46 protein-coding genes, 3 tRNA genes and 1 pseudogene (1 of these 50 running past the window's edge) are annotated in these 57,671 nt (G+C 65.5%); 31 read left to right on the forward strand and 19 right to left on the reverse strand.

All coding sequences use genetic code 11. The annotated features are described in order from the left end of the window. The 3 genes from ARC78_RS03795 to ARC78_RS03805 form a co-directional block, all read right to left on the reverse strand. The coding region (locus tag ARC78_RS03795; RefSeq protein ID WP_145974273.1) for an MFS transporter at window positions 1–414 on the reverse strand (414 nt) is incomplete at its 3' end. Between the two features lie 87 nt (window positions 415–501). Next, the gene (locus ARC78_RS03800; protein ID WP_054657111.1) at window positions 502–879 is read right to left on the reverse strand and encodes a YajD family HNH nuclease; all 378 of its coding nucleotides are present in this window, start codon (window positions 877–879) and stop codon (window positions 502–504) included. Between the two features lie 83 nt (window positions 880–962). Beyond that, entirely contained in the window at window positions 963–2,465 is a 1,503-nt protein-coding gene (locus tag ARC78_RS03805; protein ID WP_054657109.1) for an aldehyde dehydrogenase, read from the reverse strand. Window positions 2,466–2,633: 168 nt separating this feature from the next. Here ARC78_RS03805 and ARC78_RS03810 point away from each other — a divergent pair, with 168 nt between their 5' ends. From ARC78_RS03810 to ARC78_RS03830, 5 genes are all read left to right on the forward strand, one after another. Then, entirely contained in the window at window positions 2,634–3,524 is an 891-nt protein-coding gene (locus ARC78_RS03810; protein ID WP_057505775.1) for a plasmid replication/partition related protein, read from the forward strand. A 52-nt stretch (window positions 3,525–3,576) separates the two neighbouring features. After that, window positions 3,577–4,221, forward strand: a complete 645-nt coding sequence (locus ARC78_RS03815; RefSeq protein ID WP_054660298.1) for a DUF5671 domain-containing protein — start codon at window positions 3,577–3,579, stop codon at window positions 4,219–4,221. After that, entirely contained in the window at window positions 4,218–4,643 is a 426-nt protein-coding gene (locus ARC78_RS03820) for a hypothetical protein (protein WP_054660296.1), read from the forward strand. The genes ARC78_RS03815 and ARC78_RS03820 overlap by 4 nt, the downstream gene beginning before the upstream one ends. Window positions 4,644–4,712: 69 nt before the next feature. Beyond that, complete coding sequence (locus tag ARC78_RS03825; RefSeq protein WP_096144896.1) at window positions 4,713–5,936, forward strand: DUF445 domain-containing protein; 1,224 nt, start codon at window positions 4,713–4,715, stop codon at window positions 5,934–5,936. 59 nt (window positions 5,937–5,995) lie between these two features. After that, window positions 5,996–6,394, forward strand: coding sequence for a hypothetical protein (locus ARC78_RS03830; RefSeq protein ID WP_057505777.1), 399 nt, complete (start codon window positions 5,996–5,998; stop codon window positions 6,392–6,394). Window positions 6,395–6,447: 53 nt separating this feature from the next. On the opposite strand, the gene rlmKL is transcribed toward ARC78_RS03830, so the two are convergent. Next, window positions 6,448–8,592, reverse strand: a complete 2,145-nt coding sequence (rlmKL, locus tag ARC78_RS03835) for a bifunctional 23S rRNA (guanine(2069)-N(7))-methyltransferase RlmK/23S rRNA (guanine(2445)-N(2))-methyltransferase RlmL (RefSeq protein ID WP_054659773.1) — start codon at window positions 8,590–8,592, stop codon at window positions 6,448–6,450. Between the two features lie 135 nt (window positions 8,593–8,727). Then, window positions 8,728–9,255: an alpha/beta hydrolase gene (locus ARC78_RS03840; RefSeq protein ID WP_057505778.1), complete on the reverse strand. Its 528-nt coding sequence runs from the start codon at window positions 9,253–9,255 to the stop codon at window positions 8,728–8,730. Window positions 9,256–9,307: 52 nt separating this feature from the next. Between ARC78_RS03840 and ARC78_RS03845 the strand changes: the two genes are divergently transcribed. Next, window positions 9,308–9,889, forward strand: coding sequence for an N-acetylmuramoyl-L-alanine amidase (locus ARC78_RS03845; RefSeq protein WP_054659772.1), 582 nt, complete (start codon window positions 9,308–9,310; stop codon window positions 9,887–9,889). Here the strand turns inward: ARC78_RS03845 and ARC78_RS03850 are convergent. The 3 genes from ARC78_RS03850 to ARC78_RS03860 form a co-directional block, all read right to left on the reverse strand. Next, entirely contained in the window at window positions 9,874–10,803 is a 930-nt protein-coding gene (locus tag ARC78_RS03850; RefSeq protein WP_057505779.1) for a DUF1684 domain-containing protein, read from the reverse strand. The genes ARC78_RS03845 and ARC78_RS03850 overlap by 16 nt on opposite strands. A 72-nt stretch (window positions 10,804–10,875) precedes the next feature. After that, a complete protein-coding gene (locus tag ARC78_RS03855) occupies window positions 10,876–11,778 on the reverse strand; it encodes a sulfurtransferase (protein WP_057505780.1) in 903 nt (300 codons plus the stop codon). Next, window positions 11,775–12,542 carry a CoA pyrophosphatase gene (locus ARC78_RS03860; protein ID WP_425480553.1) on the reverse strand — a complete coding sequence of 256 codons (768 nt, stop codon included), beginning with the start codon at window positions 12,540–12,542 and terminating at the stop codon, window positions 11,775–11,777. Before ARC78_RS03860 ends, ARC78_RS03855 begins: the two co-directional genes overlap by 4 nt. On the opposite strand from ARC78_RS03860, the gene ARC78_RS16920 reads away from it, so the two are divergent. Continuing rightward, window positions 12,438–12,677: a hypothetical protein gene (locus ARC78_RS16920; protein WP_241772657.1), complete on the forward strand. Its 240-nt coding sequence runs from the start codon at window positions 12,438–12,440 to the stop codon at window positions 12,675–12,677. The two genes, ARC78_RS03860 and ARC78_RS16920, sit on opposite strands and share 105 nt — an antisense overlap. 22 nt (window positions 12,678–12,699) lie before the next feature. Here the strand turns inward: ARC78_RS16920 and ARC78_RS03865 are convergent, their stop codons facing one another. Continuing rightward, entirely contained in the window at window positions 12,700–13,401 is a 702-nt protein-coding gene (locus ARC78_RS03865) for an FKBP-type peptidyl-prolyl cis-trans isomerase N-terminal domain-containing protein (protein ID WP_054660063.1), read from the reverse strand. 167 nt (window positions 13,402–13,568) lie between these two features. Here ARC78_RS03865 and ARC78_RS03870 point away from each other — a divergent pair, with 167 nt between their 5' ends. The 4 genes and pseudogenes from ARC78_RS03870 to ARC78_RS16250 form a co-directional block, all read left to right on the forward strand. Then, window positions 13,569–14,351 (forward strand): enoyl-CoA hydratase/isomerase family protein, encoded by a 783-nt coding sequence (locus ARC78_RS03870; RefSeq protein ID WP_057505781.1) that lies wholly within the window; start codon window positions 13,569–13,571, stop codon window positions 14,349–14,351. A gap of 10 nt (window positions 14,352–14,361) precedes the next feature. Further along, a complete protein-coding gene (locus ARC78_RS03875; protein WP_057505782.1) occupies window positions 14,362–14,712 on the forward strand; it encodes a hypothetical protein in 351 nt (116 codons plus the stop codon). A 113-nt stretch (window positions 14,713–14,825) separates the two neighbouring features. Then, window positions 14,826–15,461 carry an endonuclease III gene (gene nth / locus ARC78_RS03880; protein WP_096144897.1) on the forward strand — a complete coding sequence of 212 codons (636 nt, stop codon included), beginning with the start codon at window positions 14,826–14,828 and terminating at the stop codon, window positions 15,459–15,461. Window positions 15,462–15,528: 67 nt separating this feature from the next. Beyond that, window positions 15,529–15,630, forward strand: a pseudogene (locus ARC78_RS16250) (endonuclease III); the annotation flags it as partial. Window positions 15,631–15,818: 188 nt separating this feature from the next. Here the strand turns inward: ARC78_RS16250 and ARC78_RS03885 are convergent. After that, window positions 15,819–18,359: a cation-translocating P-type ATPase gene (locus ARC78_RS03885; RefSeq protein WP_054657486.1), complete on the reverse strand. Its 2,541-nt coding sequence runs from the start codon at window positions 18,357–18,359 to the stop codon at window positions 15,819–15,821. A 522-nt stretch (window positions 18,360–18,881) separates the two neighbouring features. After that, window positions 18,882–20,147: a cardiolipin synthase gene (cls, locus tag ARC78_RS03890; protein WP_057505784.1), complete on the reverse strand. Its 1,266-nt coding sequence runs from the start codon at window positions 20,145–20,147 to the stop codon at window positions 18,882–18,884. 533 nt (window positions 20,148–20,680) lie between these two features. On the opposite strand from cls, the gene ARC78_RS03895 reads away from it, so the two are divergent. The 13 genes from ARC78_RS03895 to rnt all read left to right on the forward strand — a co-directional run bounded on the left by ARC78_RS03895 (window position 20,681) and on the right by rnt (window position 38,828). After that, entirely contained in the window at window positions 20,681–21,892 is a 1,212-nt protein-coding gene (locus ARC78_RS03895; RefSeq protein ID WP_054657484.1) for an OprO/OprP family phosphate-selective porin, read from the forward strand. A gap of 184 nt (window positions 21,893–22,076) precedes the next feature. Then, window positions 22,077–26,366 (forward strand): ATP-binding protein, encoded by a 4,290-nt coding sequence (locus tag ARC78_RS03900; RefSeq protein WP_057505785.1) that lies wholly within the window; start codon window positions 22,077–22,079, stop codon window positions 26,364–26,366. Between the two features lie 351 nt (window positions 26,367–26,717). Then, a complete protein-coding gene (gene pstS / locus ARC78_RS03905) occupies window positions 26,718–27,737 on the forward strand; it encodes a phosphate ABC transporter substrate-binding protein PstS (protein ID WP_054657478.1) in 1,020 nt (339 codons plus the stop codon). An 897-nt stretch (window positions 27,738–28,634) separates the two neighbouring features. Further along, the gene (gene pstS / locus ARC78_RS03910; RefSeq protein WP_054657476.1) at window positions 28,635–29,723 is read left to right on the forward strand and encodes a phosphate ABC transporter substrate-binding protein PstS; all 1,089 of its coding nucleotides are present in this window, start codon (window positions 28,635–28,637) and stop codon (window positions 29,721–29,723) included. 146 nt (window positions 29,724–29,869) lie between these two features. After that, window positions 29,870–30,838 carry a phosphate ABC transporter permease subunit PstC gene (pstC, locus tag ARC78_RS03915; RefSeq protein ID WP_054657474.1) on the forward strand — a complete coding sequence of 323 codons (969 nt, stop codon included), beginning with the start codon at window positions 29,870–29,872 and terminating at the stop codon, window positions 30,836–30,838. After that, on the forward strand, window positions 30,838–31,704 hold the full coding sequence (pstA, locus tag ARC78_RS03920) for a phosphate ABC transporter permease PstA (RefSeq protein ID WP_054657472.1): 867 nt from the start codon (window positions 30,838–30,840) through the stop codon (window positions 31,702–31,704). Before pstC ends, pstA begins: the two co-directional genes overlap by 1 nt. Before the next feature lie 16 nt (window positions 31,705–31,720). Next, window positions 31,721–32,551, forward strand: a complete 831-nt coding sequence (gene pstB / locus ARC78_RS03925; RefSeq protein ID WP_057505786.1) for a phosphate ABC transporter ATP-binding protein PstB — start codon at window positions 31,721–31,723, stop codon at window positions 32,549–32,551. A 121-nt stretch (window positions 32,552–32,672) separates the two neighbouring features. Further along, window positions 32,673–33,380: a phosphate signaling complex protein PhoU gene (gene phoU, locus ARC78_RS03930; RefSeq protein ID WP_057505787.1), complete on the forward strand. Its 708-nt coding sequence runs from the start codon at window positions 32,673–32,675 to the stop codon at window positions 33,378–33,380. Window positions 33,381–33,487: 107 nt separating this feature from the next. Further along, on the forward strand, window positions 33,488–33,838 hold the full coding sequence (locus ARC78_RS03935; protein WP_057505788.1) for an HvfA family oxazolone/thioamide-modified RiPP metallophore: 351 nt from the start codon (window positions 33,488–33,490) through the stop codon (window positions 33,836–33,838). Further along, window positions 33,822–34,700 (forward strand): HvfB family MNIO-type RiPP peptide maturase, encoded by an 879-nt coding sequence (locus tag ARC78_RS03940; protein WP_484600217.1) that lies wholly within the window; start codon window positions 33,822–33,824, stop codon window positions 34,698–34,700. Before ARC78_RS03935 ends, ARC78_RS03940 begins: the two co-directional genes overlap by 17 nt. Further along, the gene (locus tag ARC78_RS03945; protein WP_054659291.1) at window positions 34,693–35,445 is read left to right on the forward strand and encodes an HvfC family RiPP maturation protein; all 753 of its coding nucleotides are present in this window, start codon (window positions 34,693–34,695) and stop codon (window positions 35,443–35,445) included. Before ARC78_RS03940 ends, ARC78_RS03945 begins: the two co-directional genes overlap by 8 nt. 940 nt (window positions 35,446–36,385) lie before the next feature. After that, a complete protein-coding gene (gene ltrA / locus ARC78_RS03950; protein WP_054659289.1) occupies window positions 36,386–38,092 on the forward strand; it encodes a group II intron reverse transcriptase/maturase in 1,707 nt (568 codons plus the stop codon). 127 nt (window positions 38,093–38,219) lie between these two features. Then, window positions 38,220–38,828, forward strand: a complete 609-nt coding sequence (gene rnt / locus ARC78_RS03955) for a ribonuclease T (RefSeq protein ID WP_083468488.1) — start codon at window positions 38,220–38,222, stop codon at window positions 38,826–38,828. On the opposite strand, the gene ARC78_RS03960 is transcribed toward rnt, so the two are convergent. From ARC78_RS03960 to rnr, 3 genes are all read right to left on the reverse strand, one after another. After that, entirely contained in the window at window positions 38,825–41,806 is a 2,982-nt protein-coding gene (locus ARC78_RS03960) for a ligand-binding sensor domain-containing diguanylate cyclase (RefSeq protein ID WP_057505789.1), read from the reverse strand. The two genes, rnt and ARC78_RS03960, sit on opposite strands and share 4 nt — an antisense overlap. A 615-nt stretch (window positions 41,807–42,421) precedes the next feature. Next, window positions 42,422–43,168 (reverse strand): 23S rRNA (guanosine(2251)-2'-O)-methyltransferase RlmB, encoded by a 747-nt coding sequence (gene rlmB, locus ARC78_RS03965; protein ID WP_054660104.1) that lies wholly within the window; start codon window positions 43,166–43,168, stop codon window positions 42,422–42,424. A 120-nt stretch (window positions 43,169–43,288) separates the two neighbouring features. Continuing rightward, complete coding sequence (rnr, locus tag ARC78_RS03970; protein WP_057505790.1) at window positions 43,289–45,778, reverse strand: ribonuclease R; 2,490 nt, start codon at window positions 45,776–45,778, stop codon at window positions 43,289–43,291. A gap of 117 nt (window positions 45,779–45,895) precedes the next feature. On the opposite strand from rnr, the gene ARC78_RS03975 reads away from it, so the two are divergent. The 3 genes from ARC78_RS03975 to ARC78_RS03985 all read left to right on the forward strand — a co-directional run bounded on the left by ARC78_RS03975 (window position 45,896) and on the right by ARC78_RS03985 (window position 46,451). After that, window positions 45,896–45,982, forward strand: a tRNA-Leu gene (locus ARC78_RS03975). A 164-nt stretch (window positions 45,983–46,146) separates the two neighbouring features. Next, window positions 46,147–46,233, forward strand: a tRNA-Leu gene (locus ARC78_RS03980). Window positions 46,234–46,364: 131 nt separating this feature from the next. After that, a tRNA-Leu gene (locus ARC78_RS03985) sits at window positions 46,365–46,451 on the forward strand. 135 nt (window positions 46,452–46,586) lie between these two features. On the opposite strand, the gene ARC78_RS03990 is transcribed toward ARC78_RS03985, so the two are convergent. From ARC78_RS03990 to ARC78_RS04005, 4 genes are read right to left on the reverse strand one after another with little or no spacing between them, the layout of a single operon-like run. After that, window positions 46,587–48,146 (reverse strand): DHA2 family efflux MFS transporter permease subunit, encoded by a 1,560-nt coding sequence (locus tag ARC78_RS03990; protein WP_054659445.1) that lies wholly within the window; start codon window positions 48,144–48,146, stop codon window positions 46,587–46,589. A gap of 7 nt (window positions 48,147–48,153) precedes the next feature. Next, window positions 48,154–49,332, reverse strand: coding sequence for an HlyD/EmrA/EmrK family protein (locus tag ARC78_RS03995; protein ID WP_057505791.1), 1,179 nt, complete (start codon window positions 49,330–49,332; stop codon window positions 48,154–48,156). Window positions 49,333–49,343: 11 nt separating this feature from the next. Continuing rightward, window positions 49,344–50,840, reverse strand: a complete 1,497-nt coding sequence (locus ARC78_RS04000) for an efflux transporter outer membrane subunit (protein ID WP_057505792.1) — start codon at window positions 50,838–50,840, stop codon at window positions 49,344–49,346. Next, complete coding sequence (locus ARC78_RS04005) at window positions 50,837–51,280, reverse strand: MarR family winged helix-turn-helix transcriptional regulator (RefSeq protein WP_054659251.1); 444 nt, start codon at window positions 51,278–51,280, stop codon at window positions 50,837–50,839. Before ARC78_RS04005 ends, ARC78_RS04000 begins: the two co-directional genes overlap by 4 nt. Window positions 51,281–51,478: 198 nt before the next feature. Here ARC78_RS04005 and parC point away from each other — a divergent pair, with 198 nt between their 5' ends. The 3 genes from parC (at window position 51,479) to ARC78_RS04020 (ending at window position 54,730) form a co-directional block, all read left to right on the forward strand. Then, window positions 51,479–53,722, forward strand: a complete 2,244-nt coding sequence (parC, locus tag ARC78_RS04010) for a DNA topoisomerase IV subunit A (RefSeq protein ID WP_054659249.1) — start codon at window positions 51,479–51,481, stop codon at window positions 53,720–53,722. Between the two features lie 85 nt (window positions 53,723–53,807). Next, window positions 53,808–54,059: a hypothetical protein gene (locus tag ARC78_RS04015; RefSeq protein ID WP_054659247.1), complete on the forward strand. Its 252-nt coding sequence runs from the start codon at window positions 53,808–53,810 to the stop codon at window positions 54,057–54,059. A 14-nt stretch (window positions 54,060–54,073) separates the two neighbouring features. Next, window positions 54,074–54,730, forward strand: coding sequence for a thiopurine S-methyltransferase (locus ARC78_RS04020; RefSeq protein WP_054659245.1), 657 nt, complete (start codon window positions 54,074–54,076; stop codon window positions 54,728–54,730). 50 nt (window positions 54,731–54,780) lie between these two features. Here ARC78_RS04020 and bfr read toward each other — a convergent pair whose 3' ends face one another. Beyond that, window positions 54,781–55,269, reverse strand: coding sequence for a bacterioferritin (gene bfr / locus ARC78_RS04025; protein ID WP_057505793.1), 489 nt, complete (start codon window positions 55,267–55,269; stop codon window positions 54,781–54,783). 179 nt (window positions 55,270–55,448) lie between these two features. Between bfr and ARC78_RS04030 the strand changes: the two genes are divergently transcribed. Further along, window positions 55,449–57,671, forward strand: partial view of a penicillin acylase family protein gene (locus tag ARC78_RS04030; RefSeq protein ID WP_057505804.1) — the 5' portion only. Its footprint extends 72 nt past the window's final position; 2,223 of the gene's 2,295 nt are visible here — the first part of the coding sequence; the start codon lies at window positions 55,449–55,451; its stop codon lies off the right edge, out of view.

Genomic DNA, 57,671 nt, shown 5'->3' on the forward strand with positions numbered 1-57,671 from the left:
CCCCCATTCGCCCCCCAGTCCCAGCCCCTGGCCGAAACGGCACAGCGCCAGCAGCAACGGCGCAATCAGGCCGATGCGCTCATAGGTGGGCAGCAGGCCGATGGCCACGGTCGACAGCCCCATCGTCAGCAGCGCCGCCACCAAGGTGGCTTTGCGGCCGATGCGGTCGCCATAGTGGCCGAACACCGCCGAGCCGACCGGGCGCGCGATGAAGGCCACCGCAAAGGTCGCCAGTGATTGCAGCAGCGCCGCCTGGGGGCTGCTTTCCGGGAAGAACAGTTGCGGAAACACCAGCACCGCGGCGGTGGCGTAGATGTAGAAATCGAAAAATTCGATGGTGGTGCCGACCAGGCTGGCCGCCAGCACCCGGCGCGGAGAATTGGCGGCAGGTGCGGCCAGCAAAGAAGACGTCATCGGAGGATCACCGGAAATTTCCGCAGGATTCTGCCACGGCCGCCGCGGCCGGCAAGCAACGGTTGCAAGCGCCACCGATGTCCGGTGCTATTCGCGCTTGAGCAATGCCTTCAGGTTGGCGAACGGGTTGGCGGTGGCCGCCGCGGTGCGTTCTTCGGTCTGGTTGGCCGCCACGCCGGTGTAATCGGCATAGCGCGAATGCTCATTGTCATGGCAGTACACGCACAGCAGCTCCCAGTTGCTGCCGTCGGGCGGATTGAAATCGTGATCGTGGTTGCGGTGATGCACCGTCAGTTCGGTCAGGTTGGCGCGGGTGAATTCGCGGGCGCAGCGGCCGCAGACCCAGGGGTACATCTTCAATGCACGTTCGCGGTAGCCCTTCTCGCGCTGTTCGGCATCGCGCCGGGCCTGCGCCACGATGCGATCCAGCGCGGCATGATCAGGACCTGAAGACTTGGAGGACATGGGAATTGCCGGAAGTAGGACAGATGGACGCGACTGTAGCGCCGGCGCGCAGCCGCCACCAGCGCAAATGCGCCGCGTAGCGGTCAGCTGCGCAGATTGATCCAGGTCGCCTTCATTTCGGTGTACTTGTCGAAGGCATGTAGCGATTTGTCACGACCGTTGCCGGACTGCTTGTAGCCGCCGAACGGCGCGGTCATGTCGCCGCCATCCCAGCAGTTGACCCACACGCTGCCCGCCCGCAGGCCGCGGGCGACGCGGTGGGCACGCGAGATGTCCCGCGTCCACACGCCGGCCGCCAGGCCATAGTCGCTGTCGTTGGCCAATTGCAGCGCCTGCGGCTCGCCATCGAAAGCGATGACCGACAACACCGGGCCGAAGATTTCCTCGCGGGCGATCCGGCTGGAGGGCGCCACCTCGTCGAACACGGTTGGTTCGATGTAACAACCGCCGGCCACCACCTGGGCACGTTTGCCGCCCAGCAGCAGACGCCCGCCCTCGGCGATGCCCTCTTCCACATGGCCCAGCACCCGCGCGGTCTGCGCCTCGTCCACCATCGCGCCCATCGCCGCATCCGGCTCGAACGGATGCCTGGGCTGCATTTTCCGGCCATGTTCGACCACCCGGGCAACGAACTCATCCTTGATCGGGCGCTCCACCAGCAGCCGTGAGGCGGCGGTACAAACCTCGCCCTGGTTGTAGAAGATGCCGCGGGCCGCCGCCTCGGCCGCCTTGTCCAGATCATGGGCATCGGCAAACACGATGTTCGGACTCTTGCCGCCGCACTCCATGTAGGCGCGTTTCATGTTCGACAGCCCCGCACACTGCAGCAGGCGCTTGCCCACCGCGGCGGAACCGGTGAACACCAGTCCGTCCACGTCCATATGCAGGGCCAGCGGTTCGCCGGCGCCCTTGCCACTGCCCGGCACCACATTGAACACGCCCTCGGGAAGGCCCGCTTCGGCCACCAGTTCGGCAAAGCGCAGCGCGCTCAGTGGCGATTTCTCCGAAGGCTTGAGCACCACCGAGTTGCCGGCCGCCAACGCCGGGGCGATCTTCCACGCCGCCATCAGCAGCGGGAAATTCCACGGCACGATCGCGCCGATCACCCCCAGTGGCTCGCGGGTGATCAGGCCCAGCTCGTCAGTGCCGGTCGGCGCAATCTCGCCATAGAGCTTGTCCACCGCCTCGGCGGTCCACTGCAGGCAGCGGATCACTCCGCCGATATCGACCCGGCGCGCCTCGGCCACCGGCTTGCCCATGTCCAGGGCTTCCAGCAACGCCAGCTCATCGGCGTGCTGCTCGACCAGCGCCGCCAGCCGCAGCAACCCCTGCTTGCGCTTGACCGGCTTGAGTCCGGACCAGTGCCCGGCAGTGAAACTGCGCCGCGCCGCGGCCACCGCACGGTCGATATCCACCTGCCCGCCATCGGCCACCTGCCCCAGCACCCGGCCGTCGATCGGGCTGATGCAGGTGAACGTGGCCCCGGAGGCCGCATCCACATAGCGGCCATCGATGAACGCGCGCGTGCGCAAGGCCAGGCCATCGGCCAGCATTTGCCACTGTTCACGCAGGTGCGGAATGGTCATGACGGTTTCCGGACGTACAGGACGCGGCACAGCGCCGCACGCCTGCATGTTACGCCGGCGCCCGTGCACACCCGGCATGAATCGCGCGTGGCCTGAACCGGACCGGATTGGCCGCCCGCGCGCCGCGATCACTACAATGCCGCCCCCAATGTTTTACCGGCAGTGCACATGGACATCATCGTCAACGAAGAACTCAAGGCCTATATCGACCCGCTCACGCAGGACGAGCACGACGCGCTGGAGCGCAGCCTGCTGGCCGAGGGCTGTCGCGACGCGCTGGTGCTGTGGGGCAACGTGCTGATCGACGGCCACAACCGCTACGGCATCTGCACCCGCCACAACATCCCGTTCAACACGGTGCAGAACACCCGATTCAAGTCGATGGACGACGTGCATCTGTGGATGATCGAGCAGCACCTGGGCCGGCGCAGCGTGTCGGACTACCAGCGCGGTGTGCTGGCGCTGCGCAAGCGCGACATCATCGAAGCCCGACGCCGCGCCGAACAGGAACAGCTGCGCCGCGAGAGTGAAGGCGAAGCCACGGCCAGCGCGACCAACGAGAGCGATACCGATACCCCTCCGTGGGAACCGGCGCCGAAGCTGTCCAAGGCCGATCTTGCTCGCGAAGCCAAGCTCAGCCCCAGCCAGGTGACGATGATCGAGAAGATCCACGATCACGCCACACCGGAAGTGATCGAAGCCATGCGCGTGGGTGCGATCTCGCTCAGTGCCGCTGCCACCGTGGCCAGCCTGCCGGCCGAGGAACAGCGCGCGGCGGCCAAGGGCGGCAAGGAAGAGCTGAAGCAGGCGGTCAAGCGCGTGCGCGAAGCCAAGCGCAAACCCAAGGCCGCGCGCGACGAGGACAACGCCCCGTCGCCGGGCGTCGCCGAGGCTGATGGCCAAGATGACACCTTCGACAGCGCGGAAGTGCAGGCGCTGCGTCAGCGGGTGGCCTCGCTGACCGCCGAGAACCAGGCGCTGCGCATGGAGCTGGACGCACTGCGCGCCCGCGTTGCAGCCCAGCGTAGCGATGCAGCGGCCGAAGACGCCGACGCTTGATCACCCCGCCCGCGCGCCCTACGCTGCGGCCACGCCCTGCAAGGAGCTCGCGATGGCATCGGCTTCCCCTGAACTTGAATCGTTCGTCCGCGACGCCCTGATCCGCGGGCATACCCGCCAGCAGGTCAGCCAGGCGCTGCTGGCGGCCGGCTGGAGCAGCGAACAGGCCCGTGGCGCACTGGACAGCTGGGCCGAGGTGGACATTCCCCTGCCGGTGCCGCGCCCCCGTGCCTCACTGTCGGCACGGGAGGCTTTCGTCTATCTGTTGCTGTTCAGCACGCTGTATTTCTTCGCATGGAACCTGGGCAGCCTGCTGTTCAAGCTGATCGAACACGCCCTGCCCGACCCGGCCGATGCCCAGTGGCAAGTGCTGCGACTGGGCCCGGCGATCCGCTGGTCGGTCTCAGCGCTGGTAATCAGCTTCCCGGTATTTGCCTTTCTGTCGCAGCGGATCAGCCGCGACGTGACCCGGCATCCGATCAAGCGGCTGTCACCGGTCCGCTGCTGGCTGACCTACCTGACCCTGTTTATCGCCGCCACCGTGCTGATCGGCGACCTCACCACGCTGGTCTACAACGTGCTGGGCGGCGAGCTGAGCCTGCGCTTCGGCCTGAAGGTGCTGGTGGTCGGCGTGCTGGCCGGTACCGTGTTCGGCTGGTACCTGTGGGACCTGCGCCGCGAGGAGGCCACACCATGAGCCATGGCAACTGGGGCAGCCGCCTGCTGTGGGCCGCCGGCATCGTCACCGCGCTGGCCGTGGCCGCCGGCGTGTGGATCATCGACTCCCCCGCGCAACAGCGCCTGCAACGCCTCGATGACAGTCGCGTACAGGATCTGCGCAATCTCGACAGCGCCATCCGCAGCTACCGGCAAAGCCACGACCAGCTGCCATCGGATCTGGCAGCGCTTGCCGCACAGCCGGGTATGGCGCTGAACCTGTCCGACCCGCAGGGCGGGCCGGACTACCGCTACCGCCGCCTGGATGAGAGCCACTTCGAACTGTGCGCCCGCTTCGCCACCGCCAGCAATGTCGGCCTGCGCCGTGGCACCGCCTTCAACGCATGGAACCACCCGTCCGGTGAGCACTGCTACCGGCGTTCGCTCCAAGATGAGGACTGAGCGGCGGTGAACACGCCGTGCGATCCGCGCCGTGCGCAGCTACGGCGCCTGAAGGCCTATGCGCTGGCGATGCTGCTGGCGATGCTGGCCGGCTTCATCGTCAGTCATCTCAATGACGAGCGTGGCATCTGGGCGTGGGTCGGGGCGTTCTGCGAAGCGGCCACGGTCGGCGCACTGGCCGACTGGTTCGCGGTGGTGGCGCTGTTCCGGCGGCCGTTGAACCTGCCGATCCCGCACACGGCGATCATCCCCCGCAACAAGGAGCGCATCGCCGACAGCCTGGCGGTATTCGTGCGCGACCATTTCCTCGAGCCGCAGGCCCTGCTGGCCAAGCTGAAAGTATTCGATCCTGCCACCCGTCTGGGCGAGTGGCTGTCGCAACCGGCGCAGGCCAGGATGCTGGCCGGGATGGCGCGCGGCTGGGCGGTACAGGCGCTGGATCTGCTGGACGAGGCCGCCGTGCGTCGCTCCATCCAGGGCTTTGTGGTCCAGCAGTTGCGGCAGTGGAACGCGGCGGCCACGGCCGGCGATCTGCTGGGCCTGCTCACCGCCGACAACCGCCACCAGCGCGTGCTCGACGAAGGCCTCACCCGCATCGGCACCTGGCTGGACACCGACAGCGTGCGCCAGCAGGCCTCGGCGCTGATCGTGCGTTACATCCGCAAGGAGTGGCCCAAGTTGGCCAGCACCGTGGACTGGGTCAAACCGGTCGACGAGATCGGCGACTCGCTGGCCGACCGCCTGGCCTGCGCGGCGCTGGAAGAACTGCAGGCGGTGCTGTCGCAGCCGGAGCATCCGCTGCGGCAGGACTATGCGCGCTGGCTGGGCGATTACATGCGCCGGCTGCGCGAAGATCCCGCGCTGGCCAACAGGGTCGACGCGCTCAAGCAGCAGATGCTCGACCACCCGGCGCTGCAGGACTATGTGCAGGGTCTGTGGCAGCGCGTGCACGGCTTCCTGCGCGAGGATCTGGCGCGCGAGGATTCGGCGCTGGCCGGCCATCTGGAGCGCAGCCTCGGCCAGCTCGGCGCCGCCATCAGTCGCGATCCGGCGCTGCGCGATGCGCTCAACCAGCACATGCTGGCCGGCGCCGGGAAACTCACCAACCGCCTGCGTGCCGGCGTCACCACCCATATCGCCCAGACAGTGAAAGGCTGGGATGAGGAAAAACTGGTCGAACAGCTGGAACTGAGCGTCGGACGCGACCTGCAGTACATCCGCTTCAACGGCACCCTGGTCGGCGGCCTGATCGGCCTGCTGCTGCATGCCTTGACCGGCTGGCTGCGTTTCTGAGACCGGCTGCTGCGGCATCTGCCGGCATGCAGTAAGCTCCGCCCACTCCGGGGGGATCGATGAAACGTAAACTGCTGGCATTGTCCATCTGCGCACTGGCTGGCGACGCCTGCGCACAACGTGTCTACAAGTGCCTCAAGGGCAGCGAAACCATCTACCAGTCACTGCCCTGCCCGATCGAGCAGGACACCGGCGTCAGCCGCAAGGTGGTGGGCGATCCGCGCCTGACGTACGAGGAACGCTACCGCAACGAGGAAATGCTGCGCCGCGCCCGGGCGCGCATGCAGGCCGACGCCGGCCGTGGCCAGCCGGCCAGTGTGCGCGGCACCGTCATCGATGCGGCGGCCGATCCGGAACGCTGCGAGAACGCCAAGTGGCGCCACGAGCTGGCCAAGACCTTTGGCCGCGCCGACGCCGACGCGCTTGGAAAATCCATCGAAGAAGCCTGCCGGCGCTGATCGCCGCGCCGGCGTCTGGGGTGGATGGCAGCGGTTGCCGGACGGGCGGCCGCTCAGGCGCCGTGACGTCGCAGCTCCCACGCCCGGTGGATGCGCGCGTTGCGTTCGAAGTCCAACCCGATGGTCTGGGATGAAATCTCCGTACACGCGGCAAATTCCCTGATCGCGTCCTCATCGAGCTTGAAGCGACGGAAGTTGTTGGAGAAATACAGCACGCCATCCGGGCTCAGACGCGCCACCGCCGCACGCAGCAGGCGCACATGCTCGCGCTGCACGTCGAAGTCCTCGGCGCGGGCGGAATTGGAGAAGGTCGGCGGATCGCAGAAGATCACATCGAAGCGGTGCCGCTCGGCTTCCAGCCAAGCCAAGGCGTCGGCCTGGATCAACTGGTGCTGGCTGCCGCCCTTGCCGTTCAAGGCCAGGTTGTCGGCACACCACTGCAGGTAGGTTCCGGACAGGTCAACACTGGTGGTCGTAGCCGCACCGGCCACCGCCGCCTGCACCGTGGCTGCGCCGGTGTAGCAGAACAGGTTGAGGAAGCGTTTGTTGGTGGCTTCCTGGGCCATGTGCCAGCGCAGCGGGCGATGGTCCAGGAACAGGCCGGTGTCCAGATAGTCGAACAGGTTCACCCGCAACAGCGCATCGTTCTCACGCACCAGCACGAACTCGCCGCGCTGCTCGAAACGGCCGTACTTGCTGCCGCCCTTGCCACGCTCGCGCGACTTCAGTGCGACCTGGTCGGCCGGCACCTGGAACACCTCGCGCGCGGCCGACAGCAGCTCGTTGCGACGGCGGCGCACGTCGACATCGGGAATCTCCGCCGGCGCGGCGTATTCCTGCACATGCAGAAACGTGCGGCGCTGGCCGCCATCTTCCTGATAGACGTCGATCGCCGCCGCGTACTCGGGCAGGTCCGCGTCATAGACGCGATAGCAGCTGATCTGCTCGCGGCTGAGCCAGTTCTTGAACTTTTTGACGTTCTTGCGCAGACGGTTGGCCACCATCTGCGCGCCCTCGCTCAGTTCGCGCGGCTGGCCGTCGCTCTCGCGCTTGGGCACCGCGATCGGATCGCAGACAATCAGCGCGCACTCGATCGCGCCGTTGAACAGCTGGTAGGTCTTGCGCGCGCGCAGGCCCGTGGCGAAAGCCAGATCGGTGCTGCCGCACAGCAGGCTCGCCCGCCACTGCGGCACCGCGCGCTTGAGCGCATCACCCAGCTGGCGGTACAGCGCGTTGTCCGCGGCCAGACGCTCGTCATACGGAGGATTGCAGACCACGCAGCCGGTCGCCTGCGGCGGCACCTGCAGATCGACCACATCACGCACACCGAACCAGATCGCCTCGGCGACCCCGGCCACTTCCGCGTTCTCCTTGGCTGCGCGGATCGCGTGCGGATCGTTGTCGCTGCCGTGGATGACCTGCTTCAGTGCCGCGCGCCCGATGCGCTCACGCTCACGCGCCTCGGCCATCAATTCCTTCCACTGCGCCTGATCGAACCCCCGCCAGCGGCTCGGCGGCAGGCTGCCGTGCCGTTGCAGGCCCGGCGCCACATCGGCGGCCATCAGTGCGCCTTCGATCAGCAAGGTGCCACTGCCGCACATCGGATCGAGCAGGCCGCCCCCTTCGGCGTGGATCTTCGGCCAGTTGGCGCGCAGCAGCACCGCCGCGGCCAGGTTCTCCTTCAGCGGCGCTTCGTTCTGCGCGTTGCGCCAGCCACGCCGGTGCATCGGACCGCCGCTCAGATCGATCGAGATCGTCGCCCGGCCCTTGCGCAGGGACAGGTTGATGCGCACGTCCGGGAATTCCGTATTCACCGAGGGGCGCTCCTGGCCCTGCCCGCGCAGACGGTCCACCACCGCATCCTTGATCCGCTGCGCGGCAAAGCGCGCATGGGTAATCGCGGTACCGGAGACGTGCGCGTCCACAGACAGAGTCAGATCCGAATGCAGGTGCTCCTCCCACGGCATCGCCACCACGCCCTGATAGAGCGAGCCCTCGTCCGGACATTCGAACTCGGCCAGCGGCCACAGCACACGGCTGGCCAGCCGTGACCAGAGGACCACGCGCTGCGCATCGCGCAATTGGCCTTCGGCATTGACGCCGGCGATGGTGGCGGTGGCGACGGGCAGGCCCAACGCCAGCAGTTCGTCGGCAAGGAGGTACTCCAGGCCCTTGGCGCAGGAAACAAAGAATTTCACGGGATCGGATCGACTGTCGGAAAAGGGAGGGACACCTGGCGGGCACGCCATCTGCGCACCCGGAAACCGGAATCCAAGGCCGCCATTGTAGGCAACTGTCGCCGCCGCCGCCCTCACGGGCCGTGGCGGCAGGCATCACAGCCCGCGCAGCAGGCTCTCGAAGGCCTGTGCCGAAGCCTGCACATGGCGGGCCAGACGGTGACCGTCATCGACCATCAGCAACCGCGCCGAACGCTGCTGCGCCCAGGCGATGACCTGTGCGGCCGGGATCAGCTCGTCATGCCAGGCGTGGACCACGCTGATCGGCACCTTGGCCGCGTCCAGGGCGGGCATCGGCCCCATCGTGGTGGGGGGAACCATCAGGAACAGCGCGCGCGTGGGTACCTGCAGCGAGGCGATCGCCGAGATATAGGCGCCCAGGCTGGAGCCGGCCAGCACCACCGGCCCGCGCGTGGCCGCGTCACCGGCCAGCTGGACCAGCCGTTGCAGGCGCGCGGGCACATCGCCGACACGGCTGATGTCCTGGCGGCCATCCAGATCGGTGTAGTCCGGGCGCTCGTGACTGAAGCCCAGACGTTCGGCCACCTCGGCCAGCGCGGTGACCTTGGTCGCGTCCGGGCCGCTCTCGAAACCGTGGGAAAGAATGCAGTGGCCGCGGCTCATGGCGCCCTGCCGGATACGGGGTAAGTCATGGTGCAAATGCTAGCATCCACCGATGTCCGCGCTCCCTGCTCCCGCCATTGTTTCCGCGCCACTGGCGTATGAGTCCGTCCTCGCGCGACGGGCGCTGTCCGACGTCGACCTGGTGGTGATCCACTGCACCGAGTTGCCCGATCTGGTGATGGCCCGCGAATACGGCGAGCGGGTACTGTATGAGAACGGCAGCGGCAACAGCGGCCACTTCTATATCGATCGCGACGGCAGCATCGTGCAATACGTGGCGCTGGAACGGGTGGCGCACCACGTGCGTGGCATGAACCCGCGCTCGGTCGGCATCGAGCTGGTCAATACCGGGCGGTACCCGCACTGGTTCGACTCGCGCCACCAGGCCATGGAGGAGCCGTATACCCCGGCACAGATCCAGGCCCTGATCGCACTGCTGCACTGGCTGTCCACGGCGCTGCCTTCGCTGCGCTGGATCGCCGGGCATGAGGAGCTGGATACCGCACAGGTGGAGGCCAGCGACGATGCCACGCTGACCGTGGCCCGCAAGCGCGATCCTGGCCCGCGGTTTCCCTGGCCGCAGGTGCTGCAGGCCGTCGCGCTGAAGCCTCTGCCCGCTCAGTCGCGCGCCTGATAGACCTTTTCGCCCGCGGTGACAGCCAGATCCAGCCGGTTTGCGGGCGGTGCCACCGGGCACACCACATGCGGGGTAAACGCGCAGGGCGGATTCTCGGCGCGATTGAAATCCAGCACCACGGTGCCATCGTGCGGGCTCGCCGCGGACAGATAGCGCGCGCCGCCATAGGTTTCACGGCCGCTGGTGCGGTCGGAGAACAGGAAGAACAGGCGCTTGTCGTCGGCTTCCTGCAATTGCAGCACCGGGCGCAGGCGATAGCTGCGGCCGTCGATTTCAAAACGGGCCTCGCCCGGCACCTGGGCCGGCAACGGCGTGCCGATGGAGGTCAGCAGCACCACATCCTCCGGCGTCTTGTACGGGTGCCAGCGCGCGCGCACGCGCCACTGCGGCGCCACGGGGAAGTGCTCTATTCCCCCGAAGTTGCGTCGATACGGCGAGCCGGGGTCGCGATAGCGCCAGCCCCAGACATTGCCGGTGCGCACCAGATAGAACTCCGTCTCTCCCAGGCGGATACGGCTGGCCGCAGCCCCGCCCACCACCGCCGGGATCAGTTTCGCGTGCTGCAGGGGCTTTCCGTCCAGCGTCGCCGTGCTGCCAGCGCCGGCCTGGATATGGGCCGTGTCATCACTGCCCAGCGTCAACGTTCCCAGTACGGAAAGCCCGGCCGGCAGCCGCACATCGCTGCCGGGCGCACTGCCGATGCGATAACGCCCCGGTCGCAGCCGCCCGGAACCGGCATAGCTGAGCCAGCCGTCGGGCGCGCGCAACGCTTCCAGCCGCTGCGTCCGCCATTGTTGGATTTCGCGCGCGTAGCGCTGGGAGTCGCCATCGGCCGCAGCCGAGCCACCGCGCATGCAGCCGCTGCATGCCAGTGCCAACACCATCAGCGCTGTGCTCATCCGCAAACGCATCCCGCTCCCCTGCCCCTTGCCCCTTGCCATGCCGGCCCACCTCCCCGCGGACCGGCCCTCCTGCGCGCTGGCTCAGCCGGTCGCCACCGGTCGCGACGCGTCGCTGGACCAGCCACTCCACGAATCGCTGAACACCCGCATGCCGCTCAGACCGGCGATCTCGAACGCCAGCACGAGATGACAGGCAGTGACCCCGGAACCACACATCGCCACCCGCTCGGCCGGCGTATGACCGGCCAGCAGCGGCTCGAGCTCGGCGCGCAATTCTGCCGCCGGCCGGAACCGGCCATCAACCACGTTCATGCCGAACGGACGGTTGACCGCCCCGGGCACGTGCCCGGCGGCGCGATCCAGCGGCTCCACCTCGCCGCGATAGCGCTCGCCCGCACGCGCGTCGATCAGCCAGCCCGGCGTCTGCGCCAGCCGCGCGGCCACCTCCTCGGCGCTGACGATCTGCGTGCTGTCGAACTGCCCCGGATACGGCCCCAGCGGTGCAACCTCGGGCACCTCACGTTCCAGTCCAAGACCGGCAGCCTGCCAGGCCGCGACACCGCCATCGAGCACCGCCACATGGCGGTGGCCGATCAGGCGCAACAGCCACCACAACCGGGCAGCGGCCATGCTGCCGTCAGCCGCGTCGTAGACCACCACCTGCGTCTGCGGGCCGATACCCCAGCGGCCCAGGGTCGCGGCAAACGCCGCGCTGTCCGGCAAGGGATGGCGGCCATGGCCTTTTTTTTCCAGATCGGAAAGATCGCGGTTGAGATCGGCGTACACCGCTCCGGGAAGATGCCCGGCCGTATAGCTGGCAGCGCCTGCGTGCGCATCGGCCAGCGAAAAGCGTGCATCCACCAGACGCAGCGCGGTGCTTGCGGTGGCCCGCGCGTCAACCAGCTGCAGTCCGTCAGCGCGCAGCCGCGCCGCCAGCGAATCGACATCCACCAGCGTGGTCCAGGGGGGATCGCTCAACTTCATGGCACTTGCTCCAGTCGACGACGCAGGTTGTAGAGGATGGCGGCCGTCGCCCCCCAGATACGCTGCCCCGGCCAAGTGTATTCCAGCACGTGGCGCATGCGGCCGCGGTACTCCATCGGGACCTGGCGCAGGTTGGCCGGGTCCATCAGGAAGTCAAACGGCACTTCGAACACCTCGGCCACCTCGGAAGGATCGGCCTCCGCCACGAACGCCGGATCGATCACGGCCACCACCGGACTCACCCGGAACCCGGTAATGGTGAGGAACGGGTCCAGATAGCCCAGCACCTGCACCTGTCGGCGCGCCAGAGCGATCTCCTCCTCGCATTCGCGGATCGCGGCCATGACCGGATTGCGATCGGTCGGCTCGATCCGGCCGCCGGGAAGTCCCACCTGGCCGCCGTGGTGGCGCAGGTGTTCGGTCCGCCGCGTCAACAGCAGCTGCACCCCCTGCGGCCGCGGTATCAGCCCGACCAGCACGGCCGCTTCCACCGGCGGTGTAGGCGGCAGGATGTCGGCCAGTTCACTGTGGTTCCAGCCTTGCCCGGCGGGTGCCGAGCTCAGCGGTTCGAGTGCGCGCAACAACCGCGCCGGATCGGAAAGCCGCGCCGCGAGCGATCCAGGCGCAATCATCCGCCCCGGCAATACGGCTTCCATCAGATGCTCGCGCATGGCGTCATCCATCTGCAGCCAGGCCCCGATCTCATCGCCACGGCGGGCGCATCCGCGGCAGTGACCGTGGGGATCGAGAACGCAGATTCCAATGCAGGGACTGGGTACGACACGACGTACAGCATCCATCACAAACGCACCATCCAAGCCTATCGCGGTTGGGGACCGGCCGATGCTACCGATTCCGCAAAAAAAATTGCGCCGGTGTTTTCGCACCGGCGCAATTGACGTTGCTCCACTGGCGGTGCGCTTACTTCACGCTGACCAGTTTGATTTCAAACTGCACGGCCACGTTCGGCGGGAACGGGGTACGCGGATCGGCACCGTAGGCCTTTTCCGGCGGCAGGGTCACTTCCCACTTGGCGCCGGCCGGCATCTGCAGCAGGGTTTCGCGCATGGCGGCCATTTCAACTTCGCTGACCTTGATCGACGGGATCGACTGCGCCGGGCGGGCTTCGGTCGGACGCTGGCCGTACGGGAACGGACCGGCCACTTCCAGCGCCACGGTGCTGGCCTGGGTCGGCTTGGCGCCGTTGCCGGCTTCGATCACACGGTACTGCACGCCACTGGCCAGGCTCTGCACGCCGGCCTTGGCCTTGTTGGCGGCCATGAACTGGTCGCTGCGGGTCTTGTTTTCCGCGGCGGCCTTTTCGTACTCGGCCTTGGCGGCCTGGGCACGGGCCTGCTCGCGCTTCTGGAAGGCTTCAACGGCCGGCTTGAGCTGGTCGGCGGTGATGGCCGGCTGCTTCTTGGCGTAGGCATCCTGCAGGCCCTTCACCACCGAAGCGATGTCCAACTGCTCACCGCGGCCGGTCAGCTCAGCCAGGTTGTTGCCGTAGTCGTAGCCGAAGTAATAGCTCAGCTTGCCCTTCTCGGACGAAACGTCCTGGGCGATTGCAGTGCCGGTCAGGGCCAGGGCGGCCACGGCCACCGCGATAGAACGCAACTTCATCAAACAGTTCTCCAGGAAGGATGTCTCAGGGCAACCATGCCGCCTGAGGCGACGGGTTAGGATAGCGGTCACAAACACGGACCGCCACCGATCACAGTTGCTCAGACAGTCGGCGGTAAAAAGAGTTCCGCAATCACATTTTTTTAACTTTTCTCAGGAGTTAGCCGATGTCCGAGGCGCCGGTTTCGATCCACACCCAGGGCCCGATCCGCACGATCACCGTGCAGCGCCCGGAAAAGCTCAACGCATTGAACCGGCAGACCCTGGAAGCACTGGACGCCGCCTTCGCCGAGGCCGCGACAGTGGACGAGGTACGCGTGGTCATCCTCACCGGTGCCGGCCCCAAGGCATTCGTCGCCGGCGCCGACATCGCGGAGATGAATGGACTCACTCCGGTGCAGGGCCGCGACTTCTCGCTGGTCGGGCAGCAGCTGATGCGCCGCATCGAGCGTCTGAACAAGCCGGTCATCGCGATGGTGAACGGCTTCGCACTGGGCGGCGGCATGGAGCTGGCGATGGCCTGCCATCTGCGGATTGCCGCCGACAGCGCCAAACTCGGCCAGCCGGAAATCAACCTCGGTCTGGTCCCGGGCTTTGGCGGCACCCAGCGTCTGTTGCGTCTGGCCGGCCGTGCCGCGGCACTGGAACTGTGCCTGCTGGGCGCGCCGATCGATGCCGCGCGCGCGCAGCAGCTGGGTCTGCTCACCCGCGTGGTACCGGCCGCGGAACTGGAAGCGGAAACCCTGAAGCTCGCCACCCAGCTGGCCCATGCCGCACCGCTGGCCCTGCGCGGCATTCTCGATACGATCAATGTCGGTGGCGAATGCGCGATCAGCGAAGGGCTGGAGTACGAGAGCGCCCAGTTCGGTCTGGTGTTCTCCACCGAGGACATGCGCGAAGGCACCTGCGCCTTCCTCGAACGCCGCAAGCCGGAATTCCAGAATCGCTGAGCCGCCCTCGATGTCCGCATCCCCCGTTTCACCGCAACACTTGCTGGATCTGGTGCTGGCCGATGATCTGGACGCCGCCGTACGTGCCGGCTTGATGGACTACGTTCCGGAACCCGGCAAGGCCGCGCTCACGCCCGCACAGTCGCAGGTACTTATCGAGGCGCAACAGCGCCTGCAACGCGCCTGGGCCGCCCGTGAACGCTATCGCGCCCGGACGGCACGTCTGGCCCGACGCGCCGCCGAACGCGAGGCCCGGCGTGCGCCGCCACCGGCCGCCGACAGCAAACCGGCGCTGCCCTCGGCCGCCGCCGCCATCCTCGCCCGCGCCAAGGCCCGTGCCGGCGGGAGCCCGTCGGCATGAGCACGGCGATCATCAAGAAAGCGCCGGCGAAGAAAATCGCGGTAAACAAGGCTGGGGCCAAAAAATCCACGGCCACGGCGAAGACGCCTGTTGCACCCCGCGCCAGCAAGCGCATGAGCCGCGAGCAGGTGCGCGAGATGTTCACGCGTCTGCGCGAACTCAATCCGCATCCCAGGACCGAGCTGGAGTACAGCTCGCCGTTCGAGCTGCTGGTCGCGGTCACGCTGTCCGCGCAGGCCACCGACGTGGGCGTGAACAAAGCCACGCGCAAACTGTTCCCGGTCGCCAATACCGCCCAGGCCATCCTCGCGCTGGGCGAGGAAGGGCTCAAGCGTTACATCGCCACCATCGGCCTGTTCAACGCCAAGGCCAAGAACGTGATCGCCGCTTGCGCCCTGCTGGTGGAGAAATATGACGGCGAGGTGCCAGCCGATCGCGCCGCACTGGAAGCCCTGCCCGGCGTCGGCCGCAAGACCGCCAACGTGATGCTCAACACCGCCTTCGGCCAGCCGACGATGGCGGTGGACACGCACATCTTCCGTGTGTCCAACCGTACCGGGCTGGCGCCCGGCAAGGACGTGCGCGCCGTGGAGGATGGGCTGATGAAGGTCATTCCTGATGAGTTTTTGATTGATGCGCACCATTGGCTGATCCTGCATGGCCGCTACGTCTGCAAGGCACGCCAGCCCGATTGCCCGCAGTGCGTGATCCGCGACCTGTGCCAGTTCAAAGACAAAACCGCCGCCTGACGCGGCGACCCCTCCGGCCGCAGGCGCGGCCCCCTCGTCATGGCGCCCGTCGGTCATCGCGGGCCGGCTGATCCTGCATGGCCGCTACGTCTGCAAGGCACGCAAGCCGGACTGCGCCCAGTGCGTGATCCGCGATCTGTGCCAGTTCAAAGACAAGACCGCCGCCTGACGCGGCGAGACCGCCGGCCGCAGGCGCGGCCCCCTCGTCATGGCGCCCGTCGGTCACTGCGGGCCGGTTGATCCTGCATGGCCGCTACGTGTGCAAGGCACGAGAACCGGGCTACGTCCCGTGAGTGACCCATGAGCTGTGCCCGCTCAAGGACAGCGGCGTGCCGCCGACGCGCACGATCCCCGGATCTATCGTGCAAGGGGAGTTGCCTTGAGACGGGCTGACAGGCGCAGCGCAAGGCGCAATCCTTCCAGCCAGATGAAGGTCAGTGCGAGCATGATTGCCGCACCGGCCACAATCACCGGGGTCGGCATCGAAAGACCCATGATGTGGCGCAGATACGGCACGCTGATCGCCAATGTCAGCAGCAGCACGACGCCGAGGAACATCGGCCTGAGCCAGCGGTTGCGCATGTGGCCGCGCGCAACCAGGGAATGATCCGGATGACGGTTGGCAAGGACCAGAGCGAACAGGCCAAAGATGAGCGCAATGAAGACTGCCGTGCGGCCGTGCGTCACATCGATACCCGCGCTGAGTATGCTTCCATAGCCGGCCAGCAGGACCATGGCAGCGCCGATACCCTGCACAATGGCAACGGCAATATTTCCCGCGGCAAACGGTGATTCGGCCAAGGCACGCGGCGGACGCTGCATGACGCCATCGGCTTCCGGCTCGGCTTCGAACACTATCGAACACGAGGGATCGATCAGCAGTTCCAGCAGGACGATGTGCACCGGCATCAGCATCACCGGCCAGTGCAGCAACGAGGGTACCAGCGTCAGCGCAATGATCGGCATATGCACCGCAAACACGAAGCGGGTCGCCTTGGTGATGTTGTCGTAGATGCGTCGTCCCTGGCGGATCGCCTCGACGATGCTGGCGAAACTGTCATCCAGCAGGACCAGCGATGCCGATTCGCGCGCGACATCGGTACCGCGTTTGCCCATGGCGATGCCGACATCGGCCGCTTTCAGCGCCGGCGCATCGTTGACGCCGTCGCCGGTCATGGCAACCACCTCCCCATCCTCGCGCAGCAGACGGACCAGCCGCAGCTTCTGCACCGGCTTCAGCCGCGCGCACACATCGACGTGGCGCAAGCGCGCCAGCAACGCCGGATCATCCAGCGTATCGATCTGGGCACCGGTGATGACGTCCGCACGCTCACTAAGACCCACTTCACGAGCGATCGCCATGGCGGTGGCCGGATGGTCGCCGGTCAGCATGATGATGCGGATGCCGGCCGCACGGCACTCGGCGATCGCCGCCGGCACCTCAGGCCGCGGTGGATCGACAAAGCCGAGCAGGCCGAGGAACTGGAAATCGAAATCATGCTGGCTGTGCGGCGGCGTCTCGCCCTGCCAGCGTCCACGTGCAACGCCCAGCACGCGCAGGCCGCGCGCGGCCATCGCTTCGGCCTGGGCCAGTATCCTCTTCGCGCCGGCGGCATCCAGATGGCACAGATCCACGACCGCCTCGGGCGCGCCCTTGGTCGCCAGCATGTGTTGCGTGCTCCCCCCGACCGGGAAGACGCGCGTCATCGCGAGAATCTCGGACGACAACCCATACTCGAAATCGGGTGACCACTCCGCATGCACATGCGCGCTGCCATTGAGCCAATGCATGCCGAACTGCTGGATCGCCTTTTCCATCGGATCGAAGGGATCGACCGGGGTCGCCAGCATCGCGAACTCCACCAGTTCGTGGAACGGCTCGGCGAGCGCCTCGGCGCCGGCGCTGACAAACGTCGCATCTTCCCGCCGCAGTTCGGCAACCTGCATGCGGTTTTCGGTCAGCGTGCCGGTCTTGTCCACCGCCAGCACCGAGATGGCACCGAGCGCCTCGACGGCCGGGACCCGCCGGGTCAGCACCTTGCGTTGCGAGATCCGCCACGCGCCCAGCGCAAGGAACACGGTCAGGATGACCGGAATCTCCTCGGGCAGGATGGCCATTATCAGGGCGGTGCTGGCGAGCAGGCTTTCCACCAGTCCGTGCGCATCCCACAGCCAGTTCACGAGGAAGTACACCGCTGCCAGGCTCAGTCCACCCACAGCCAGATTGCGCACCAGCCGGCGCGAAGCCAGTTGCAGGCCGGAGCGTGGTTCCTCGGTCGCCGCCAGCGCTTCACCAATACGCCCGACCGCCGTCGCCGCCGCCGTCGCGGTGACCTCGGCCAGGCCCACGCCACGCGTTACCAGGGTGCTGGCTAACAACTGGTTGCTGGCGGTCCCAGGCAGCTTGGCCACGGGCACCGCCTCACCGGATATCAGCGACTCGTTGGCATCCAGCTGGCCATCGATCAGCAACGCATCTGCAGAAATGCGGTCGCCTTCATGCAGGATGAGCAGATCACCGACGACGACCTCCCGGCCGGGAATACGCAATTCCTGGCCATCACGCAGGACCAGGGCGCGTGGTGCCGACAGATCGCGCAAGGATTCAAGCGCACGCTGGGTCTTGCGCTCCTGGATCACGGTGATGCCAATCACGACAAATACAGAGCTCAACAGGAAGATCGCTTCGGCCGTATCCCCCAGTAGAAGATAGAGGACGCCGGCGACGAGCAGCATCAGGAACATCGGTTCGAGCAGGATCCCCAAGACAATGCCGATGAACGTCTTGGGACGGGTGCCGGGCAGCATATTGGGCCCGTCCATGGCGAGCCGGCGCGCGGCCTCTTCGCCACTGAGGCCTTGCAGATCCCGGTTCGAGGGTGGGCGCGTTGCGTTCATCCGCTGAATTTCCCCGGCATGCTTGATTGCGTCGTCCCCATCACTCTACGGCCACCCTTGAAGGTCATGTCGCAGGTGAACAGGCACACAGGCAAATCCATTGTGCCGTAAAGGCCCATGCCATGGCGGGAGGGTATCCACTCCTTGCAGGTGCCCCCCTGCCCGCCGCCCGATCCAACGGTGTGAGCCGACCGCTCGCGAGCAACGAGCGGGTATCTGCCTGAATCCCCCTCATCCGCGCAGCACAAGCCGGGCGCCCTACCGTCTTCCCGCGCGAACCCACCACCGGCCTTTCCCGAGGACGGGCCGGATCAAGAATCTGAGGATTCCGGAGGTCTGCGGTGGGTCGGACGCGGCCTCCCCCTCTGCGCCGCTCTCCTACCGACCATCCCGGCCCCCTCATCACCAGCCGGACAGCAGCTCCTCCAGACGAAGCCACCGGCACATCCCCCCGGGCGCCCCCAGGCAAAGCGCGCCAGGGACCCGCCAGTGCCTACCGGCGCCACAACAGCGGCCGCCGGATCACAGCTGCGATTTGATCGGCAGGATGAACTTCTCCATGAACTTCTCCTTCAAGGGCCGCTGCTCCCACATGGCGTAGGTGTATCGCACCGTGTGCTCCAGGTCGGCATCAAACACGTCGGTCATGCGTGCGGCAAAGGCGGCGTCGTACACGTTGAGGCTGGCTTCGTCGTTGAGCCGGAAGCTGCGTACATCGAAGTTCGTGGACCCCACCGAACTCATCACCCCATCCACGATCAGCAGCTTGTTGTGCATCATCGTGGGCTGGTATTCGTAGATCTCCACGCCGGCCAGCAACAGCTCGCCCCAATGCGCCTTCGAGGCCAGGCGGACGGTCTCGGAGTCGATGTGCTTGCCGGGCAAGGTCACGCGCACCCGTACCCCCCGGTGGCGGGCGGTGATCAACGCCTTGATGATCAACTCATCGGGCACGAAATATGCCGCCTGCAGGTCGATGGTGTGCTCGGCCGCCGCAATGGCCATCAGGTACATCAGATGCATGCTCTCGCTGCCGCCGGCAGGCGATGCCACGAACATGTGGGCGTCCATCTCCCCGGCAGGCACAAGCGGCGGAAAATAGTCCGCTCCGTTGAGCACCTGGCCGGTGGTCTTGATCCAGTTGTCGTTGAAGGCGGCCTGGATCTGTGCGACCGCCGGGCCCTCTATCCTGAAGTGCAGATCGCGCCAGTGTTCGCCGTCCTGGGCATGTCCACTCCACTGGTCGGCAATGCCTACCCCGCCGGTGAAACCCAGCTTGCCGTCGATCACCAGCAGCTTGCGATGGGTACGGTTGTTGAGGCGCCCCAGGTTGTACCACTTGAGCGGACGGTACTGGTGCACCTCGGCGCCGGCGTCGCGGATCTGATCCAGCAGACGGGTGTCCATCTTCAGGCTGCCCACCCAGTCCACCATCACCTTGACCTGCACGCCTGCACGGGCGCGCTCGGCCAGGGCATCTGCAAACTCCTGGCCTATCTGCCCGGACCAATAGATATAGGTTTCGAAAGTGATCGTCTTCTGCGCCGAGTGGATCGCCTCCAGCATCGCCGGGAAAATCTCGTCACCGTTTTCCAGATCGGTGACCCGGTTGCCCGGTATCAGCCCGGGCCCGAGCAACACACCCATTTCCCTGCGAAATTGCGGGCTGTCGGCCGCGTACAGATGCTCGATCCTGCGCTCGAGCTTCTTCTCCGAGGTTTTGAAATTCATCGCCACCACCGCCAACAGCAGCGTAATCAGGGCGGTGGTCACGATCGTCCAGACCATGCGTTTTCGGCTCCAGCGTTTGGCCATGGGGCAGTCCCACGTGGGAAGCCAACAAACTAACTGCAGGCCGGATCAGCTGTGCGTGAAGCCGCCCGGTGCCGAACAGCGAAACCCGGCGGTTGTTTGCACGCCCATGATGGCTGCGCCCCCCTGTAACTGGAGGCCGTCTCGTCCGCCCGGATGGCAGGGCTGCAACAGCCAGAAGCGTCACTGGCGGAGCCACGCAACGGGGGCGCATAGCGTTCCCGGCGGCGGCCCGGATGGCCCACCCCGGGCCTGTTGTTGATCAAATGGGACGGTCCCCGCCTCGCCTTCCGACGTTTCCGCGCTCCCCGCGCAATGCCCGCATTGCTCCCGCTGAATGCGCAGGTATCACTGCCATCTGCGCGACACGGCGCGGTAACAGCGGCGCGTCCCAATACCGTGGCGCCTGTCCGGCGGGGACGTGCGGCGTTGCCGAACTGTCACATTTACGCAATCTTTACGCCCTAGCCTTCGCTGCATCCTCAACCCGCCTGCAAGGCCCTCCACTCATGAAACTGCATCGCCAGCTCCTCACTGCAGCCGTTGCTGCGGCGCTGTTTGTACCGGTCGCCCACGCGGAAGTCGCCATCGACGTCATCGGCGGTTCCGAAATCACCTTCGAAGGTCTGGTGCAGGCCGACGGCAACTGGTTCGACAACGACCGCGCCGACCTCAACGGCAGCACTGGCAAGAACGGCAAGGACAGCGAGTTCGAACTGCGTCGCGCCGAGCTGGTGCTCAAGGGCAAGGGCCCGGGCAACATCGAGTGGGTGGTCGGTTACGACGCCAAGGCCGACAAGTTCCTGGACACCAACGCCAAGTACAAGCTGGGCGGCAACAGCAACCACTACCTGCAGGTTGGCCAGTACAAGCAGCCCAACAGCCTGGAAGAACTCTCCAGCACCAAGAACAACGATTTCATCTCCAAGGCCACCGTCACCAATACCTACGCCGTCGCCCGCCGCCTGGGTGTGGGCTATGGCCTCGGTGACAGCAACTGGTCGGTCACCGCCTCGGCCTTCGGCCGCGAGCTGACCCGCGATCTGGCCCACGGCAGCGGCTACGGCCTGCGCGGCACGTTCGCCCCGATCAACGACAAGGGCAACATCCTGCACTTCGGCCTGAGCTACGCCGACTACGACACCGACGCCGACACCCTGCGTCTGCGCGCCCGCCCGAATGCCGACCTGGCCACCGTGCGCCTGGTGGACACCGGCGACATGAAGGACAGCGACCGCATCAGCACCCTCGGCGCCGAAGCCATGTACGTGCAGGGCCCGTTCAAGGCGCAGGCCGAGTACTTCAACGCCAAGGTCAAGCGCTATGACCACGACAACTACACCAGCGACGGTTACTACCTCAGCGGCGTGTGGAACGTCACCGGTGAGACCTGGAGCTACAAGGGTGGCACCCCGGGTCTGGGCCTGCCCAATGACCCGGGCCGTGGCATGTGGCAGCTCGGCGCCCGCTTCGATCACATCGATCTGAACGACGGTGGCCTGCGTGCCCCGGCCATGGTCGGCGGCGCACCGCTGGTGGATGGCGTGCTCGGCGGCAAGATGGATGTCTGGACCGTGGGCGCCAACTGGTACTGGCGCTCCAACTTCAAGGCCTCGCTGAACTACGTGATGGTGGACAGCAAGAAGTACAGCTCCAGCGCGCGCGGCTTTGTCAGCGACAAGCCCAACATCCTGGAAGCCCGCCTGCAGTTCTTCTGGTAAGCCGTTGCCGCCCGCGGTGCTGTGACACGAACGCCCCGCAAGGGGCGTTCGTTGTTTCCGGCCGGTGGCTTCGGCGGGAGTGGCGCCCGCCCCGTGATGCTCGATGAAGGTCAATCGCACGCTGCACCTACAACCACGAAGCCCTGCGGATACTATCTACGGTATCCCTCTTATCACTTGACCCATGGCGACGACTTGCCAAGAGCTAAATCGCACCTTTTTTGATCTACCCACCGATGAAAACACCCAAATCGAGACTGCTGAGCTCTTGGCTGATCTCGCCATTGGCGGAAGGGCTGACTGGTCTACCCTACTGGATTCCGAGCGCATTCTGATCGTCTCTGAAGCAGGCATGGGCAAGACATACGAGTGCCAGCGCCAACAGCAAAGGCTTTGGGAGGAAGGCCGATCGGCGTTCTTTGTGGAGTTGGCCACGCTGGCGACGGACCCGCTGGAAAGGCAGTTCTCCACCGAAGAGAGGCAGCGCTTCGACAACTGGAAAGTAGCGCAGACCGAACGCGCATTCTTTTTCCTGGACTCGGTCGACGAGTTGAAGCTCACCCAGCGCTCTTTTGAAACGACTCTCAAGCAGTTCGCCGCGACCTTAGGCGACAACCTTGAGCGAACGTGCATCGTTCTGACGACGCGCCCGACCACATTCGACTTGAATGTCGTTCGAAAGCGGCTCCCGGTTCAACCACCTCTGGATGTGTTCGTACCCGAGGACTACTTCGCCAACGTGGCGATGAGCGTGAACAAAGACAAGTCGGTCAAGCGATCAACGCCGGAATGGCGATTTGTCGCCCTGTCGGCATTGGACGCGAAGCAGATGCGTGCACTCGCAGTTGCCCAAGGCGTGGGTGACCCGGATGAGCTGCTCGACGCCGTCAATGCCCACCATGCTTACGACTTCGCTAAGCGTCCGTTAGATTTTCTGGAGCTTTGTGGTGACTGGAAGCTGCATGGACGCATTCGAACCCACCGCGAGCAAGTGGATAGCAGCATCGATATCAAGCTTCGGGCCCGCGGCGACCGGCCGGAACGAACGCAGTTGCCGCCACAACGGGTACGCGACGGGGCAGCTCGATTGGCCTTGGCTTGCCTCCTCTCGCGAAAATTTACGCTCTGGCACAGCAGCGACGATGACCGCGGCCGAGGGGACGCCCCCCTGGACCCGGCCAAGATCCTGGACGACTGGTCAGACGATGAGGTGAAAACGCTGCTCGAACGCCCCCTGTTCGGCTTCGCAACCTATGGGCGAGTTCGATTCCACAATCGATCCATCGTCGAATTCCTAGCGGCGGAACGGCTCAAATTGCTCGTGGATCGCGGACTTCCGATCCGGGCATTGATGCGCCTGCTGTTCGCGACAACACCGGAGGGCCAGCGGATCGTCAAGCCCTCGCTGCAGCCCGTTGTGGCTTGGCTGGCGCCCCACATTTCTACGGTTCGCGCCGAACTACTCGATCATGAGCCGAGCGTTCTGCTGCGACATGGCGACCCCGGCTCATTGAACCTGACGCTGCGGACGCAGGCGTTGGAGCGATACGTTCACATGTACGGCGCTGGAGGCTGGAGAGGTCAGGGGATTCCGAATCTGCAGGTCCAACGCCTAGCCACAAACGATCTCAACGAGGTCATCGCCTCCCTGTGGGCTGGCGGTGTTAGGAATCCCGAGGTTCGGGAGACGCTGCTTGAATTGATCGGCGCTGGACAGATGACAGGGTGTGCAGACATCGCCTATGGCGTTGCCACCGATCCAGACAACGATGCGCGCGATCGTTTGAATGGGCTTCTGGCGCTCGCGGAACTCCAGGATTCGCGCCTATCGGCATTGCTAGATCTGATCGCCGTCTCATCGCCAGATTGGCCTGAGGATCTGGCGCAATCTGTCATCTATCACCTGTTTCCCCGGCACTTATCGGTTCCGCAACTCGTCAAGACGCTTGCACGTCTCTCTCCAAAATTGCGTGAGATCGGGGGCATCTCAACCATGCTGCCGCTGGCAATCGCCAAGGCGAAGTTGGAGCCTACTGCTTGGGCGGAGCTGCAACACCGACTGGCAGAACTGGTATCCAACAGTTGCCGCTGGCACGACCAGCACTATCGAGTCACATCCGGTCGTCAGGATCTAGTGCCTGCGTTGCTGGTCGCCAGCCGGCGCCGGCTAGAGATGGGAGAAACCGGCTCCGATCTCTTCGATGCCGTCGCGCTTGCCGGGTTGCTGGCGAAATCGGATCATGACGCGACCGAAGACACCAAGACTCTGAGGGCTGTCCTCACCGCCGCGCCAAGCGAGGTTCGCGCCGACGTGTTCTGGGCCAGTGACCGTCTGGTCAGAGAGCACTACCCAAAGGACGACTGCGAACCTTTCTTTCGCTTCCATCAGTTCGAGTTGCATGGTGCATACCAAATCGAACTTCAAAAGGATGCCGACTGGCTTCTGAGCACGCTCTCCGATACCTCCGAGCCGCTTGCGAATCGCGAGCTAGCCTTGGAAACCTCCCTTCGCTACTCGGGTGACCACCCGGATCGCCTAGCATGGCTGAAGCAACTCGTAGCAATGTCCCGCGACAGCGAAGCACTGGAGGTCCGCGCCAAAGAGTTTCTTAGTGCCGTGGAGAACCCAGGTCCCAAGCCTACATGGCAGATAGAGAGTGAAACGCGCAGGGAAAAATCCCAAAGAAGGCACGCCAAGAATCTTGCCAGCTGGAAGCTGTTTTGGCGAGAGCTGAACAATGATCCCGGAGCGGCTTTTTCAGACGATCGCGTCGACAACACCAGTTGGAACCTCTGGCGCACCATGGAGAAGGATACTCAGGATCACTCGTTCTCCGGATGGAACCCTGGGTTCATCGAGCGCGCGTTCGACAAGGATATGGTGGATCGCTTCAGGGGCGCGCTCGCGGCAGCGTGGCGCAAGGACCGTCCCACCCTGCAGTCAGAGCGGCCTGTTGACCAGCGCAACAGCTATCTGATGCGATGGCGCACGGGTCTTGCAGGCCTCTATGCGGAGTCTGAAAGCGCCACTTGGGCATCCAAGCTCACCGCGGAAGAAGCAGATCTCGCTTGCCGTTATGCATTGCTGGATCTGAATCGGCTACCCCCTTGGCTCGATGCGCTTGCGCGGGTACATCCAGCCGTTGTGGAAGCAATGATCGGGAAGGAACTCCTGGATGAGTTGGAGGATGTGGATGCGAAGCACTCGATGCTCCTACAGGACATCTCCCATGCATCCCCCGCGGTCATCACACTGTTTCTCGTACGCATCAGGTCTTGGTTGAAGGATTTGCTTGCCAAGGGAGATGCTTCCATCTTGGAGGCCGACAAAGTGGGGCGCGCAACGAAGCTTCTTCTCGATCATGGAGATGGCCAAGACACCGCCTACATGTGGGCAAAAGGACGATCGAAGTTGCAGGGAACCCCCGCACCGTTAGAAACCCAGTTCTGGCTCCCGATCCTTGCCCGCTTGGATCCTGCGATATGCGTTGAAGAAATGGAGCGGCTAGCCAGCTCAATCTTGCCTGCACAGCATTCGCAAGTCGTCGGTTGGTTCTCGTCACTGTTCGGCCACGAATCCGATCTGGATTTGTCCAAGTTCGAGGCGTCGCCCGAGCTGCTGTTGCGGCTCGTCAGGCTAGCCAATCGGCACATCAGGCTCGAGGACGACCTGAATCATGACGGTGTCTACTCGCCTGGTCATCGGGACCATGCGCAGCGCGTCCGGAGCGTACTGGGGAATTCGCTATTGGGCATCACGGGACCCGGAGCATGGGACATCAAGATGCAGTTCGCCGAGGACCCCGAAGTTTCGCATTATCGCGACCGCATCAGGGCAATTGCCTTGGAGAAGTTGGCGGAAGACTGGGATGCCGTCGTTCTGAGCGAGGCCGAGGTTGTGAGGTTGGAACGTGAGCACGATTTCTCGCCAATCAGCCGCGTGGAGATGGCAGCCCTGCTCGACACAAGGCTTGCTGACATCGAAGATCTCCTGCTCCAGGACGCGTCACCACGGGAGCTCTGGGCAACAATCAGCATTGAACGATTGCTGCGCCGTTCGCTGGCGGCAGAATTCCAGAAAATGGCCAGGGGAGCCTATCTGGTCAATCAAGAGGCCGTAACGGGCGATGAGAAAGAGTCCGATATCCGCCTAGCCTCTACTGCAGCACATCTGGAAGCAGTGATCGAGCTCAAAATCGGCGAAAAAGGTTATACCTTTTCCGATCTTCGGAGTGCACTCCACTTGCAGCTGGTGGGGAAGTACATGTCGCCCGAGCACCGGCGCGTTGGCTGTTTGTTGATATCGATCAGGACAGATCGATCCTGGAAGGATCCAGATACCGGAAACAGGATGGAGTTCGAAGAGGTAGTAGCCCTCTTAGACGCCGAAGCGAAGGCATTGACGGCTAGCTTGGGGTATGGGGCGTTCGTTGCCGTCAGGGGTCTTGACCTGCGCCCCAGAGGAAAGACGTAGTGCCCCTGAAAAAACAGTGTCAGATGGCCGCTTCAGGCAGGAAATTGCCGCTCGCGGCGCGGGTGGCTCTTTCCTAGGGCTGGCAACTGCCGCTCCAAAAAAACCGGGGCTGCGGCCTCCCCGGGCGGACAACTTAAGGACTCATTGGCTGCACGAGTTGGCCCCAAGCGGCCAACTTATCCCTACAAGAACAACCGCCCCCTCCGCTGCCGGACGCACTGCACACCATGTCCTGAGCGACCCGCGCCGCTGTCACAGGCGCGTCATATGACAGACGCGGCGTTGTCATCCAATGGTTATGGAATAGGCGCCGGGCGGACCTACCGCACCTCACCCTCCCAGGAGCCTTTCGTGATCCACGCCATCAAATCGCGCGCCGCTGTCGCCATCCTCGCCGCGTCCTCCGTGTTCGCCGCCAACGCTGCCGATATCACCGGTGCCGGCGCCTCCTTCATCTATCCGGTCATGTCCAAGTGGTCGGCCGACTACAGCGCCGCCACCGGCAAGCGCGTGAACTACCAGTCGATCGGCTCGGGCGGCGGTATCGCCCAGATCAAGGCCAACACCGTGGACTTCGGCTCCTCCGATGCGCCGCTCAAGCCCGAAGACCTGGCCGCCTCGGGCCTGGTGCAGTTCCCCTCGGTGATCGGCGGCGTGGTGCCGGTGCTGAACGTGCCGGGTGTGGACGCCGGTGCGATGAAGCTCGACGGCCCGACCCTGGCCAACATCTTCCTGGGCAAGATCACCAAGTGGAACGATCCGGCCATCGTCGCGCTCAACGGCGGCCTGACTCTGCCGGACAGCAAGATCACCGTGGTGCACCGCTCCGACGGTTCGGGCACCACCTTCAACTTCGTCAACTACCTGTCCAAGGTCAACGGCGACTGGAAGACCACCGTGGGCGAAGGCACCTCGGTGCAGTGGCCGGTCGGCATCGGTGGCAAGGGCAACGAGGGCGTGGCCGCCTACGTCAAGCAGATCAAGGGTTCGATCGGCTATGTCGAGTTCTCCTACGCGCTGCAGAACCGCCTGACCTTCTCGCGTATGAAGAATGCCGCCGGCAACTTCGTGCAGCCGCGTGACGAGACGTTCTCCGCCGCGGCCGCCAGCGCCGACTGGGCCAACGCCCGCGACTTCTACCTGGTGATGACCAACGCCCCGGGCGAGCAGTCCTGGCCGATCACCGCCACCAACTTCATCCTGATGCGCAAGCAGCCCAAGAGCGCCGAAGGTGCCAAGGCGGCCGTGGAGTACTTCCGCTGGATCTACGCCAACGGCGATGCGCAGGCCCGCCAGCTGGACTACGTGCCGCTGCCGGACTCGCTGGTGCGCCAGATCGAAAGCTACTGGCAGCAGAACGTCCGCTACTGAGGAGTGCGGCGGCGAGACCCTCTCCCTCGCCGCCTGCGCCACCGGCCCCGCCGGGGAAGCCCTCTCCCTTCCCCGGCGGGTCGGCACGGACGCCGCATCCACCACCAGGCCGCCCTTCGGGGCGGTTTTGGTTTCCGCCGCCCGCAGCGGCAACCCTTCGGACCATCGACGGGCGATATCAGAAGCCGCTACCGGCGGTTTGGGATTGCCGCCTTCGTTGGCGGCCCCCTTCGGGCCATCGACGGGCGACGTCAGAAGCAGTTCCCGGCGGTTTGGGGTTGCCCCGGCGCTGTCCGCGTCGCGTTCCTGTCCCTGTTGAAGGGCCGAAAAGCGCCTTGTTTTGAGACAGAAGTCTCATCGATGCCGAAAAAAGCGGCATCGTTGCCACTTCAAGTGCCATCGTTGCCCCAAAAAGGGGCAACGTTGCCGAAAAAAGTGGCATCGATGCCCCAAAAAGGGGCAAGCGTGCCGAAAAAAGCGGCAGTGATGCCCCAAAAAGGGGCAACGTTGCCGGTCAAAGTGGCATCGATGGCGAAAAAAGCGGCATCGATGCCGTTTCAAGTGCCATCGTTGCCCCTTTTTGGTGCAAACCCGCCGCACCCGATGGCGGGACACCGGCTTCCAGCGGCGGCGGTGGCGCTCGCCCACCCTCGGTTACAGCAGCGGCGTCCATCCGTCCGGTCCCCACCCGGTCCTCTCCCGGTCCGCCCGCTCCGGCAGCACACCAACCACCGGCCGCGCCCCGTCCCGGCGAGCGCCGCGCTCCTGCCCGGCAAGTCCTTGCCGGCATAGGGGATTTCAGATTCTTTCGGCGGTGTAATCAGGCTGTAACAAAAACATCATTTCATAGCCTCATCCGCTGGCCCTGCCGGCATCTGCCCCGCTATGGAGTGACCCATGAAGCTGCACACGACCGGTCTTGCCGCCCTCTCGCTGGCCATCGCGCTGGGCCTGTCGGCCTGCGTTGGCGCGGGCAACCAGGCCGCTTCCACCCCGGACAACGCCGCCACCGGCGCTGCCGCCGCCGGTGACAAGGTGTCCGTCGAAATCTCCGGCGCCGGCGCCTCCTTCATCTTCCCGCTGGTGTCCAAGTGGTCGGCCGACTACAACGCCGCCACCGGCGCCAAAATCAACTACCAGTCCATCGGCTCGGGCGGTGGCATCGCCCAGATCAAGGCCGGCACCGTGGACTTCGGTTCCTCCGACAAGCCGCTTTCCACCGAAGAGCTGGCGCAGGCTGGCCTGGGCCAGTTCCCGTCGGCGATCGGCGGCGTGGTGCCGGTGGTGAATCTGGAAGGCCTGCAGCCGGGCCAGCTGCGCCTGACCGGCCCGCTGCTGGCGGACATCTTCCTGGGCAAGATCAAGACCTGGAACGACAAGGCCATCGCCGAAGCCAACCCGGGCGTGCCGCTGCCCGACACCAAGATCACCCTGGTGCACCGCTCCGACGGTTCGGGCACCACCTTCAACTTCTCCAACTACCTGTCCAAGGTCAGCGGCCAGTGGAAGGACAGCGTCGGCGAAGGCACCTCGGTGCAGTGGCCGGACGGCGTCGGTGGCAAGGGCAATGAAGGGGTGGCCTCTTACGTGAAGCAGATCAAGGGTTCGGTCGGCTACGTCGAGCTGGCCTACGCGCTGCAGAACAATATGCCGTACGCCTCGATGCAGAACGCCGCCGGCAACTGGGTGCAGCCGACCGCCGACACCTTTGCCGCCGCCGCGGCCAGCGCCGACTGGGCCAACGCCAAGGATTTCAACCTGGTCATCACCAACGCCCCGGGCGCCAATGCGTGGCCGATCACCGCCACCAATTTCATGCTGATGCACAAGCAGCCCAAGGATGCCAAGCGCAGCGCCGATACCCGCGCGTTCTTCAAGTGGGCCTTCGAGAGCGGCCAGGCCCAGGCCAACGAACTGCATTACGTGCCGCTGCCGGCCGAGCTGGTGACGCAGATCGAAAGTTACTGGGCCAGCGAGTTCAAGTGACGCAATGACGCGGACGCACCACCGGTGCGTCCGCCTTTGTCATTGCGTCATCCCCGCGCAGACGGGGACAACGACCTCAACGATATGTACTCCCCGCCCCCGGGGACAGAAACACCACCGCATCCTCTTGGGCCCCCGCCGCTGCCATGAATGCCATCGCACCGACCCTAGTTCCGCCCAGCTCGCGCGATCTGCGTGATGCCCGCAACGACCGGCTGTTCCGCTGGTTCCTGATCGCCACGGTGATCCTGGTGCTGGTCGCCTTGGCCAGCGCCGCGCTGTCGATGCTGTGGGGCGGCCGTCATGCCCTGCAGGAGCAGGGCCTGAGCTTTTTCTATTCGGCCGACTGGAACCCGGTCGAGAACAAATTCGGTGCGCTCGCGCCGATCTACGGCACCATCGTCACGGCCTTGATCGCGATGCTAATCGCGGTGCCGGTGAGCTTCGGCATCGCCTTCTTCCTGACCGAAGTGGCGCCGCGCTGGCTGCGCGGCCCGGTCGGCACCGCCATCGAACTGCTGGCCGGTATTCCCTCGATCATCTACGGCATGTGGGGCCTGTTCGTGCTGGTGCCGGTGATGACCGAGTACGTGACCCCGTTCCTCAACGACCACCTCGGCACCCTGCCGCTGATCGGTCCGCTGTTCCAGGGCCCGCCGCTGGGTATCGGCATGCTCACCGCCGGCTTCGTGCTGGCGATCATGGTCATCCCCTTCATCTCCTCGGTGATGCGCGAGGTGTTCCTCACCGTGCCCACGCGGCTGAAGGAATCGGCCTACGCGCTGGGCTCGACCAAGTGGGAAGTGAGCTGGGACATCGTCCTGCCCTACACCCGCTCGGCGGTGATCGGCGGTGTGTTCCTGGGCCTAGGCCGCGCCCTGGGCGAGACGATGGCGGTGGCCTTCGTGATCGGCAACAGCGTGCGCCTGACCCCCTCGCTGCTGGAGCCGGGCACCACCATCGCCGCGCTGATCGCCAACGACTTCGGTGAAGCCACCGAAACCTACCGCTCGGCGCTGCTGCTGCTCGGCTTCGTGCTGTTCATCGTCACCTTCGTGGTGCTGGCCATCGCCCGCCTGATGCTGATGCGCCTGTCCCGCAAGGAGGGCAACTGATGTCCGCCACCTCGTCCGATTCGCTGTACCTGCGCCGCCGCATCACCAATGGCGTGGCCCTGTTCCTGGGCTGTGCCACGGCGGTGTTCGGCCTGTTCTTCCTGGGCTGGATCCTGTGGACGCTGCTGTCCAAGGGCCTGCCCGGCATCAACCTCAACCTGTTCACCCAGATGACACCGCCGCCGATGCAGGAAGGCGGTCTGCTCAACGCCTTCTTCGGCAGTGCGGTGATGTGCGCCCTGGCCATCGCCATCGGCACCCCCCTGGGCGTGGCCGCCGGCACCTGGCTGGCCGAGTACGGCAATGCGCGCAAGGCCGGCACCGTGGTGCGTTTCGTCAACGACATCCTGCTGTCGGCACCGTCGATTGTGCTGGGCCTGTTCGTCTACACGCTGTACGTGATGCAGACCGGCGGCCAGTTCTCGGCCTTTGCCGGCGCGCTGTCGCTGGCCTTCATCGTGCTGCCGGTGGTGATCCGCACCACCGACGAGATGCTGCGGCTGGTGCCGGTGCAGATGCGCGAGGCCGCGCTGGCGCTGGGCGTGCCGCAGTGGAAGGTGATCATGCAGGTGCTCTACCGCAGCGCGATGGCCGGCATCGTCACCGGCATCCTGCTGGCCCTGGCCCGCATCTCCGGCGAGACCGCGCCGCTGCTGTTCACCGCCTTCGGCAACCAGTACTGGAACTCCAACGTGTTCCAGCCGATGGCCTCGGTGCCGGTGGTGATGAACCAGTTCGCCGGCAGCCCGTATGAATCCTGGCAGGTGCTGGCCTGGGCCGGTGCCCTGGTGCTGACCGTGTTCGTGCTGCTGGTCAGCCTCTCCGCGCGCGGTCTGCTGCTGCGCAACCGCATTTCAAACGACTGATCCCATGGACCTTCCCATGAACGACCTCACCAACGCCGTGCCGATGCAGCGCATCGCCGTGCCCGCCGCCCACCAGTCGCTGCACACCCCGGCGCCGGTCAAGCTCGCCGCGCGCGGCCTGGACTTCTACTACGACAAGTTCCATGCGCTGAAGAACATCCACCTGGAGATTCCGGAAAAGCGCGTCACCGCGCTGATCGGTCCCTCCGGCTGCGGCAAGTCCACCCTGCTGCGCATCTTCAACCGCATCTACGCGCTGTATCCCAAGCTCGAAGCGCGCGGGGAAGTGCTGCTGGACGGCGAGAACATCCTCTCGCCCAAGTACCCGATGAACCGCCTGCGCTCCAAGGTCGGCATGGTGTTCCAGAAGCCGGTGCCGTTCCCGATGACCATCTTCGAGAACGTGGCCTACGGCATCCGCCACCACGAGAAGCTGTCCAAGGCCGAGATGAACGTGCGCGTGGAACAGGCGCTGCGCCAGGGCGCGCTGTGGGACGAAGTGAAGGACAAGCTGGGCCAGAGCGCGCTGGGCCTGTCCGGCGGCCAGCAGCAGCGCCTGTGCATCGCCCGCGCGGTGGCGCTGCGCCCGGACGTGCTGCTGCTGGACGAGCCGACCTCGGCGCTGGACCCGATCTCCACCAGCCGCATCGAGCAGCTGGTGGAGGAACTGAAGAACGATTACACCATCGCCATCGTCACCCACAACATGCAGCAGGCCGCGCGCGTGTCCGACTACACCGCCTTCATGTACCTGGGCGACCTGATCGAACACGACCGCACCGAAGTGATCTTCTCCAACCCCTCCAAGCAGCAGACCGAGGACTACATCACCGGTCGCTTCGGCTGAGGCCGGCCACCGGCGCGGCACTGCCGCGCGGCCTGCCCGACGCCCGTCCGTGAACGGCGACATCCGCACCTCGAACGCCCTGCCCCTGCCACTCCCGGCACCTGCAACCAGCGAGCATTCCATGAATCTTCCCAACGACCACATCGTCAAGAGCTACGACGAGGAACAGCAGCGTCTGGTGGCCGAAATCCTGCGCATGGGCGAAATGTCCGTGGCCCAGCTCGAAGCCGCGCTGGATGTGATCGAACGCCGCGACGAGAAGGCCGCCCTGCACCTGGTCGCCAATGACGAGGCCATCGACCAGCTCGAGCAGCAGATCAGCCATGACGTGATGCGGCTGGCGCTGCGCGGGCCGATGGCGCGCGACCTGCGCGAGATCCTGGCCGGCCTGCGTATTCCGGCCGACATCGAGCGCATCGGCGATTACGCCGCCAACGTCGCCAAGCGTTCCATCGCGCTGGTCGCGGTGCCGCCGCTGCCGCAGATCCAGGGCCTGCGCGCGTTGGGTCGGCTGGCCGCGCAGCAGGTACGGCGCGCCATGGACGCCTACCGCGACAACGACGCCGAGGCCGCGCTGAAGCTGCGCGAGGATGACGCCCGCCTGGACGCCCAGTACACCGCGCTGTTCCGCGAGCTGCTCACCTACATGATGGAAGACCCGCGCAACATCACCCCGTGCACGCACCTGCTGTTCATGGCCAAGAACCTGGAGCGCATCGGCGACCATGCCACCAACATCGCCGAGAACGTGTGGTTCCTGGTCAAGGGCGAGCAGCCGCTGCCCCCGCGCGAGAAGCGCGATGAGACCAGCACTGTCGACCACGTCTGATCGGCGGTCATGCGCCTGTCGTCGTGGAAAGCTAACGCTTTTTTCGGCAGGCGCTTGCTAAGCTCCGACCTCCCCCGGCCCAAGCCGATACCGGAGACACCCCGACCATGGCCATCGACATCCGCAAGTCCACCTCACTCGCCCTCGGTGCCGCGCTGCTCGGCAGCCTGGGGGCCGCGCCCGCCTTCGCCATGACCGACCTGGCCCAGGGCTACGCGCTGGGCGCCACCGCGCAGACCCCGCCGACCGCCGGGCAGCAGGCCACCGCCGAAACCGCCAAGACCGAAGATGCAAAGGCCAAGCACACCGCCGAAGGCAAGTGTGGTGAGGGCAAGTGCGGCGCCAGCAAGGACAAGAACACCGACGCCGACGCCAAGGCCGCGGACAAGGCCGCCGGCGCCGCCAAGGCGCATGCCGAAGGCAAGTGCGGCGAGGGCAAGTGTGGCGGCAGCCACTGAGTCATCCGCATCCCACCCGCACTGGCCGGTGCCGGCCGGTGCGGGACTGGGCCTGCGCCGCGCGTTGCTGGATGCGCTGCTGAGTGCGCCGGCAGGTTCTTTTGATTTCCTCGAATGCGCACCGGACAACTGGATCGGTGTTGGCGGCCGGCTGGGCGAGGCGCTGGCCGAGCTGTCGCAACGACATCCCCTGAGCTGTCATGGCCTGTCGCTGTCGCTGGGGGGCCCGGCCCCGCTGGATGTGGATTTTCTCGCCCGTACCCGCAAGTTTCTCGACCGCCACCGCGTGACCCTGTACAGCGAGCACCTGAGCTGGTGCAGCGATGACGGCCATCTGTACGAACTGCTGCCGCTGCCATTCACTGAGGAAGCGGTACAGCACGCGGCCGCGCGCATCCGCCAGACCCAGGACATCCTCGGCCGCCGCATCGCGGTGGAGAACGCCTCCTACTACGCCGTGCCGGGCGCCGGGATGGATGAAGCCGGCTTCATCAACGCGGTGCTGGACGAGGCCGACTGCGAGCTGCTGCTGGATGTGAACAACGTCTACGTCAACGCCATCAACCATGGCTATGACGCGCATGCGTTCCTGGCCACGCTGCCCTCGGCACGCATTGCCAGTTATCACGTGGCCGGCCATCACGATGAGGCGCAGGATCTGAAGATCGACACCCACGGCATGCCGGTGAAGGACGAGGTGTGGGCGCTGCTGGGCCACGCCTATGCGCTGCATGGGGTGCGCCCGACCCTGCTGGAGCGGGATTTCAACTTTCCGCCGCTGGCCGCGCTGCTGGCCGAAGTGGACCAGATCCGCCAGCTGCAACAGGCGGCCGATGCGGGTGCGGTTTACGCCCATGGCTGAGTCCCTGCGCGAGCTGCAGTTCCGCTTTGCCGCGCACCTGCGTGACCCGCAGCGGCAACCGCCCCCGGCGCAGATCGATCCGCGCCGCCTGCAGGTCTATCGCGAGCTGTATTTCAACAACATCCAGAGCCTGCTGGCGGCCAATTTCCCGGTCATCGCCGGCACGCTGGGTGAGGAACGCTGGCTGCCGCTGGTGCGCGCGTTCTGCCGCGAGCATCGTGCCCACACCCCGCTGTTCCCCGAGATCGGCCAGGAGTTCATCCACTTCCTCGACCAGCAGCCCGTCCGCGCCGATGCGCCGTGGCTGCTGGAGCTGGCCCACTACGAATGGATCGAGCTGGCGCTGAAGATCAGCGATGCGCCGCTGCCCGCGCATGACCCGGCCGGTGATCTGCTGGCGCAGGTGCCGGTGCTTTCACCATGGTGTCGGGCGCTGGCCTACACCTGGCCGGTGCACCGCATCGCCCCGGGCTACCAGCCGCTGCAAGCGCCGGCGCAGCCCACGCTGCTGCTGGCACGCCGCCAGCCCGACGGCGCGATTGTCTTTTCGCAGCTGTCGCCCTTGCTGTACCGGCTGCTGGAACGGCTGGAGCAGCTGCCGCGACAGTGTGGCCGCCAGCACCTGCAGGAGCTGGCGGCAGAGGCCGGGGTCCACCCGGACGCGACGTTCCTGGACAATGCCGCGGCGATGCTGCGGCAACTGGCCACCAGCGGCTGCATTGTCGGCACCACCACGCCGGCCTGAGCCGCGCGCGCTTCAGCCACCAGCGCACGGCCAGGCAAAGTGCTCTGCTACCCTATTGCGATGAGTGCGACACGAAGGTTCGCGTCGTCCCTAGGTCTGAGTGCCTTTAATACTCCTTACTCACCTACCCCTTCGGGGGCCTACTGAAATCCGCAAGCGGAGTCGGGTAGCACCGTCAGACTCCGCCGCAAGGGCAGGGTTTGTCGTGCATGGAAATCCCACACGACCTGTCGTGTCCTTGTGTTTCAATAAGTTAGCTTGCAAGAAGCTGACATTCTCACCACGCGAACCTGTGTCTTGTGGATCATTGTCCTGCCTGTCTGGATGACAGGAAGTTGGACTTGGTGTGTGACCACCAATAGCCTGAAGTGGCGTGCGTCTCTGGCAACGGAGGGGTGCGAAGCCCACTGAACAAGTCCCCCGCAAGGGGCGCAACAACCGCGAGGTTTTCGCGCAGATTCCGGTAGCAGCAGACCGGATGAGGGGCGAGGCTGGCTGAAATGGGCAACTTTTGTGAACTATCGATAAACGTCGCGAATAGGAAAATGCTCAAGCTGCTAACGGGCATTCTATGGCTGGTCATTCCGCTTCATCGACGGGATGCGTCACCAAGAAGAGCCATCGGCGAATAGATAGGCCCTACCTTAGTCGTGTGATCTACAAGGAACGTGGTAAGCCCGTATTCCTGCCCTCCGGGCAGGCCGACTGCAAGGAAGGCTGTGGGGAATGCGGGTAAGGGAGGTCGGAGAAAGCAAATGCCGGTCTGTAATGGACCGGATACGCCCACTTCCGACTGGTCTGTACTCGCGTAACACCTGATTGACCTCACCAATGTGGACGGAAGACTCGTCCACATCACTTGACCCCGACCGGGCGCATGACGCCCTTTCGGGGACGCTCTGTGCCTTCGGCCGTGGTTATTCAACGGAAGGAACGAAGCATGAGAGTGACCACACCTTGTGGGCCTGCGCGTTCCCGCGTCCCTGACAACTGGCACCAGATCGACTGGCGCCGGGTGGAAAGGAATGTGCGGGGAATACAGGTCCGTATCGCGAAGGCAACGCAGGAAGGCCAATGGCGCAAGGTGAAAGCCCTGCAACGCTGGCTGACCCGCTCGTACTGCGGCAAGGCAATGGCCGTACGACGAGTGACAGAAAACCAAGGCTCCAGAACGCCAGGGATCGACAAGGAAATCTGGAAGGAACCAGAAGCCCGCGTGGAAGCGATAGGCAAGATGCAGCGGCGGGGTTACAAGCCCAAGCCTTTGCGTCGTGTCTTCATCCCCAAGGCCAATGGCAAGGAACGTCCGCTGGGCATCCCGACGATGTTGGATCGGGCCATGCAGGCGTTGTACTTGCTGGCACTGGAACCGGTAAGTGAGTCAAGCAGCGATCCCAACAGCTACGGCTTCCGGATCAACCGCTCGACGCACGATGCCATGGGCCAGCTGTTCGTCTCCTTGTCCCGGAAAGCATCCGCCGAATGGGTATTGGAGGCTGACATCAAGGGGTGCTTCGACTGGATCAACCACGACTGGCTGCTGCGCAACGTCCGCATGGATCGCGTGGTAATCGGGAAGTGGTTGAAGGCCGGAGTCATCCACAAGGGCCTGCTTCAGAAGACCGAAGCAGGGACGCCACAGGGCGGCATCATCAGCCCGACATTGGCAAACGTGACACTGAATGGGCTGGAATCAGGTCTGCACGCGCATCTCATCGCGCAGGTGGGCAAGACAAAGGCCAAGAGACTCAAAGTGAATGTGGTGCGGTATGCGGATGACTTCGTGATCACCGGCAAATCAAAAGAGCTGCTGGAACAGGAAGTGAAGCCATGGGTGGAAAAGTTCCTCAAGGAGCGAGGGCTGGAACTATCCATGGAGAAAACGCACATCGTGCACATCGACGACGGGTTCGATTTCCTCGGGTGGAACTTCCGCAAATACGCGGGAAAACTACTCATAACGCCGAGCAATAAGAACGTGCAAACGTTCTATCGCAAAGCGAAGGAGGTCATCAGTGGACACAAAACGGCAAGGCAGGGGGAGTTGATCGCCCTGCTGAACCCGATGCTGCGAGGCTGGGCGAACTACCACAGTCCTGCAGTAGCCAAGAAGGCGTTCAGTCGCATGGATCACCTGCTGTTCCGGGCGATCTGGCGATGGAGCAAACGGCGGCACCCGGGGAAGAGGATGGACTGGATCAGGAAGAAGTATTTCCACTCGGTTGAACTTCGGAACTGGATATTTGCCGCGCCAAAGATGGACAACAACGGAAAATGGCGGACAGCAACGCTACTGAAGCTGGCCGACACGCCGATCCGCAGGCACGAGAAGGTGAAGGGGAGCTACAACCCCTTCAATCCGGAACATGAGAAGTACGGGGAAACCCTGCGCCAACAGCGCCTGCTGCACAGCAGGCGCCACCGGACGCAATGGACGACCCTGTTCCGATCACAAGCCGGGTGCTGTGCATTGTGTGGTGGGGCGATAACGCGGGAAACCGGGTGGCACGACCATCACATCGTCTACAGGGCGATGGGTGGGTCGGATACACTGGCCAACCGCGTTCTTCTGCACCCGATATGTCATTCCCGAGTCCATCAACTTGGTTTGAACGTTGTGAAGCCGGCCTCCCCACGGAGGCTTTAATCAGGCTTGAGCCGTATGCGGGGAAACTCGCACGTACGGTTCTTAGGGGGGGGGGCTCATGCAAGTGAGCCCTCCCACCCGACATGAACACGTTGAGCCCTCGGCCCCCCGACCCGCTTTCACGCCGATGGCGCAGCGCTTCCGCGGTTTCCTGCCCGTCGTGGTGGACGTGGAAACCGGCGGCTTCGACTGCACCCGGCACGCCTTGCTGGAAATTGCCGCGGTCCCGGTGGAAATGGACGAAAACGGCCTGCTCTATCCCGGCCAGACCGCCAGCGCGCACGTGATTCCGGCCGAAGGAACCGAGATCGATCCCAAATCGCTGGAAGTGACCGGCATCGTGCTCGATCACCCGTTCCGCCTGGCCAAGCCCGAACGCGAGGCGCTGGAACATGTGTTCGCACCCGTGCGCGCGGCAATGAAGAAGTACCACTGCCAACGCGCGATCCTGGTCGGCCACAACGCCCACTTCGATCTGAACTTCGTCAATGCCACCGTCGCCCGCAGCGGCCACAAGCGCAACCCGTTCCATCCGTTCAGCGTGTTCGATACGGTGACCCTGGCAGGCGTGGCCTACGGCCAGACGGTATTGGCCCGTTCGGTGCAGGCCGCCGGCTTCGACTGGGACGCCAACGAGGCCCACAGCGCGGTCTACGACACCGAGCAGACCGCGCGCCTGTTCTGCAAGATCGTCAATGCGTGGCCGTCGTCGCCGCTGGGCGCCCTCTCCCGTTAACCCTCGCAGATGCGGTCGCGGCCTTCACTCTTGGCCCGGTAGAGGGCCAGATCCGCGCGTGCGTACAGCTGTTCCGGGGCCTGATCGGCCGCGCCCAGCTGCACCACGCCGGCGCTGAAGGTCAGGTGCAGCCCGGCGATATCGGCCCAGTCCGGCTGCGCGTGGAACAGCTCGCGCAGCCGCTCGCTGATGCGCAGGGCCTCCGCCAGCGGCGTGTCGCTGAGGATCAGTGCGAATTCCTCGCCGCCCAGCCGCGCCGCCAGGTCCGATTCGCGACAGCCGCTGCGGAGCAGACGGCCAACCTTGCGCAACACTTCATCGCCGACGCCGTGGGACCAGGTGTCATTGACGTTCTTGAAGTGGTCGATATCCAGCACCACCAGCGACAGCGGCTGGCCATTGCGCGAGGACCGGGTCATCTCGCGCGCCAGGGTCTGGTCGAACGCGCGGCGATTGGCCAGCCCGGTCAGCGCATCCTCCCGCGCCTGCCGCTCGAAAGCCTCGGCCTGCTCGCGCAGACGCTCGGCCAGCGTGCTCTTTTCCTCGTTGGCGGCCAGCAGGTGGTCGGCCTGCAATTTCAGATCGTGGGTGCGCTCCTCCACCAGCCGCGCCAGACGGGCGTTGTTGGCCTCGTAACGATGGATCACGTAGCGGAACAGCGCATACAAGGCCAACAACACCAGCAGCAGCGCCGCGAAATGGACATCCAGCCGCTGCCACCACAGCGGCTGGACGGTGAACTGCCACAGGGCCGCCCCCTCGCTCCAGCGGCCATCCGGATGCGCCGCCGACACGTGCAGGGCGTAGTTGCCCGGCGGCAGGCCCACATACTCCACGCCGCGCTGGTTGCCGCGCTCGACCCAGTCACGCTCCAGTCCTTCCAGCCGGGTGCGGTAACGGATCCGGTCGGACATCAGATAACTGAGCCCGACATAGTTCACCGCCACCCGCAGCCCGCCGGGAATCATCTTCGCCTCGCCGCTGCGCCAGTTCAGCGGTTCGCCATCCAGCCGCACGTTTTCGATCACCGCCGTCGGTGGCGGACGTGACTGGAAGCGCTGCAATGCCGCCGGTTGCACCGTGGTGACGCCACCGGCGGTAGCCACCCAGATGCTGCCATCGCGCCGGCGGACGGCCGCCGGCCCCGAGCTGCCATTGGCCTGCGCGCTGGCGACCCCGTCGATCTCGCGGTACATCACCCCCTCCAGCCGGGGCCGCGTGCCATCGGCCACCGCCTGCAGCTGCTGCGCGTCCGTGCGCCAGATGCCGCGATTGCTGCTCAGCCAGACATTGCCCAGCGCGTCGGGCACCAGCTCGAACACCGTATCCACCGGCAGCCCGTGTTGCAGCCCCACGTGCGCCAGGCCGTTGCCGGTGTAGCGGTAGAGACCACGGTCGCTGGTGATCCACACCGCATCGTCAATCTGGCGGAAGCCGTATACGGCGCGCGCATCGCCAAGTTTGGCGATATCGATCTTCTGGGCGCGTCCGCCCTGCATGCGCCACACGCCTTCGGTGGTACCGATCCACAGGGTGTCTTCCAGCCAGCTCAACGCCAGCACCACCGTGCGCGGCATGCCCGGAAGCACCACCGGCACGGCGCGCCCGTTTTCCAGCTGCAGCACCCCGTGGGCCGAGCCCAGCCACACCCGGCCGTCGGGCGCGAGCGCGATCGCCCGGTAGTTGCCACGCGGCACCTCCTCCCCGGGCCGGTACCGCTGCACACGGCCACGGTCGTCGATATGGAAGACGCCCTCGCCACGGGTGCCGATCCAGACGTCATCCCGGTTCCCGGTAGCCAGCGCCAGTATCGAAGGCTGGCGTTCGCCGGGCCGCAGGGCGACCGGCTCGATCCGCCCATCGGGCAGCATCCGGTCCAAGCCACTGCTGCTGCCTATCCACAGCGCCCCGTTGGCATCTTCGGTGAGCGTGCGGATGAAATCGCCACTGAGTCCATCGCTATGGGTGTAGCTGTTGAACAGGGCCTCGCGCAGGCGCAACAGACCGCCATTCAAGCCGACCCAGATGCTGCCTTCCTGGTCCTCCAGCAGGCTGATGACCCGCGAGTCGAGCAGCGCCCCGGTCGAGCGCAGATGCTCGGCGCCCTTTTCGCCCAACCGCCACAGCCCGTTGTTTTCGGTCCCCACCCAGACCTCCCCGTGGCGGTCCAGCAGCATCTCGGTGAGCTGGCCCACGCCGGGAAGCCGGTGTTTGAGTACCAGATGCTCGCCTTCCATCCGGTAGAGATGGTCGGCCGCCACCACCCACAGCGAGTGATCCGGTGCCAGATAGGGCCAGGCCAGACCGGGCGGAAGATCGAACGCGGCAGGCGCGCGCTTGATCACGCCGTCGACATCCAGATACAGCAGGCCGTCGAAGGTTCCTATCCAGACCCGGTCACGCCCGTCCACCGCCATGTGGGTGAAATTGACCGCATCGCGCAGCGCCGCCGGCGGCAGGAAATGATGGAAGCGGCCATCCGGGTCCAGCCGGCCAAGTCCGGTGCCTTCATACAGCAGCCACAGCCGGTCGCGGCTGTCCTTGTGCATGGCCTCGATCATGACCGCCGGCGCATCGCCGTGGGGCGGCCGCCACTGCTGCCAACGGCCCTTCTGGTCGAAACGGGTGACATTGCCGCGCGAATCCCCCACCCACAACGCGCGCTCCCGGTCCACGTACAGGGTGCCGATGCCGTTGTCCGGCACGGGAGGACGGCTGTTGCGATCGAACACGGTGAAATCCAGCCCGTTGTAGCGGGCCAGCCCTTCCCAGGTGGCGAACCATAGATGGCCGTCAGGAGTCTGCGCGATATCCCGCAACGTGTTGTGCGGCAGGCCGTTGCGGCTGGTCCAAAGGTCGCGGCTGTAATCGTTCAGCGCGGTGCGGCTGGACTGGCTCCAGGCGGGCCACGCGGCCATCAACAACAGCAGAAACAACGACAACGCGCCGCTTACCCGCCGCCCGGCGGGCAAGCGCATACGACCTGCGCTGTCTGCCAGGTAAGCCTTATGACCGGTTTCCGATTCCATCGTGGACGATCTGCTCTTGCATGCGCCCCCGGCCTGGCGCGCCCCTGAATACCGGGTCCCGGGGAAGCCACGGCGCGCCTGCAACGACAACGCCGCCATCCTCCGACAGCTTCAACCTACACCACTTGCCCGCGACCGGCGGCAACCATTCCCATTTGCCGCGCGGGCCACGGGACATCCCGCCACCGTGACAGCAGCGGCGAACGGCGGCTCGGGAAGAGATCAAAATGCGGCCGGACATGGCGAATGCCCCATCGCCCGACTCTGCCGGCTGGCACCGCGTCCATCGCGGCACGTCCATCCGCCGGCAGCCCCCTGTTGGCCCGGCAGATGCTAACCGGCAAACGTAAGAGCCCAGGCGGTGATCGCGCAGGCTGCCTGTCCAGGCGATCACGCGGATCGCCCGTCCCACCCTCCCTTCGGGTATCGGCAGAAACCCGCACCCGGGGATGCACTGGCGAGCTGGCGCGGCAGGCGCCCGTGGCGGCTTCGCACCGGCGCACCGCGGTCGCAGCCATAAAAAAGCCCCGCTGATGGCGGGGCTTTGGGTGGCAACGGAGCGGTTCAGACCAGGCGCTGGCGCACCGCCTCAAACAGCACCACGCCGGTGGCCACCGACACGTTGAGGCTTTCGATATCGCCCGGCATCGGGATGCGCACCAGCCCATCGCAGGTCTCGCGGGTCAACCGGCGCAGGCCATCACCCTCGCCGCCCATCACCAGCGCCACATTGCCACGCAGGTCGAGCTGATGGATGGTCTGGTCCACTTCACCGGCCAAGCCGTACACCCACACGCCCAGCTTCTGCATGTCCTTGATACAGCGCACCAGATTGGTCACCGCCACCACCGGGATACGGTCGGCGGCACCGGCGCTGGTCTTGCGCACGGTGGCGTTGACCGGCGCGCTCTTGTCCTTGGGAATCACCACCGCGGTGACGCCGGCAGCGGCCGCGCTGCGCAGGCAGGCGCCGAGGTTGTGCGGGTCCTGCACCTCGTCCAGCACCAGCACCAGCGCCTTGCCGCCAGCGGCCTCGATCAGGCCTTCCAGCTCGTTCTCGGCCCACAGCTTGGGCGCGGCGTAACGGGCGACCACGCCCTGATGGCGGACCTGTCCGGCCACGCCACCCAGTGCCTGGGCGTTGACCTTGCGCACGTCGATGCCTTTCCGCAGGGCTTCTTCCTCGATTTCCACCAGACGCGGATTCTTGGCGCCGGCCTCGATCAGCACTTCGCGGACATTCTCCGGGTCTTTTTCAATCGAGGAAGCCACGGCATTGACGCCGACGATCCACTGGTTCTGCTTGCTCATGGGCGTCACATGGGGAAAAACGGGGGGTGGCAATGGTAGGCCCATTCGGTCCGGCCCGCAGCTGCCACCGGCCTGCGGACCGCGCGACGGGCGGCCGCCTGCCGGCAGCCGCCATCGACATCAGTACTTCTTTTTGCTGCGTTTGGCCGGTTTGCCACGCTCAGGCAGTGACGGCACGTCCGCCGCCTGGCCGCCCTTGCGCTCGACCAGGCGGAAGTCGATCTTGCGCTCCTCCATGCTGGCCTTGAGCACCAGAATGCGGACCCGGTCACCGAGCCGGAACTCGCTGCCGTTGCGCTCGCCGCTGAGCATCTTGCGGATCGGATCGAACTTGTAATAGTCGTGCGGCAGCTGGGTGACGTGGACCAGACCGTTGACCTTGGAGTCGTCAAGTTCGACGAACAGTCCGAAGCTGGTGACACCACTGATGACGCCTTCAAACTCGCCACCGACATGTTTTTCCATCCACGCGGCGCGATACCGCTCATCCACCTCACGCTCGGCCTCGTCGGCGCGACGCGCACGCTCGGAGCACTGCAGCGACAACGCACTCATCTGATGCGGGGTGTAAAGGAATTTTTCCGGGCGGGCGCCCGTCAGCGCATGCTTGATCGCCCGATGCACCAGCAGATCCGCGTAGCGGCGGATCGGCGAGGTGAAATGCGCGTACGCCTCCAGCGCCAGACCGAAGTGACCGTTGTTGTCGGGTGAATACACCGCCAGCGACTGGCTGCGCAGCAAGACCGACTCCAGCAACGCCGCATCCGGCCGCTCGCGCACCTTCTTCAGCAGCTTGGTGTAATCGCCCGGCTGCACTTTGCTCCACGGCGGCAGACTCAGTTTGAACTCCTTGAGGAATTCAAGCAGGTCCGCATATTTGGATTCCGGCGGCCGCTCGTGCACCCGGTACGGCGCCGGCACATGCGACGCCAGCAGGAACTTGGCAGCCTGCACATTGGCCGCGATCATGCACTCCTCGATCAGCTTGTGCGCCGCATTGCGCACCAGCATGCCGGCCTGGGTGACCTCGCCGCGATTGTCCAGCTCGAAGCGGACTTCCGAGGTTTCAAACTCGATCGCGCCGCGCTTCTCGCGCGCTTTTTCCAGCAGCTTGTACAAGTTGTAGAGATGTTCGATGTGCCCCAGCTGGGGACCGATTGAAGCGCGTGCATCGGCGTCATTCTCGCCAACGGCCTTCCACACCTGGTCGTAGGTCAGACGCGCATGCGAGCGCATCACCGCCTCGTAGAACTTGGACTGGGTGACCTCGCCGTCACTGTCCACCTGCATATCGCAGACGAAACACAGGCGGTCGACATTGGGGTTCAGCGAGCAGATGCCGTTGGAGAGCGTCTCCGGCAGCATCGGTACAACAAAGCCCGGGAAGTACACCGAGGTGGCGCGCTTCTGCGCCTCGTCGTCAAGCGGGGTGCCGGGCCGCACATAATTGGACACGTCGGCGATCGCCACCACCAGGCGGTAGCCCTGACGGTTGCGGATGCGGAAACCCTGGCGATTGCTTTCGCAATACACCGCGTCATCGAAATCCTTGGCGTCAGCACCGTCGATGGTGACCAGCGGCATGTCACGGAGGTCGACACGACCGCCGATCATTTTCTGCTCCACTATCAGCGGCACCGCGGCGGCTTCATCCAGCACTTGCTGCGGGAATTCGTGCGGCAGCTCATGGCCGTGGATCGTCGCCTCCACCACCAGCGACGGTGTCAGCTTGTCGCCCAGCACGGCGATGATGCGACCGATCGGCGGACGCCGGGTGTCCGGCGCCTGCGTCAGCTCGCACACCACCAGCTGCCCGTCTTTGGCGCCGCCGGTGGCATCGGCCGGAATCTGCACGTTGCGCTGGATCCGCTTGTCATCGGGCACCAGATAGCTGATGCCCATTTCCACGGTAAAGCGCCCGATCAGACGGTTGACGCCTCGCTCCAGCACGCGCGCGATGGTGCCTTCACGGCGGCCTCGGCGATCGATGCCGGTGACATTGGCCAGCGCGCGATCACCGTGCATGACCTTGCGCATCTCGTACGGCGGCAGGAACAGGTCATCGCCGCCCTCATCCGGGCGCAGGAAACCGAAGCCTTCCGGGTTGGCGATCACCACGCCGGGAATCAAGCTCAACTGCTGCACCGGGGCGAAGCCGCCGCGACGGTTCTGGACCAGCTGGCCATCACGCACCATCGCGCCCAGGCGTTTGCCCAGCGCCTCGGCCCGGTCAGGCTCGGTCAATCCCAGGTGCCGCCCGAGCTCCTCGGCGTTCTGCGGCCCGCCACAGCGCTCGAGTACCTGCAAGATCGCCTCGCGACTGGCGATGGGCTGCTCGTAACGCTCGGCCTCGCGCGATGCATAGGGGTCATCGATCGTGGATACCGGCGCCGGCTTACGACGGCCACGCACAAAACTCTGCGGTGCACCGTTGTCTTTGGATCTGCTGCGACCGGGCTTGGCCGGCGCGGCCAGGCTGTCTGGCATCCAGGGCGGCAGCTTGCCTGATTTGGAGGATTTGCCCGGCGCTTTACCCGGTGCTTTGCCCGGCTTGCTGCCGGGGGCGGACTTGTGGACCTTGTCGGTCCCAGTGGTCTTTTTGTTTTTCATTGGCCTCCATGGTACCCGCTGATTGCTGTATGCAGTGCAGACCGTGCCACACGCCGTCGTTACGAAATAAAGCGTTGACAAACACCTGCGCCCTATTCAAAATCGCCGGCCTGAAGTGCCCAGGTGGCGGAATTGGTAGACGCACTAGCTTCAGGTGCTAGCGGGGGCAACTCCGTGGAGGTTCGAGTCCTCTCCTGGGCACCACGTTCAACGATCAGACCCGCGCAAGCGGGTCTTTTCGTATGTGCGATTGCCGTCATCCTGTTGCGCAGATTGCCACGACGAACCGCGAGGGACGAGATCGTCGAATCGCACTGCAAAGTTGTTGACGCTTTGCAAAACGGCCTGCATAATCTCGCTCCTGAGTCGCCCAGGTGGCGGAATTGGTAGACGCACTAGCTTCAGGTGCTAGCGGGGGCAACTCCGTGGAGGTTCGAGTCCTCTCCTGGGCACCATGACTCAAACGAAACAACCCGCGAAAGCGGGTTTTTTTGTGCCCGCTGATCGGACCGTTCTTCCAGCGTCACATCTTCATCATTTTTGTTGACAGCCTGCGTCGCGGCCGGCACAATTCCGGTCCTGAGTCGCCCAGGTGGCGGAATTGGTAGACGCACTAGCTTCAGGTGCTAGCGGGGGCAACTCCGTGGAGGTTCGAGTCCTCTCCTGGGCACCATGACTCAAATGAAACAACCCGCGAAAGCGGGTTTTTTCGTTTCTGCCGTTTGAAATTCTTTCCCCGGCAACCCGAAAAAAAAGCGCGCCAGCGCGCGCTTTTTTAATTGTCCCAAATTCCTGCATGCCGCCGCGCTCAATGCCCTCCGGCCGAAGCGGCGCCCGCCCCCGCACCGAAGGGGGGCTTGGCCAGCCACACGAACACGATGATCGCCAGGAACACCCAGCCCAGCAGCAGGAAGATGTCGTTGAAGCCCATCTGCGACGCCTGGTGGCCGATCATGTTGTCCAGCAGCGCGGCGCCATGCTGCAGATCGCCCTGCCCCATCGCGGTGATCCGCTCGTGCATGCCGGGCTCGTAGACCGAAATGTGCGCGGTCAGATCGGCATGGTGCTGCTGGGTGCGCCGCGACCACAGCCAGGTGGTCAGCGAGGCGGCGAAGCTGCCGCCCAGCGTGCGCAGGAACGTCGCCAGCCCTGAGCCGGCCGCCACTTCACGCCCATCCAGATCCGACAGCAGGATCTGCAGCACCGGCATGAAAAACAGTGCCACGCCTGCCCCCATCAGCAACTGGATGCCGGCCACGTGCGCGAAGTTCACCTGCAGGTTGAAGCCCGAGCGCAGGAAACAGGTGATCGACAGCACCAGAAACGCCATGGAGGCGAGCATGCGCATATCGAGCTTGCCACCGTACTTGCCCAGCAGCGGGGCCAGCATGATCGGCAGGATGCCCAACGGCGCGGTGGCCAGCCCGGCCCAGATCGAGGTGTAACCCAGATCGCGCTGCAGCCACAGCGGGATCATCAGCGCGACGCTGAAGAACGCGGCGTAACCGACGATCATCGCCAGCGTGCCGGCGCGGAAATTGCGATGCCGCAGCAGGCGCAGATCGACGATGGGATCCTTGTCGGTCAGCTCCCAGATCAGGAACACCGCCAGCGCCACCACCGCGACACATGCCAGCACCACGATCTTGGTCGAGGCGAACCAGTCCTCCTCGTTGCCCAGATCCAGCAGCAGCTGCAGGCAGCCCACGCCAATCACCAGCGTGACAAGGCCGACATAGTCCATCTTCGGCTTCTCGATCTGCTCGACCCGGTGCCGCAACTGGCCGCCGACGATCACCGCGGCGATCACCCCCAGCGGCACGTTGATCAGGAAGATCCATTCCCAGCTGTAGTTGTCGGTGATCCAGCCACCGAGGATCGGTCCGGCGACGGGCGCCACCACCGTGATCATCGCCAGCAGCGCCAGCGCTTGCCCGCGTTTCTCACGCGGGTAGATCGAGACCAGCAGCGACTGGGTGATCGGGTACATCGGCCCGGCGACAAAGCCTTGCAGCGCGCGCGACGCCACCAGCATGCCCATGCTCTGCGCGATACCGCACAACAGCGAGGCCAGGGAGAACGCCACCGTTGCCCATACAAACAGCTTGACCTCGCCAAAGCGGCGGCTGGCCCAGCCGGTCAGCGGCAATGCGATGGCGGTGCTGACCGCGAAGGAGGTGATGATCCAGGTGGCCTGCTGCGAGCTGGCGCCCAGGTTGCCGGCGATGGTCGGCAGCGAGACATTGGCGATCGTCGTATCGAGCACCTGCATGAACGATGCAAGCGCCAGTCCGGCGGTGCACAGCGCCAGGTTGGCCGGCCCCGCACCTGCGTGGGCGGCCGGCGCCGCGGGAGCTTGAGCGGACATGGCGACCTCAGCTGGCGCGCGCGGACGGCGGCAGGTTGTCCTGGATGATGCGGTGGATCAGCGCATCGGCCGCCTGCAGCTGCTGGCCGTAGACCTGCGTGCCATACACCGTGCCCGTGGCGGCCTGGGCCGGCAGCACACCGCCCTGCTGGTCGTGCAGGTTGACCTCGGCTTTCATCGACAGCCCGATCCGCAGCGGATGCTCGGCCAGCTGCTTTTCATCGATGGCGATACGCACCGGCACGCGCTGCACGATCTTGATCCAGTTGCCGCTGGCATTCTGCGCCGGCAGCAGCGAGAACGCCGAGCCGGTGCCCATGCCCAGGCTGGTGATGCGGCCGGCATAGCGCACATCGCCGCCGTACAGATCCGAGCGCAGCTCCACCTGCTGTCCCAGTCGCATGTGGCGCAGCTGGGTTTCCTTGAAATTGGCTTCCACCCACATCTGCTCGGTCGGCACCACCGCCATCAGCACCGCGCCGGGCTGCACGCGCTGGCCAACCTGCACCGAGCGACGGGCAACATAGCCGGTCACCGGCGCGACGATACCGGCACGGGCATGGTTCAGATACGCCTGGCGCAACTGCGCCGCGGCGGCCTGCACATCGGGCTGGGTGGCGATGACGGTGTCATCGACCAGCGCGCGACTGCGCTCCACGGTCTCGCGTGACCCGGCCACGGCCGCCTCGGCGGCAGCGAGTTCGTCACGGGCGTGGGCCAGCTCCTCATTGGAAATCGCACCGCTGGCGGCCAGATCCTTGCGCCGCGCGAAGTCCTCGCGGGCACGCTTGACGCTGATCTGGCGGGCATTGAGCTCGGCCTGCGCGCCTTCCACGCTGCGGTACAGGCCGCGCACCTGGCGCACCGTGCGCGCCAGATTGGCCTGCGCCTGCTGCATCGCCACGTCGGTATCGGCCGGGTCCAGCTGCACCAGCAACTGGCCCTGCTCCACCTTCATGCCGTCATCGGCGGCGATGGCGACCACCGTGCCACCGACCAGCGGCGTGATCTGCACCTGGTTGCCCACCACATAGGCGTCATCGGTATCCTCGGCCCACCGGCCGAACAGGAAATACCACAGCGCAAAGGCCGCAATCAGCAGCACCACGATCAACAGCAGACCGCGCAGCAGTTTGCGGCGACGGCCGGGAGCGGCCGCAGCCGCGTCGGAAGAAGTCTGACTCATAGAAAGGTTTCTCAGGAATTCGAATTGTTGGACGCAGCGGTCGCCGGCAGGTCAGCACTGGCGGGCGCAAAACCGCCGCCCAGCGCCGCGCTCAGGCCGATGGAGGACGCCAGCTGCTGCGACTGCAGGCTGCTCAGCCGCAGCCGCGACTGCAGCAGCAGGTCCTGCGCGCCCAGCACGTCGAGGTAATTGCCGATACCGGCGCGGTAGCGCTGCCCGGCCAGCGCGAATGCGGCCTCGGCCGTATCCACCGCCTGCTGCTGCGATTCCACCTGCACGTCCAGCGAACGCACCGCGTTGACCTGGTCGGCCACCTCACGCAGCGCCGCCACCAGCGTCTGGTTGTAGTGGGCCACCGCCAGATCGTAGTCGGCATCGGCTTTGGCCAGCTGGGCGCGCAGACGGCCGCCATCGAAAACCGGCAGACTCAGCGCCGGTGCGAGCAAGCCGAAACCCGAGCCGCTTTGCAGCAGCGTGCCCAGATCGCTGGAAACCACCCCGCCGAGCGCGGTCAGATTCAAGCTCGGATAGAAGCGCGCCTTGGCCGCATGGATCTGCTGGCCGGAGGCCTCCACCCGCCAGCGCGCGGCCACCACATCCGGGCGCCGCCCCAGCAGATCACTGGGAAGTACCCCGGGCAATTGCAACGCCAACCGGTTCAGAGCAGTGGGCCTGCCGATCTCACGCCCGCGGTCCGGCCCCCTTCCAAGCAGCGCGGCCAGCGCGTTGCGGGCGAGATCGATCTGCTGCTGCGCCGCCTGCCGCTGTTGCTGTGCCAGCGGCACGCGTGCCTGCGCCTGGCGCACCTGCAGCTCGTTGTCGATACCGGCGCCGCGTCGCTGCCGGGTCAGTGCCAGCATCTTTTCGGCACGCGCCAGCTCCTCGTCGGCCACCTGCTGCAGCTGCCAGGCATGATCCAGCTGGACATAGGCCTGCACGATGGCCGCCGACAGGTCCAGCCGCGCGGCCTGCGCATCCACCGCCGCCGCATGCGCGCGATCCACCGCCGCCTCCCACGCCGCGCGTTTGCCGCCCCACAGATCCACGCCATAGCTGAAATTGGCCACGGCCTGCACGCTGCCCATGTAATGGCCACCCAGCTCATTGCCCACCATCGACTCGGGCAGGGTGATGCCGGTGTAGCCCGGCGACAGCGACAGGCTCGGCTTGCGTTCGGCGCTGGTGCTGGCGCTCTGCGCCTGCGCCTGCCGCAGGCGGGCATCGGCCACCTCCAGCGTCGGACTGTTGCGCAGGCCTTCGGCAATGAGCGCATCCAGCTGGGGATCACCCAGTGCCCGCCACCAGTCCGCGGCCGGGAACCCCGGGGAGCTCAGGTCGTGGCCGGCCAGCGTCCTGCCGGCTTGCAGGCTGTCGGCATCCAGCAGCCGCCCTTGCGGACTGAGCCCGCCACTGCTGGCACAGGCGGCCAGCACCAGCGTCAAGCCGGTCAACAACGCCGGCCGGGCACAGCGGTGCAGGCCATGGGAGAAAAGTCGGGATGTGTTCATGGCAGGCAGAGGGAGTCGCGTACGCGGATCAACAGGGAAAGCAGCTGGGCGCGTTCGGCCGCATCCAGATCGCGCATGGCCACATCGATGGTCTGATCGCCACGCCGCTTGAGCCGCTGCCACAGCGCATGGCCTTCGTCAGTCATGACGATCTGCAGCGCACGGCGGTCCAGGGCATGGGGCTCGCGACGCACGCAGCCCAGCGCTTCAAGCCGGTCCAGCAGCCGGGTCACCGCACTGGGCACCTGGTCGATCGCATTGGCCAGTTCCACCGCGGTGCACGGCGCCATCACCGAGAGCTTTTTCAGCCCCAGGTAATGGGTGAAGCCGATACCGAGGTTCTCTTCGGCCATCGACGCATCCAGCCGGCGCACAAGCTCGTCAAAGACCTGCCGCAGCAACAATCCGAAGCTGGGCGGTTGGGAGGTGTCATCGTTCATGCCGGCAATTTTATTCCATATGGAATTATTCTGTCTAGAACATTTCCATCGAGAACCGGATGAGACACCACCACGGCGGCCCCGCCGCGGCACGGGCGTGACAACCGGCTTGGCATCCCGGCCGTCATCCGGATAATCGACCGATCAGGAAACCGGCGGTCCCGCCGCGCTTCTCACAACAGGTAGCTCCCACCCGCAATGACCGATCTTGCCCGCACCGTTTTCCACGGCTACGAACAGCAGCCGCTGCGCGAATATGCCGAACGCGCCTATCTCGACTATTCCATGTACGTGGTGCTGGACCGCGCCCTGCCGTTCATCGGCGACGGCCTCAAGCCGGTGCAGCGGCGCATCATCTATTCGATGAGCGAACTGGGGCTCAACGCCTCGGCCAAGCCGAAGAAATCCGCGCGCACCGTGGGCGATGTGATCGGCAAATACCACCCGCATGGCGACAGCGCGTGCTACGAGGCGCTGGTGCTGATGGCGCAGCCGTTCTCCTACCGTTATCCGCTGATCGAGGGCCAGGGCAACTTCGGCTCCACCGACGATCCCAAGTCGTTCGCGGCCATGCGCTACACCGAATCCAAGCTGACCCCGATCGCCGAAGTGCTGCTTGGCGAACTGGCCCAGGGCACCACCGACTGGACGCCCAATTTCGACGGCACCCTGGAAGAGCCCTCGTGGATGCCGGCACGCCTTCCGCACCTGCTGCTCAACGGCACCACCGGTATCGCCGTGGGCATGGCCACCGACGTGCCGCCGCACAATCTCAACGAGATCGTCAGTGCGGTGATCCGCCTGATCGATGATCCCAACGCCACCGTCGTCGACCTGTGCGAACACGTGCGCGGCCCGGACTACCCGACCACCGCCGAGATCATCACCCCGGCGGCGGATCTGCGGAACCTCTATGAAACCGGCAACGGCAGCGTGCGCGCCCGCGCCACCTTCCTCAAGGAAGGCAGCAACATCGTCGTCACCGCGCTGCCACACCAGGTCTCGCCGTCCAAGGTGATCGAGCAGATCGCCGCGCAGATGCGGGCCAAGAAGCTGCCGTGGCTGGAGGACATCCGCGACGAATCCGACCACGCCAACCCGGTACGGGTGGTGCTGATCCCGCGCTCCAACCGCGTCGATGCCGAACAGCTGATGGGCCACCTGTTCGCCACGACCGACCTGGAACGCAGCTACCGCGTCAACCTCAACGTGATCGGCCTGGACGGGCGGCCGCAGGTCAAGAACCTGAAGATGCTGCTGTCCGAATGGCTGCGGTTCCGCTATGACACGGTCACCCGTCGCCTCAACCATCGCCTGCAGAAGGTCGAGCGCCGCCTGCACCTGTTGGAAGGCCTGCTGGTGGCGTTCCTCAACCTGGATGAGGTGATCCACATCATCCGCACCGAGGATGAGGCCAAGGCCGCGCTGATCGCCCGCTTCGCGCTGAGCGAGGACCAGGCCGACTACATCCTGGAGACCAAGCTCAAGCAGCTGGCACGCCTGGAAGAAATGAAGATCCGCGGCGAGCAGGACGAGCTGGCCAAGGAGCGCGATTACATCCAGTCGATCCTGGAAAGCACCGCCAAGCTGCGCAAGCTGGTCAAGGACGAGCTGATTGCCGACGCCAAGAAGTTCGGCGACGAACGCCGCTCGCCGCTGGTGCAGCGGGGCGCCGCCCAGGCCATCGACGAGACCGAACTGGTCGCCAGCGAGCCGATGACCGTGGTGCTGTCGGAAAAGGGCTGGGTACGCGCAGCCAAGGGCCACGACATCGACGGCAGCAGCCTGTCCTACCGCGAAGGCGACGGCCTGCTGGGCATCGTCCGCAGCCGCAGCACGCAGCAGGTGGCCTTCATCGACAGCGAGGGCCGGGCCTACTCCACGCCGGTACACACCCTGCCCTCGGCGCGCGGCAACGGCGAGCCGCTGACCGGCCGCTTCTCGCCGGCACCGGGCAGCGCGTTCGTGACCCTGGCCAGCGGCGAGAACAACACCCGCTTCGTGCTGGCCTCCACCCACGGCTACGGCTTCGTCACCCGTTTCGAGAATCTCACCGGCCGCAACAAGGCCGGCAAGGCGATGCTCAACCTGTCCACCGGCTCCAGCGTGTTGCAGCCGGCGGTGGTCGCCAATCCGGAAACCGACCGCATTGTTGCCGTCACCAGCGCCGGCAACATGCTGGCCATTCCGGCCAGCGACCTGCCCGAACTGGACAAGGGCAAGGGCAACAAGATCATCGAGATCCCCAAGGCCAAGCTCTCCACCGAACGGGTGGTCGCGGTGGTCGCAGTGGGACCGGGCAACACCCTGCAGGTCCGCAGCGGCCAGCGCACCATGAGCCTCTCCTTCAAGGAGTTGGAGACCTATATGGGCACGCGGGCCACGCGTGGGCATCTGTTGCCCAGGGGCTGGCAGAAGGTCGAAGGGCTGGATGTCCAGTAATTCACTTTGCTGGCGCGCGGCATGCCACACCATGCTGCGCGCCGACTGAAACAGCGACGGCAAACCTGTCCTCAAGGAAGCACCCATGACATCGGCTGAAGACACACCCCCACAGACGATCTGTCCGGAATGTCAGGGCGACAATCTCTACGCCCATGGCGGCATCAACGCCCGTGGCGGCTACGGCCCTGACCTGTTGCCCGGTACCAGTGGCGTCTTCAGCAGCGCCAAGATGCAGACCATCGTCTGTCGCGACTGCGGCCTGATTCGTTTCTATGCGACCCGCGAAACGCTCGCCCGGATCACGCCAGACAATGGCTGGCGGAAAACCCGCTGAAGAGGAGCGACTCCATGCAACCGGATTTCTGGCTGCAGCGCTGGCACAACGGCCAGATCGGTTTCCATCGCACGGATGTCATGCCGCTGCTGACGCGGCACTGGCCCGCACTGGAGCTGCCGCCCGGCAGCCGCGTACTGGTGCCACTGTGCGGCAAGAGCCTGGACATGCACTGGCTGGCCGCCCAGGGACATCGCGTGCTGGGCGTCGAGCTGTCGTCGCTGGCGGTAGAGCAGTTCTTCGCCGAAGCGGGCCTGACGCCGGCGCGCCATCAAAGCAAGTACGGTGAACACTATCGCGCCGGGCCGATCGAGATTATCTGCGGCGACGCCTTCGCGCTGGACAGCACACTGCTGGCCGATATCGCTGGCGTCTACGACCGCGCCGCGCTGATCGCGCTGCCGCCGGAGCTGCGCCGCCACTATCGCGACACGCTGTACGCGCACTTGCCCGACGGCTGCCGCGGGCTGCTGATCACGCTGGAGTATCCCCAGGAGCAGAAACAGGGCCCGCCGTTCAGCGTGCCGCAGTCTGAAGTGGAGCAGCTGTTCAGCGCGCCATGGCAGACCGCGCTGCTGGAACGGCAGGACATCCTTGAGCAGCAACCCGGCTTCCGGGACCAGGGCGTCGCCGTCCTCTCCACCGCGGCATACCGGCTGCAGTACCGTTGAAACACGCAGGGCGGCCTGCGCCGCCCTGTTTCATCAAAACCCGGCCGGCCTCAATGGGCCGGAGCGTCCTTGGCGTCCATCTTGCTGGTCTGGTACAGCTCCAGGCCGATGCGCTTGATCAGACCCAGCTGCTGCTCCAGCCACCAGGCGTGGTCTTCTTCGGTGTCGCGCAGCTGTGCGATCAGGATGTCGCGGCTGACGTAGTCGCCGTGGGTTTCGCACAGTTTTACGCCTGCAGCGAGGTTGGCGCGCACCTGGTATTCGACCTGCAGGTCCTTCTCCAGCATTTCCATCACGGTCACGCCCGGCTCGAAGCCGTGCGGACGCATGTCCGGATCGCCACCGAGGAACAGGATGCGGCGCAGCAGCGCGTCGGCGTGTTCGGTTTCCTCTTGCATCTCGTGACCGATACGCTCGTACAGCGCCATCAGGCCCTGATCCTCGTAACGGCGGGAATGGATGAAATACTGGTCACGCGCCGCCAGTTCGCCGCGCAGCAGCTCTTTCAGGCATTCGATGACGTCGGGGTTGCCCTTCATGGGGTGCTCCTGATGGTTCGCAATGGGCATAGCCTGCCCCATCTGGCGCGGCGATGATCTAATCGGAATCACTTTCAGTTGCGCTTCGCCCCACGCCGGCTGCACAAGCTGTCTACAATCGCGGCAGAACCGCTACCGGGGATAGGCCTGTGCTGCGTTGGCTGCTGCGTTCGCTGGGGATGCTGTTGGGCTTGCTGGTGCTGTTGCTGCTGATTCTCTGGCTGCTGTTGCGCGGCAGCCTGCCAACGCTGGATGGCCAGCGGGCCTTGCCCGGCCTGAGCGCTGCGGTCAGCGTCGAGCGCGATGCGCTGGGCGTGGTGACGATCAATGCGGCCAATGAGGTCGATATGGCCCGTGCGCTCGGTTATGTGCATGCACAGGAGCGCTTCTTCGAGATGGACCTGATGCGGCGCTCGGCCGCAGGCGAGCTGGCCGAGCTGTTCGGCACCGACGCCCTGCCGCTGGACCGCAAGATGCGCGTGCATCGCCTGCGCGCCCGCACCCATGACAACCTCGCCGTCGCGCTGGACGGAAAACGTGCCGTGCTTGAAGCCTATCGCGACGGCGTCAACGCCGGGCTGGCTGCGTTGCCGTTGCGGCCATGGCCCTATCTGCTGCTGCGCCAACCACCACGTCCCTGGCAACTGGAAGATTCGGTACTGGCCGGGCTGGCGATGTATGCCGACCTGCAGGACCCGGCCAACACCCGCGAACTGGCGCTGGCGCGCCTCAAGAAGGTGGTGCCGCCGGCCCTGTATACGCTGCTCACGCACGATGGCAGCAGCTGGGACGCCCCGCTGTTCGGCGCCGCCCGGGGGGACGCGCTGTTGCCGGATGCGGCAACCCTGGACCTGCGCCGTCCAGCCAGCATCGTGCCGCCTGCGCCGGTCGCGGCGGCGTCCGAGGTCCTGGGCAGCAACAACTTCGCCGTGTCCGGCGCCCTGACCGCCGACGGTCGCGCCATCCTCGCCGACGACATGCACCTGGGCCTGCGGGCACCCAACATCTGGTTCCGCGCACGCCTGCGTTACGCCGATCCGACCGCGCCAGACCGCAAGGTCGATGTCACCGGCTTCACCCTGCCCGGCCTGCCGGCGGTGATCGTCGGCAGCAATACCCGCATTGCGTGGGGCTTCACCAACAGCTATGTCGACACCGCCGACTACACCGCCGTGTCCGCCAATGCACCGCTGCGCATCCATGACGAGGCCATTGCTGTCGCAGGCGCCAAAACCGAAGTACTGCGGGTGCGCGAGAGCGATTGGGGACCGATCCTGTATGAGGAACCGGATGGACACCTTCTGGCCCTGCGCTGGGTCGGTCATCAGCCCGGCGCGGTCCGGCTGGCATTCGCCGACATGGCCAAAGCCGCGGATCTGGACGCCGCGTTCGCAACCGCCAATCGCTCCGGCATTCCGGCACAGAATCTGCTGGTCGCCGACCGCAGCGGCCGTATCGCCTGGCGCCTGATCGGTGCACGCCCCGCGCGTGATCCGGCCTGTCACGCCACGGCGACTGCGCAGGCCAGCTGCCCGCCGTGGCCCATCCGCAGCGACCAGGCGCCGGCACTTGTCGATCCGCCCGATCACCGCCTGTGGACCGCCAACGGCCGGGTGCTTGATGGCGTCGCGCTGGCCGACGCCGGTGACGGCGGCTATGACCTCGGCGCGCGTGCCAAGCAGATCCGCGACGGCCTGTTCGCCCGCGAGCACTTCACCGAACAGGACCTGCTGGCCATCCAGCTCGATGACCGTGCCGTGCTGATGGAGCGCTGGTGGAAGCTGCTGCGGCAGACCGTCGGGCACAGTGACGACCCTGCGCTGCAGCGACTGGAAGCGGCCAGCCGCCAATGGCAGGGTCGAGCCTCCACGGACTCGGTCAGCTATCGGATGGCACGCGGTTTCCGCAGCCTCTTGATGGACAACCTCCAGGGCGCGCTGCTGGCTCCGGCCAGAGAGCAGCTGGGCGATCGTTACCTCGCCCCTAGACTTGCCCAGTTCGAGGGCGTGCTGTGGCCCTTGCTCGACCAGCGCCCGCCGCATCTGCTGCCACCGCCCTATGAAAGCTGGGAGGCGCTGTTGGCCACCAGCGCCCGCCAACTGGAAAAGGATCTGGCCCAACAGGGTCCCGATCTGGCGCAACGCAATTGGGGCGAACGCAACACCGCCGCCATCTGCCATCCGGTCTCGGCAGCGTTGCCACGCCCTCTCAAATCCTGGCTGTGCATGCCGGGCGAGCCCTTGGCAGGGGACGGCGACATGCCGCGCGTGGCCGGCCCGAAGTTCGGCGCTTCGCAGCGGATGGTGGTATCACCCGGCCATGAGGGCGAGGGCATCGTACACATGCCCGGCGGCCAGAGCGGCCATCCACTGTCACCTTTCTGGGGCGCCGGTCACGACGAC

Source organism: Stenotrophomonas pictorum JCM 9942, assembly GCF_001431585.1.
In the GTDB taxonomy this organism is placed as follows: Bacteria; Pseudomonadota; Gammaproteobacteria; order Xanthomonadales; family Xanthomonadaceae; genus Stenotrophomonas; species Stenotrophomonas pictorum.

What these genes read in the sequence shown, in the direction of transcription:
- ARC78_RS03800 (WP_054657111.1), bottom strand. Translation starts at nt 879, where the DNA reads ATGTCCTCCAAGTCTTCAGGTCCTGATCATGCCGCGCTGGATCGCATC.
- ARC78_RS03805 (WP_054657109.1), bottom strand. Translation starts at nt 2,465, where the DNA reads ATGACCATTCCGCACCTGCGTGAACAGTGGCAAATGCTGGCCGATGGC.
- ARC78_RS03810 (WP_057505775.1), top strand. Translation starts at nt 2,634, where the DNA reads ATGGACATCATCGTCAACGAAGAACTCAAGGCCTATATCGACCCGCTC.
- ARC78_RS03815 (WP_054660298.1), top strand. Translation starts at nt 3,577, where the DNA reads ATGGCATCGGCTTCCCCTGAACTTGAATCGTTCGTCCGCGACGCCCTG.
- ARC78_RS03820 (WP_054660296.1), top strand. Translation starts at nt 4,218, where the DNA reads ATGAGCCATGGCAACTGGGGCAGCCGCCTGCTGTGGGCCGCCGGCATC.
- ARC78_RS03825 (WP_096144896.1), top strand. Translation starts at nt 4,713, where the DNA reads ATGCTGCTGGCGATGCTGGCCGGCTTCATCGTCAGTCATCTCAATGAC.
- ARC78_RS03830 (WP_057505777.1), top strand. Translation starts at nt 5,996, where the DNA reads ATGAAACGTAAACTGCTGGCATTGTCCATCTGCGCACTGGCTGGCGAC.
- ARC78_RS03840 (WP_057505778.1), bottom strand. Translation starts at nt 9,255, where the DNA reads ATGAGCCGCGGCCACTGCATTCTTTCCCACGGTTTCGAGAGCGGCCCG.
- ARC78_RS03845 (WP_054659772.1), top strand. Translation starts at nt 9,308, where the DNA reads ATGTCCGCGCTCCCTGCTCCCGCCATTGTTTCCGCGCCACTGGCGTAT.
- ARC78_RS03850 (WP_057505779.1), bottom strand. Translation starts at nt 10,803, where the DNA reads ATGCGTTTGCGGATGAGCACAGCGCTGATGGTGTTGGCACTGGCATGC.
- ARC78_RS03855 (WP_057505780.1), bottom strand. Translation starts at nt 11,778, where the DNA reads ATGAAGTTGAGCGATCCCCCCTGGACCACGCTGGTGGATGTCGATTCG.
- ARC78_RS16920 (WP_241772657.1), top strand. Translation starts at nt 12,438, where the DNA reads ATGCTCGCGCATGGCGTCATCCATCTGCAGCCAGGCCCCGATCTCATC.
- ARC78_RS03865 (WP_054660063.1), bottom strand. Translation starts at nt 13,401, where the DNA reads ATGAAGTTGCGTTCTATCGCGGTGGCCGTGGCCGCCCTGGCCCTGACC.
- ARC78_RS03870 (WP_057505781.1), top strand. Translation starts at nt 13,569, where the DNA reads ATGTCCGAGGCGCCGGTTTCGATCCACACCCAGGGCCCGATCCGCACG.
- ARC78_RS03875 (WP_057505782.1), top strand. Translation starts at nt 14,362, where the DNA reads ATGTCCGCATCCCCCGTTTCACCGCAACACTTGCTGGATCTGGTGCTG.
- nth (WP_096144897.1), top strand. Translation starts at nt 14,826, where the DNA reads ATGAGCCGCGAGCAGGTGCGCGAGATGTTCACGCGTCTGCGCGAACTC.
- ARC78_RS03885 (WP_054657486.1), bottom strand. Translation starts at nt 18,359, where the DNA reads ATGAACGCAACGCGCCCACCCTCGAACCGGGATCTGCAAGGCCTCAGT.
- cls (WP_057505784.1), bottom strand. Translation starts at nt 20,147, where the DNA reads ATGGTCTGGACGATCGTGACCACCGCCCTGATTACGCTGCTGTTGGCG.
- ARC78_RS03895 (WP_054657484.1), top strand. Translation starts at nt 20,681, where the DNA reads ATGAAACTGCATCGCCAGCTCCTCACTGCAGCCGTTGCTGCGGCGCTG.
- ARC78_RS03900 (WP_057505785.1), top strand. Translation starts at nt 22,077, where the DNA reads ATGGCGACGACTTGCCAAGAGCTAAATCGCACCTTTTTTGATCTACCC.
- pstS (WP_054657476.1), top strand. Translation starts at nt 28,635, where the DNA reads ATGAAGCTGCACACGACCGGTCTTGCCGCCCTCTCGCTGGCCATCGCG.
- pstC (WP_054657474.1), top strand. Translation starts at nt 29,870, where the DNA reads ATGAATGCCATCGCACCGACCCTAGTTCCGCCCAGCTCGCGCGATCTG.
- pstA (WP_054657472.1), top strand. Translation starts at nt 30,838, where the DNA reads ATGTCCGCCACCTCGTCCGATTCGCTGTACCTGCGCCGCCGCATCACC.
- pstB (WP_057505786.1), top strand. Translation starts at nt 31,721, where the DNA reads ATGAACGACCTCACCAACGCCGTGCCGATGCAGCGCATCGCCGTGCCC.
- phoU (WP_057505787.1), top strand. Translation starts at nt 32,673, where the DNA reads ATGAATCTTCCCAACGACCACATCGTCAAGAGCTACGACGAGGAACAG.
- ARC78_RS03935 (WP_057505788.1), top strand. Translation starts at nt 33,488, where the DNA reads ATGGCCATCGACATCCGCAAGTCCACCTCACTCGCCCTCGGTGCCGCG.
- ARC78_RS03945 (WP_054659291.1), top strand. Translation starts at nt 34,693, where the DNA reads ATGGCTGAGTCCCTGCGCGAGCTGCAGTTCCGCTTTGCCGCGCACCTG.
- ltrA (WP_054659289.1), top strand. Translation starts at nt 36,386, where the DNA reads ATGAGAGTGACCACACCTTGTGGGCCTGCGCGTTCCCGCGTCCCTGAC.
- rnt (WP_083468488.1), top strand. Translation starts at nt 38,220, where the DNA reads ATGGCGCAGCGCTTCCGCGGTTTCCTGCCCGTCGTGGTGGACGTGGAA.
- ARC78_RS03960 (WP_057505789.1), bottom strand. Translation starts at nt 41,806, where the DNA reads ATGCGCTTGCCCGCCGGGCGGCGGGTAAGCGGCGCGTTGTCGTTGTTT.
- rlmB (WP_054660104.1), bottom strand. Translation starts at nt 43,168, where the DNA reads ATGAGCAAGCAGAACCAGTGGATCGTCGGCGTCAATGCCGTGGCTTCC.
- rnr (WP_057505790.1), bottom strand. Translation starts at nt 45,778, where the DNA reads ATGAAAAACAAAAAGACCACTGGGACCGACAAGGTCCACAAGTCCGCC.
- ARC78_RS03990 (WP_054659445.1), bottom strand. Translation starts at nt 48,146, where the DNA reads ATGTCCGCTCAAGCTCCCGCGGCGCCGGCCGCCCACGCAGGTGCGGGG.
- ARC78_RS03995 (WP_057505791.1), bottom strand. Translation starts at nt 49,332, where the DNA reads ATGAGTCAGACTTCTTCCGACGCGGCTGCGGCCGCTCCCGGCCGTCGC.
- ARC78_RS04000 (WP_057505792.1), bottom strand. Translation starts at nt 50,840, where the DNA reads ATGAACACATCCCGACTTTTCTCCCATGGCCTGCACCGCTGTGCCCGG.
- ARC78_RS04005 (WP_054659251.1), bottom strand. Translation starts at nt 51,280, where the DNA reads ATGAACGATGACACCTCCCAACCGCCCAGCTTCGGATTGTTGCTGCGG.
- parC (WP_054659249.1), top strand. Translation starts at nt 51,479, where the DNA reads ATGACCGATCTTGCCCGCACCGTTTTCCACGGCTACGAACAGCAGCCG.
- ARC78_RS04015 (WP_054659247.1), top strand. Translation starts at nt 53,808, where the DNA reads ATGACATCGGCTGAAGACACACCCCCACAGACGATCTGTCCGGAATGT.
- ARC78_RS04020 (WP_054659245.1), top strand. Translation starts at nt 54,074, where the DNA reads ATGCAACCGGATTTCTGGCTGCAGCGCTGGCACAACGGCCAGATCGGT.
- bfr (WP_057505793.1), bottom strand. Translation starts at nt 55,269, where the DNA reads ATGAAGGGCAACCCCGACGTCATCGAATGCCTGAAAGAGCTGCTGCGC.